We start from the raw sequence: 57,671 nt of genomic DNA on the forward strand, positions 1-57,671 counted from the left end.
TATTAATTAACTCATAAGATTCAATTCCATATAAAGTTGCGCCTAGAATTTCTTCAGTCTCAGGATCAACTAAAGCCTTAAACAAACCTCTACTATCTTTAGCAACTTTTGCTTTTGGAATGGCTGCAACTGGCAACTTAAATAATTTATATTCCTTATTTTGATTGTGTGCTTGCTTTTCATTTAAGCCAACTTGAGACAAAGCAGGTGAAATAAAGACACTATAAGGAACCACTTTACGATCACTGATCATCCGTGCACCTGTACCAAATAATTGATCTTTAATAATTCTAAAATCATCTAAAGAAATATATGTAAATTGAAGACCACCCTTAACATCTCCAATCGCCCATACTTTATCAACTGTTGTTCTTAAAAAATCATCTACTTTAACTGCACCGCGGTCTGTTATTTCAATTGAAGTATTTTCTAAACCAAGATTTTCAATATTCGGCTTTCTTCCCGTTGCAGCTAAGATCCGATTTGCGCTAATTTCTTTTTCTTGACCGTTTATTTGATAACGAACTTTTGCTTCATTTTCTTCATCAATAATTTCTTTGATATCAGCTCCAAGTTCAAAATGAACCCCTGCATCTTCTAAGTCCTTTTTGACTAATTGACTAATATCGGCCTCTTCTCTACTTAAAAATTCTCTGCTATGATCAAGCACTGTTACTTTACTGCCGTATTTTGCAAACATACTTGCAAATTCTAACCCAATATAACCAGCACCAATAATTGTTAGATTTTCTGGCATTTTCTTTTCATCCATTGCTTGCGTAGAATCAAGAATATACTTACTTTCTTTTAAACCTGGAATTGGTAACATTACCGGAACAGCTCCGGTATTAATAAAAATACGCTCTCCCTTAAACTGCTCCTTTTCACCATTAGTTAAAACTACTTCAATTTCATGATCCGCAATAAAGTGAGCTTCACCATCCAAAACTGTCACTGTCTTTTCATCTGCTAACATATGATAGTTTTTATTCCGCAATTGTGCAGTCATTTCATTTTTTCCACTCACTGCATCCACATATGAGACACCATTTGAAGCTTCAATAATTAATCTTTTTGACGGTAAGCAGGCGATATTAATACAAGTACCACCGTACATTTTATTAGATTTTTCAATTACTAATACTTCTTCACCTTTTTGAGCTAAAAACTTAGCTAAAGTTTTCCCACCTTTACCAAAACCAATGATAATATTTTTAATTGTTTTCATAATTTTATCCTCTTACTTTTTATAAGCTTACTTCTTTAACTATTATTTTAAACATATAATATAAAATTGCACTATTTTTGCTTATAATTTTTTGTGATTATCTAATATCAAAGAAAAAATAAAGAATCATAGTGGCAACACACAAATTTTTTAATTAGAATTTTCAAAATAAGTTATTGTGCTAAAATTAACTTGATTCGGTTATTATTTAATAAAAAAGGAGTAACTAGTTAATGCGAGTATTAGTTATTGGTGGGGCCGGTTATATCGGTTCTCACGCTGTTAGAAAATTAATTGAAGAAGGTAACGATGTCGTTGTCCTTGATTCTCTCTACACCGGCCACAGAAAGGCTATTGACAAGAAAGCCAAGTTTTACCAAGGCGATATTGAAGACACTAACTTAGTAAGCAAAATCTTACGTGATGAAAACATTGATGCTGTAATGCACTTTGCCGCTTACTCATTAGTTCCTGAATCAGTTAAGAAACCACTTAAGTACTACGACAATAACGTTTCAGGTATGATTTCTCTTCTGCAAGCAATGGATGACGCTAAAGTTAAATACCTAGTATTCTCATCTTCTGCTGCAACTTACGGTATTCCAAAGACTTTACCAATTACTGAAGATACACCGCTCGATCCAATCAACCCATATGGCGAAACCAAGATGATGATGGAAAAGATTATGCACTGGGCTGACAAAGCTGACGGCATTAAGTCAATCGCTCTTCGCTACTTTAATGTGGCTGGTGCTTCAAGCGACGGTTCAATTGGTGAAGACCATGGTCCTGAAACTCACTTAATTCCAAACATCTTAAAGAGTGCTATTTCTGGCGATGGCAACTTTACTATCTTTGGTGACGACTATGACACTAAAGACGGTACTAATGTCCGCGACTACGTTCAAGTTGAAGACTTAATTGACGCTCATATCTTGGCACTTAAGCACGTGATGGAAACTAACAAGTCTGACGTCTTCAACCTAGGTACTGCTCAAGGCTACTCAAACTTAGAAATCCTTGAAGCTGCTAAAAAAGTTACTGGCATTGACATTCCTTACACTATTGGACCAAGAAGAGGCGGAGATCCTGATTCTTTAGTTGCTGACTCAAGCAAGGCTCGTAAAGTCTTAGGCTGGAAGCCAAAACATGAAAATGTTGATGATGTAATTGCAACTGCTTGGAACTGGCACAAGAGCCATCCAAAGGGCTACGAAGATAAGTAAAGGTAATAAAAATAACCATTCAGTGATAGATTAACTGAATGGTTATTTTTTTATCTCAATTCATTAACGCACTTTCTCATTTCTTTAATATCCAAAATACTTCGTGCGAATTCTTTTCTTACTAATTCATCTGGTAAATACTCATCATATTTATCAAAAACAGGGACTTCTTTCGGATAAACTAATTCCAAGGGATCAAAATCTTTATTTGCTTCTTCTTTCAGAATTTCTAAAAATTCATCTTTACCTACATCCATCGCAAATTGCATAAAATATGGACGGCTAGAATTGAAGCCTCTTAAGCCAAGACGTTTAGCACATTTTATCTTGATTAGCCTTTCTAATGCTAAAAAAGCATAAGTACCAGTCCAAGGAAAAAGACACCACATTTTTCCACCAAGCTTAATTAAATTACTCTCCAGCATCCCTGAAATTTGTGCTGTATTCCGAACTTCTTTTAGACGCGCCACAGCTTGTTTCATTAAATATGGATATTGCGTTCTTTCACCTAAAATTTTCCTCATCCTTTGCAAAATTTTAGGTTGAATATCTCCTGCTACATCCCCAAAATAAGCTGGAATACGCCCTTTAACTGGATGACAATACACTTGATGTCGTTTTCGGTCTACATCCTCTACCACCCAGACCCGGCCAGCAATCGCAATCTTATCTCCAACTGGAGGTGGCTTAACAATTGTTCCCAATTCTTCAGAATCAGATTTAACAGAATATTCTTCATTTTCTTGAAAAACAGCATAAAACTTAAAATTGTTTATTACTCGTTCTCCAGCTAATCCAACAATCAAACCACCGTTTTCGGTTTGTTGAATATGATCTTCTTTAATCAAATAACGCAATAGAATTCGATAATCATTTTGACTAACGTTATGGAAATAATGCAGCGTCAATACACGAGATGCCAGTTCAGCAGGAGTCATTTCCCCGCTTGAAGCTAAGGTAGACATTGTTTGATGATACAACAAACTATAAGGTAATCTGTTTGGTTCTGGTGGCTCTACCCATTTTTCTTCTAAATATAGCTGAACTAAAGCAATTCCTTGGAGTAATGACCAAGGAATAATTTCTGGTAGCATCGCACGGGACTCAGGATGTGACTCCCGCATCACAAACCACATTTCTGCTGGATTTCCTCTGCGTCCAGTTCTACCCATCCTTTGTAAAAATCCAGAGACTGTAAAAGGAGCATCAATTTGAAAGGCACGCTCTAATTTTCCAATATCAATACCTAACTCAAGCGTTGCCGTCGCGCAAGTTGTCATTAATGAATCTTCATTTTTCATTTCAGCTTCTGCAGTTTGCCGATACGCAGCTGACAAATTACCATGATGGATTAAAAAACGATCTGGTTCATGATTTACTTCACAATATTGTCTTAAAACCTGACATACTGCCTCGCATTCTTCTCGACTATTAGTAAAAACCAAACATTTCTTTCCACGTGTATGTTCGAAAATATAAGCCATCGATGGATCAGCCATTTGAGGTGCCTGATCACTTTTCTCATCTAAAACTGGCTGAGCTGGATCAAAGTCATTACTATCAGCTTGTGGTCCATTATCATAAAAATGTTCCATCGATAATCGCCAAACTTGACCCCCACTTTCTGCGTTAGGAACCGTAGTTTTGCGTCTTGAACCTGCTCCTAAAAATCTAGCGGCAGATTTAGTATCACCGATCGTGGCTGAAAGTCCGACTCGCCGGGGATCAACACCAGCCATTTTCGATAATCTCTCAATCAAACAAAAAGTTTGTCCTCCTCGATCTGATCGTAAAAAAGAATGGAGCTCGTCAATTACCACATATCTTAAATCATGGAACAAATTAGGAATATCCATATGCTTATTAATCATCAACGATTCTAATGATTCTGGCGTAATTTGCAAAATTCCCGATGGATGCTTAAGCAATTTTCTTTTTTGTGTTTGAGCTACTTCACCATGCCAGCGCCAAACTGGAATATTAGCATCTTGGCAAAGATCCGTTAACCGTTCATATTGGTCATTAATTAGCGCCTTTAATGGTGAAATATATAGAACCCCAACTGAGTGAGCAGGATTTTCATATAGATCCGTCAAAATTGGAAAAAAAGCAGCTTCAGTCTTACCAGATGCTGTCGAAGCAGCTAATAAGACGTTGTCTTGACTATTAAAAATTGTTTCTGCTGCGCCAACTTGAATTGAACGTAAATTTTTCCAATTATGTTCATAAATATAGTCCTGAATAAAAGGAGCAAAACGTGTAAAAATATCCATTTTTCACTTAAATTCTAAACTCAGCAAAATTATCAGACTTTTCATCAGAAACAGCTTCTGACTCAGTATAAGAAAACTTATCAGAATTAAGTAGCTGCTCAATATTAGTCTTGGGATTTTGCCAAACAATATCTAATAATTCAATAAAATCACGAATAATCTCACGTGGCGTGATATTGGAAGAAGCACCCACGCGTGAATATTCAATTTTAATAAATTTTTCTAAGTCATCCTCTGTAATTGTTCTTTCATATCCATATAAATGAGCGTGCATGTCTGCCAATTTTTCAGCCAAAACTAACATTTCTTCAGGAGTAAGAGGATCAAGTTTGATAACAGGAGCATACATGTCCCTATTACCAGCTTCTGAAAATTGTCCGCTAGCAAGACGTGAACGTAAAGCCTCGTAAGAATATACGCCTCGTCTCTTATCTTCAACAGCTTGAGGCGTACCACACATAATAATTCCCAAATACTTTGATTTTCCTTGTAAAGCATCATTATACATTGTTAGTATCTTTTCATAATTGTACTGCCGGCTGATACTATTCGGAATTTTATAAATATTAACTAATTCATCAATCATGATCATTAAACCTGCATATCCAGCCTGTCTAAAGAATGAAGCAAATAGCTTAAGATACTCATACCAATCATCATCCGAGATTACAATATCTACTCCTAACTCCTTTTTAGCCTGAGTCTTATTTGCATATTCTCCCCTAAACCATTTAACAACTTTGGCTTTAGTTTCTTCATCATCATTAATATAGGCTTGATAATACATTTCGAGCAATTTAGCAAAATCAAAACCATGCACTAATTCAGAAAGATTAGAAATTACAGCATAGATCTTTTTATTAACTGCTTCTTCAAAAGCAGGATCATCCGTATTTAAGTTAGTCTCGGTGGCAACCTGCATTTGAATTGTATTAATCCAGCGATCAAGAATTAAAGTTAAGGCCCCACCTTCTGGTCTAGTCTTAGTAGAAAGATTTTGAATCAACTCACGATAAGTAGCTAATCCTTGTCCCTTTCCACCTTGCAGGCGTCTTTCAGGCGATAAATCTCCATCAACTACGACAAAATTCTTATCCATTACATAATTTCTAATTGTTTGAAGCAAAAAGCTTTTCCCAGACCCATATCGACCAACAATAAATCTAAAAGATGCACCACCATTTTCAATTAATTCTACATCGTGTAACAAGGCTTCAATCTCAGCTTTTCTTCCAACGGTAATATAGGGTAAGCCAATTCTTGGAACTACTCCTCCTTTTAGGGAATTTAATATAGTTTGAGCTATTCTCTTAGGTACTTTTCTTGTCTTATTAATAGCCATCTTTCTAATTTTTTCCTTTCAAAAACATGTCTTCTATATCTTCTTGATAGTCTTCAATTATTGTTGGTACATCATTGAGAAATTCGATTACATTATCGCCGATTTCATCAAAAAGCCTTTCATTTATATTGTCGACCACAACTGCTGTCATTAGATGCTTTCCTTTAAGATATTGATCTGGATTCTCGCCTTTTAAAAGCATCTTAATAGTATGCAATTCTGCTTGACTCAGACCATAATCTTCAAAATCCTCGTCTTTATCTTTTTCATTTATTTCTTCAAGTTGCCTTTTTTCTTCTTTTTCAGCTCGTAGTTCTTCTTCAGTTAATAAACTATCCCTCGTACCAGCGGCATCTTCTCTAATGGTAGACAAATGCGTTAAATTAATTTCAATCTTTGGTTGTTTTAATTTATATTCTTCAATTTTGTACTTTTTAATTCCATCTTTTATAGCCTGAAGATAATGCTTTTCAATTTTTCTAGGCTTTAAGCTTCGCCCTACATTAAAGTTCTTCCTAACTTCACGATCAACTTCATGCAATAAATTTCCAATGATACTTTTTTGACCAGCTAGTCCCCAATAAGATTCACAATACCACGAATCTTTTTCTTTATCATAAAAATACTTTCTAAGTTGATCAATTTCAAAATTAACTGTTTTAGGCATCAGTTTATGATTGAACACTGCAGCGGAAAATAACTGAACCGTCATTTGATTTTTATAAGTAATATAATTGGTCAAAAAATCAAAACCATCTTGGCGTAAATCTAATATTTGCTGCCAAACTAAAACTAATAAATGTTCAAATTTTTCTGGATTCTTTTTATACAAAGGACAATTTTCAATTTTATAATTAGATAAATTTATTAAGCTTTCTGCAACTTCATGCTCAGAAAATTGTTTTGGGTACAACAAATGCTCATATTTTTTATCCTTTTCTTGTTCTTTCTGAAAAAATTCATCTCTTTTTTCACTAATATTATAAAAAATAATATAGTCACGAATCCATCTATCAAGATATGCTGCCATTTCTGGGGAAAAGCTTTGAGCATAATTTTTATCAAAATCTATTAACTTATCTAACCCTTCTTGAGGATTCTCTACGCCTATTCCATTTAATAACTCATATAAATAAATATAAGCATATGAATTCGATACCTTTTCATAAATACTATTCCTAATCTTGGCACGCCAAGTAAAATAAGTCCTTGCTTGTCCAACCGTTAAGTCATGATAAGCCGGATAATAACGCAAAAATGACTGCCTTTTTTGATAATTGTCTTCATAAGTAGCCATTAATTTGCCTTGTAAATAAAAATTTTGTTCTCTGCGAACTGAACCTGCCAAATCATAACGATATGCCTTAATCATTTTCTGAATTTGCTCAGGAACAGATTCCGTATTTTCAAAATTTAATTCTATTTTTTCTTTGGTAGAATTATTTTGTTTAGAATTATTAGTTTTTTCCCAACTATCAAAGTTTATTTTTTGTTCGTGATAAACATTTTGCTGATTCAATTTATCCGTACTCGCATCAGGTATATAAATTAATTTTTCAGGATTAGGAGCCTTATTTGACATGAGCACTACTTTAAAGGCATATTCTAAAGCTTGTTTTATTTTTTGCTCGCTTAAAAGCAAACTAACTTCTACCCATTTATTATCCTTTATCAAAGAAGCAGCTGAGAACCCAGGTAAATCTTTAATAGTCGTTGCAAAATTGCCACAATTAATATTTAATTTTTTATTTTTAGGATCTAAATCTAAAAGAGCAAACCAATTTTTAGTAATCGGTGAACTAAAAGCAACTAAATTAGAATTATCATTAAGCTCACTGACACTATTCTTTCCAAAGTGTCTAATAGCATAGCTCAAGAGTTCATCAATATTCATGGCTTCAGCTCCTTTCGAACGTATATTCTACTATATTTTACTTGGTTGATCCATAAACTTGCAGTAAAAAAGGCACCGAAATTATTCAATTTCAGTGCCTTGAAAATGATTATTTTACTTGATTAATGACATTAATTGCATTCAGGCTACGTGGATAGCCAATAAATGGGACATTAGCTAAAACTATTTTGGTTAAAAATTGTTGATCATTTCCTAATCCCACATTCGCCTTAGCATGAGCTAATAATTGTGGTTCACAACCGCCTTGGGCAGCTAAGTAACAAAATGTAATCATTTCGCGCTCTTTGTCACTAAGACCTTTTCTCGTATAATAATCACCAAAACAATTATCCACCAACCATTTATTAATAGTCCCTTTTTTAGCAAAATCCTTCATTTGAGGACCAAACAATCTCATTTGAGTTTTCTCGCCTTTTTCAAGTCTGTTTTCCATAGTTGTTGTAGCTTGTTTTGGCAAAGGTAACTTTTCTCCACGATCAAGTAAAATAGTATTAGTTACTTTAAAAAATGGCATTACGCGTCCTAATCCTAAATAATCAACTGCTTGATAAACAATTTCTTTTACTTCAACTGGACTTACACCATTATCTAAAGCTACAGGTAACATCAAGCGATATTCTTCTAAGCCCTGCATCCCTAATAAATAAGCTAAATTAGAAATTAATTTTGTCTTATTTGGTAAATCTACATCATCTTGAACTTCTTCGAAAGTAAAATGACTAATTCGCTCCCATGCTTCTGGATCATTTTCTTTTAAAACTTTTTCATGAATATTTTTTACATCTTCTCTAAACATTAGTTCACGCCTCTTTCTTATGTTTTATATTATAAAGAGAGCCAGATGGATTGAAAATTACTTTCTTTCTATGTAGAAATATGCCATCAAAGTATAGAATAAATTAATTACGTCTGTATTTATGTTGATATTAGTTATTTTAAACCTATACGTTTATTTTATAAAATAACATATTATTTTTGAAGTAATGACAGTTAGCTTTTATATTAAAGATGATTAAGTTAACAAATTGATTTGAGGGGGTATATGTAATGACTGATTATGCAAAAAGAGAACTTAAAAGCATTAGACAGAATTGCTAAGAAAATTTCAGATGCAGAAAGTCATTTAACAAAGATTGAAGATAGTATTGATGATAAGAAACATCGCACCGCTCAACACGAAACAATTAAAGATATTAAATCAATTCTTAAGCACGCAAGAAAAGTCGATAAAGACGAAGATAAGATCGAACAATTCAAAGGCGAAGGTCCTAAAGATTCAACAGAAAATCACTACGTCTACGAACAAGAAGAAGAACCTGTTATCAACGACTTAAAGAAAGATTTTAATGAATTAAATAATAAGCTTTCTAAATTAAACGACTTTAACGGCGGAGATATTGATGCTTTTAGAACTGAACACCACTATCTTGAAAAAAGCTGGAAAATTGAACTGATTAATTTATAAAAGGTAATCTAGTAATTAATTTACATACACATCAAAAAAGGAGAAGCAAAATTGCTTCTCCTTTTTATATGCGAATTCATATTGATATTTAAATGAGATATTGGAATAGAGATAAACTAGGCTTCAATACCCTTTCCCTTATAAGTTTCTTTCATTAAGTCTTTAATTTCACTAATTAATAAAGCGGAAGGATTAGTTACGACATTTTGATCTCCATAAGCTTCAACAGCCATAGCGTCAACTTTGTTATTGAAATCAGCCTCATCAACTCCGTTAGCCTTAAGACTAAGTTTCATTCCTACACCGTGCCCTAATTCAACAACTTTCTTAATTAAAGCATCCACTAATTCTTGATCCGTATTACCTTTTAAGCCTAAGCTACGAGCAATTGCAGCATAATCCTTATCAGCTCTGAAAGTTGAATAGTGAGGACGCATAGCAAGTTTTCTTGGTTTCTTAGAATTAAATCTAATTACATATGGCATAGCAATTGCATCACTCAAGCCACTTGGAATACCAAATTCAGATGATTCAGTATGAGCAATTGCATGTCCTACTCCTAAGAAAGCATTAGCATATGCCATTCCAGCTAGAGTAGCCGCATTATGCATTCTACTTCTTGCATTTTGATCGCCGTTATATGATTTTTCTAAGTTTTCAAAAATCAACTTAATAGCTTCCATTGACCAGCCACGAGTAAAATCGGTAGCCATTGTAGAAACGTAACTTTCTACTGCGTGAGCTAATGCTTCAAAGCCAGAACGTGCAATCAATTCTTTAGGCATTGTTTCTACAAATTGATCATCAACAATGGCAACATCAGGATTTAAAGAATAATCACAAAGAGTATGTTTAATGCCAGTTACAGTATCTTTAATGATGGAAAATGGTGATACTTCTGAGCCAGTGCCTGAAGTTGTTGGGATACATACTAATTGAATGGCGTTATATTTTGGAAACCTTACCGTTCTTTTTCTAATGTCTAAAAACTTTGAATAGGCATCTTCAAAACTCATATCTGGATTTTCATAGAATAAACGCATTGCTTTAGCAGCATCCATTACAGAACCACCACCAACAGCAATAACTACATCTGGTTTAAAGATATTCATTCTGTGAACACCATCAGCAATTATAGTGGTATCTGGATCTTTAGTTACTGCTTGAAAGACTTCATAGCTCTTCTTTCCACGACGTTGACTAATGATATCAGTAATTTCATTAATGTACTTACTTGCTACGCCTTCATCAGTCACAATGAAAAATCTTTCAACATCTGGCATATGTTTTAAGTAATTTGCAGCATTATGTTCAAAATACGTCTTCTTTGGTACTTTAATCCACTGCATATTATCGCGACGCTTTGCAACCGTCTTAATATTAAGCAAGTCTCTAGCACCAATATTATGTGAGAAAGTATTTGCTCCGTATGAACCAGTTCCCAAAGTAAGAGAAGGAAGCATATTGTTGTATAAATCACCAACCCCACCAACTGAAGCAGGAGAGTTTACTAAGATACGACATGCATCCATTTTCATTGAAAAGTCATCAATAACCTTTTCATCTTGTGAGTGAACGCCAGCAGTATGTCCACGCCCACCATAGTTTAGAAGATCAGTACAAATCTTATAGGCATCTTCATGATCTTTAGCCTTGTACATAGTAAATACTGGAGAAAGTTTTTCAGCAGATAAAGGATACTTTTTACCTACACCCTTATATTCAGCAATGATTACTTTGGTATCTTCTGGAACATCTACGCCACATAACTTAGCAATTTGATAAGCTGAACGTCCTGCAACTGGACCAGCAACTGTTCCTCTTCTAGGATCGATAAACTTTTCTTCAAATTTTTTAATTTCATCTGGTTTCAAGAAATAGCAGTTCCAAGACCTAAATTCATCTTTTACTTTGTTGTAAATTTCTTCATCAACTACTACAGAGTTTTCAGATGAACAAATCATTCCATTATCAAAAGTCTTAGACAAGACAATGTCATAAACAGATTCTGGAATATTAGCAGTCTTTTCAATATAAGATGGACCATTACCAGGACCAACACCAATAGCGGGCTTACCAGATGAATAAGCTGCCTTAACCATTCCGGGACCACCAGTAGCCAAGATAGTTTGAACATTTGGATGATTCATTAAAGCACTAGTGGCTTCAAGACTTGGATATTCAATCCATTGAATGGCGTCTTTAGGTGCACCCGCCTTAATTGCAGCCTCACGAATAATTTCACCAGTTTTTACACAACTCTTCTGTGCTTGTGGGTGGAAGCCAAAAATAATAGCATTTCTAGTCTTCAAAGCAAGCATTGCCTTAAAAATTACAGTTGAAGTTGGGTTAGTAACTGGAGTTACTCCAGCAATTACACCCTTAGGTTCAGCAATTTTGACTAATTGCTTTTCCTTATCTTCTTCAATAACACCTACAGTTTTCTCGTGGCGAAGACTGTTCCAAATATTTTCACTAGCGAACATGTTCTTGATCGTTTTGTCTTCTACTACACCACGACCAGTTTCCTCAACTGCCATTTTTGCAAGAAGGTAACTATTTTGCTCTCCAGCACTTGCAATAGCCTCACATATTTTGTCAACTTGTTCTTGATCGAAATCGGCCATCTCATCTAAAGCAACGTGAGCTTTTTCAACATAACCATCAATCATTTTATTTACATCAATTGTTTCTTCTTCTTTTGTAGCCTTTTTATCTTGCACCATCTAAATTGGGCCTCCTACTCGGAAATCTAGGCATATTTTCATGAACAATGACAGTATAGCGCCTATCTTAGACATTTGTAAATGACTTTGTGCACTCTTTTACAAATTCACAATATGATAAAAAGTAAGAAATAGCTGTTTTAAGTAATGATATCGTTTACATTTTTGATAATATTGAAAAATATTTCACAATATAACTTTGATTTACAATCTTATAAAAAATATTAAAACCTATACGTTTTAACTATTGTCATAGATTTTTATGTTAAAATTTTAATAAACTATGAAAGGAGTTTTACATCTTAATGTCAAAAAACAACTCAGAAACATCTGAGATTAAAACTATGAAGCGTAGTTTAACAAATACCCATATCCAACTAATTGCATTAGGGGGAACAATTGGAACTGGGCTTTTTCTAGGAGTCGGAAACAGTATTGAACTAGCCGGGCCAGCAGTAATTTTTATTTATTGCCTAGTTGGTTTCTTCCTTTTTCTTTTAATGAGAGCACTAGGAGAATTGATACTTTCTGATATTAAGAAAAATACCTATATCGATTTTATTACAGAATACCTAGGAAAAAGTATTGGTACAACAACTGGATATTTATATTGGTTTAGTTGGCTGACGTTAGCTATGGCAGAAATTACCGCTTTAGGTATTTACTTTCAATATTGGTGGCCAAATTTGCAAAGCTGGATTCCAGGATTGATTACTTTATTGTTTTTACTATCTATTAACCTAATTTCAGCTCGAGTATTCGGTAACTTAGAATTTAGCTTTGCAATTATTAAAATCGTAACAATTATTGCGTTTGTTATTCTAATTTTTTATTTATTAATCACAAACTCTGCAACAAAATACGGACACGTAAGCTGGCAGAATATGGTTATTGATGGCGGAATTTTCGCTAAAGGTCCCAAAGGTTTTTTATTAGGTTTCCAAATGGTTATCTTCAGTTTTATCGGAGTTGAGTTAATTGGATTAACAGCTGCAGAAGCCAAAGAGCCTAAAAAAACAATTACTCGAGCAGTTGATCAATTACCAATTAGAATCATTTTATTCTACGTCTTAGCAATTTTAAGTATCTTATTAGCTATCCCTTGGGATAAGGTGTCCACGTCTAGTTCACCTTTTGTTCAAGCATTAGGTGCTACTGGTATCAAAAATGCTGGCTCAATAATTAACTTTGTTGTAATAAGTGCAGCTATTTCATCAACCAATAGTTTTATCTATAGTGCAGGGCGGTTATTATTTTCAATAAATTACAAGGGTAAAACTAAATTAAGTAAGCATTTAGGAAAACTAGATCGGCGACAATTACCTAAAAATGCATTAATATTTTCAACAATTTTAATCGCTTTAGCACCACTTTTGAATTTCTTTTTAAAAGATGCCTTTACTTTCATTTCTGCTACAGCGACCAGCATGTTTTTAGTAATTTGGTCAATCATGATCATTACCCATATGACTTATCGAAAGAAGACACCAGAAAATGAATTACCAACATTCAAAATGCCCTTATATCCTCTATCTGATGTGGCAGTATTAACTTTCTTTCTTGCTATGATTATCATTCTTTTAATTTTTCCAAATTATCGTATTCCAATGATTAGTGCAGGCATAATTTTCGCAGTACTTGTATGTATAACTCACTTTATACAGAAAAAAATGAATTAATTCTTTAGGCTCTATAATAAATCCTGTTGATGGATATCTATGATATTCTATCGACAGGATTTTTTATTGCATAAAGAAAGAGGCCATAAGCCTCATTGCATTAAATCTTCTGATTCCACTCTAAAGAATAAAGGTGATTGCTTATGTCCTCTAACAATGATTGTATTAAATTTCATCTCAATATTGAAGACCCTAATATTGTTTTTTCTGATTATTTTAAAAAATATATTAACGGCAAATATCATAGCGTTTATCAAGCCGAGCTTATTCAGCCTTCTTGTCCTTTTTGCCATTCAACTAATCTTAAACATAATGGACACTATACTTCTAACGTGCGCTTTATTACTGCTGATGCTAGCCATCCAGCTATTATCAGACTTAATAAACAGCGTGTTTTATGCAATGACTGCCCTAAAAGATCTATGGCTCAGTCTAGCCTTGTTAATAAATATTGCCACATTTCTAACGCTTCTAAACGTAAGGTCTTAGCTGCTCTTACAGAAAATCGCTCTATGACTAGTATTGCTCGAGAACATAACTTATCAGTTAATACGGTTCAAAGAGTCTTGGAATCTTGTTCTTCTAAGTTCTACGATCATTTTGAACGTCTTCCTGAACACTTAGCTTTTGATGAATTTAAAGGCGTTGGCAAGAAACTTTACTTTATTTGCTTAGATGGTGATTCTCACCAAGTAGTCCAAATTCTTAGAACGCGTTTTAAGCCTGAAATCTTGCGTTACTTCTACAAATTTACTCCTAAAGCTCAGGCTATGGTTAAGACAGTAACCATGGATCTCAACTGCTATTATCCAATCGTGGCTAGAGAGCTATTTCCCAATGCCCAGATTGTCATTGATCGTTTCCACATGGTTCAGATGCTCACCAGATCTTTTAACAGCTTGCGTGTTCAGACTATGAAACAATTTAAGAAACAAAGCCGTGAATACAATCTCTTAAAATCTACCTGGAAGCTCTATCTCATGAAATATGACAAGCTCAATAAAAAGACGCCTTACTATGACTGGCATTTTAAAGACTATTTGACTCAAGAGCATGTTGTTTTAGACGGCTTGGACTGCAGTAAAGAGCTTGAAAACACATATTGGGTTATGCAAGCCTTTATGGCTGCTATTCAAAACAAAGATGAAAAAAGATTATTCACTTACTTCATTCAAAACAAGCTATCGGGAAACAAATGCATCAGACATTATTAACTTTTAAACATAATTATACTGGTGTACTAAATGGCATCTCTTCCAGCTATTCTAATGGCTGTCTTGAAGGTGTCAATCGTAAGATTAAGCAAATTGAACGTACTGTATATAGCTATAGCAGTTTTAGCCATCTATTAATCAGAATCAGACTAGAAGAAAATATCATAAAAGAAAAGGAATCAAACAACTATTCTTTAGTTGCTTAATTCCTTAATCTAATAAAAAATTGGCCATCAACAAGATTTGCAAAACAGCCATTCTTTACAGTCTCTAGTTAACTCTAGAGACTGTTTTATATACTAATTAAACCTAAGCAAACAAAAAAGGAGAATGAAGTTATTTCTCCATTCTCCCTCTTTTATTTCTTCATTTACTTACTCCGGCTGTCAGACTCGAACTGACGACAACCTGATTAACAGTCAGGTGCTCTACCAACTGAGCTAAGCCGGAATATTAAAAAAGAGCACGGCGACTGCCTACCCTCGCAGGCAGTTTCCCACCAACTACTCTCGGCGTTAAGAAGCTTAACTTCTGTGTTCGGCATGGGAACAGGTGTATCCTTCTTGCCATCGCCACCGTACTCTTTCTGAGCTTTTACACTCAAAACTGAATATAATCTTCCGCTCTAAACCTTTGAGCTTTGGTCAAGTGCTCGACTGATTAGTACTAGTCCGCTCCACATATCGCTATGCTTCCACTCCTAGCCTATCTACCTCATCGTCTTTAAGGTGTCTTACTGCTTGCGCATCGGAAATCTCATCTTGAGGGGGGCTTCGCACTTAGATGCTTTCAGCGCTTATCCCTTCCATACATAGCTACCCAGCGATGCCTTTGGCAAGACAACTGGTACACCAGCGGTATGTCCATCCCGGTCCTCTCGTACTAAGGACAGCTCCTCTCAAATTTCCTACGCCCACGACGGATAGGGACCGAACTGTCTCACGACGTTCTGAACCCAGCTCGCGTGCCGCTTTAATGGGCGAACAGCCCAACCCTTGGGACCGACTTCAGCCCCAGGATGCGACGAGCCGACATCGAGGTGCCAAACCTCCCCGTCGATGTGAACTCTTGGGGGAGATAAGCCTGTTATCCCCAGGGTAGCTTTTATCCGTTGAGTGATGGCCTTTCCATGCAGTACCACCAGATCACTAAGCCCGACTTTCGTCCCTGCTCGAGGTGTACCTCTCGCAGTCAAGCTCCCTTATACCTTTACACTCTGCGAATGATTTCCAACCATTCTGAGGGAACCTTTGGGCGCCTCCGTTACATTTTAGGAGGCGACCGCCCCAGTCAAACTGCCCACCTGACACTGTCCTCCAGAACGCTCAGCTCTGCGAGTTAGAGGATCCATCAAACAAGGGTAGTATCCCAACATTGCCTCCAGTAAGACTAGCGTCCTACTTTCTCTGGCTCCTACCTATCCTGTACATGTTTAACAAATACTCAATATCAAGCTACAGTAAAGCTCCATGGGGTCTTTCCGTCCTGTCGCGGGTAACCCGCATCTTCACGGGTATTATAATTTCACCGAGTCTCTCGTTGAGACAGTGCCCAAATCATTACACCTTTCGTGCAGGTCGGAACTTACCCGACAAGGAATTTCGCTACCTTAGGACCGTTATAGTTACGGCCGCCGTTTACTGGGGCTTCAATTCAAACCTTCGCTTGCGCTAAGCTCTCCTCTTAACCTTCCAGCACCGGGCAGGTGTCAGCACCTATACGTCATCTTACGATTTTGCAGATACCTGTGTTTTTGATAAACAGTTGTTTGGGCCTATTCACTGCGGCTGATCTTTTACCATCAGCACCCCTTCTCCCGAAGTTACGGGGTCATTTTGCCGAGTTCCTTAACGAGAGTTCTCTCGCTCACCTGAGTGTTCTCCACTCGACTACCTGTGTCGGTTTGCGGTACGGGTAAAATTGCTCTGGCTAGAAGCTTTTCTTGGCAGTGTGACATCATGACCTTCGCTACTTTGATTTCACTCCGCGTCACAGCTTGAAATCTAAACATAAGCATTTGACTCATCTTTTTTCTTACTGCTTGCACATGTTTTTCCAGCTACATGCGTCATTAGCCTCCTGCGTCCCTCCTTTGCTCTTATCGAACAATTTCAGTACAGGAATCTCTACCTGTTGTCCATCGGCTACGCCTCTCGGCCTTACCTTAGGTCCCGACTTACCCTGGGCGGACGAGCCTGCCCCAGGAAACCTTAGTCTTTCGGCGGATAGGATTCTCACCTATCTTTCGCTACTCATACCGGCATTCTCACTTCTAAGCGCTCCATTAGTCCTCTCGATCTAACTTCGCCGCTCTTAGAACGCTCTCCTACCACGCATATCCTTTGATATGCATCCACAGTTTCGGTACTATGCTTAGCCCCGGTACATTTTCGGCGCAGCGTCACTCGACTAGTGAGCTATTACGCACTCTTTAAATGGTGGCTGCTTCTAAGCCAACATCCTAGTTGTCTACGCAACTCCACATCCTTTTCCACTTAGCATAGATTTGGGGACCTTAACTGGTGATCTGGGCTGTTTCCCTTTCGACTACGGATCTTATCACTCGCAGTCTGACTCCCGTGCATTGATATCTGGCATTCGGAGTTTATCTGGATTCAGTAACCCCTGACGGGCCCCTAGTCCAAACAGCGCTCTACCTCCATTATCATTCACACGAGGCTAGCCCTAAAGCTATTTCGGAGAGAACCAGCTATCTCCAAGTTCGTTTGGAATTTCACCGCTACCCACAACTCATCCCCGCGATTTTTAACTCACGTGGGTTCGGTCCTCCAGCGTGTTTTACCACGCCTTCAACCTGGTCATGGGTAGGTCACTTGGTTTCGGGTCTACGTCATGATACTCTCTCGCCCTCTTCAGACTCGCTTTCGCTCCGGCTCCGTCTTTTCTGACTTAACCTTGCACCATAACGTAACTCGCCGGTTCATTCTACAAAAGGCACGCCATTACACTTTAATGTGCTTTGACTACTTGTAGGCACACGGTTTCAGGTTCTCTTTCACTCCCCTTCCGGGGTTCTTTTCACCTTTCCCTCACGGTACTGGTTCACTATCGGTCACTAGTTAGTATTTAGCCTTGCGAGATGGTCCTCGCGGTTTCAATCGGGATTCCTCGTGTCCCGACCTACTCAGGATCCTGCTAAGTCTCTCTGCAATTTCGCTTACGGGGCTCTCACCCTCTCTGGCTTATCTTTCCAGATAATTCTGCTATCGCTTCAAGTACTTTATTGCAGTCCTACTACCCCAACTGGCAAGCCAGCTGGTTTGGGCTCTTTCCTGTTCGCTCGCCGCTACTTGGGAAATCGATTTTTCTTTCTCTTCCTGCAGCTACTTAGATGTTTCAGTTCACTGCGTCTTCCTTCAACAGCCTTAACAGCTCTTGATAATACCTCGCGGTATTGGGTTCCCCCCATTCGGATATCTCCGGATCATCGCTTACTTACTGCTCCCCGAAGCCTTTCGTGGTTCGTCACGTCCTTCATCGGCTTCTAGTGCCTAGGCATTCACCATGCGCCCTTTTCTACTTGACCTATTTCAAGTTGAGTTTCTCTCTCTTCTCGGTCGCTCTTCAATCTGTTTTTTTCGATTGTCTCGGTTTTTTGCTTTAGATTATATTCAGTTTTCAATGTACTAACCCTTGAGACACAAGGTCTCAATGGAGGCTAACGGGATCGAACCGATGACCTCCTGCGTGCAAAGCAGGCGCTCTCCCATCTGAGCTAAGCCCCCATCATTGCCTTTTATCAAAGCTTTCACTTTGAATGGGCCTAAATGGACTTGAACCATCGACCTCACGCTTATCAGGCGTGCGCTCTAACCAGCTGAGCTATAGGCCCGATTGTGCTTGGCTTGTTATTCAAGTTGTTTGAGGTAATACCCTCAAAACTAAACAAAGTTTCTCAGTGTGCTTCCGCTTGGCTTTCTCGATGACTTCTCTTTAGTGCTCTCGCACTCTCCATCATCTTTCGCCTTCCTTAGAAAGGAGGTGATCCAGCCGCAGGTTCTCCTACGGCTACCTTGTTACGACTTCACCCTAATCATCTGTCCTACCTTAGACGGCTGACTATAAAGGTTATCCCACCGGCTTTGGGTGTTACAGACTCTCATGGTGTGACGGGCGGTGTGTACAAGGCCCGGGAACGTATTCACCGCGGCGTGCTGATCCGCGATTACTAGCGATTCCAGCTTCGTGTAGGCGAGTTGCAGCCTACAGTCCGAACTGAGAACGGCTTTCAGAGATCCGCTTGCCTTCGCAGGTTCGCTTCTCGTTGTACCGTCCATTGTAGCACGTGTGTAGCCCAGGTCATAAGGGGCATGATGACTTGACGTCATCCCCACCTTCCTCCGGTTTGTCACCGGCAGTCTCATTAGAGTGCCCAACTTAATGATGGCAACTAATGACAAGGGTTGCGCTCGTTGCGGGACTTAACCCAACATCTCACGACACGAGCTGACGACAGCCATGCACCACCTGTCTCAGCGTCCCCGAAGGGAACTCCTAATCTCTTAGGTTTGCACTGGATGTCAAGACCTGGTAAGGTTCTTCGCGTTGCTTCGAATTAAACCACATGCTCCACCGCTTGTGCGGGCCCCCGTCAATTCCTTTGAGTTTCAACCTTTGCGGTCGTACTCCCCAGGCGGAGTGCTTAATGCGTTAGCTGCAGCACTGAGAGGCGGAAACCTCCCAACACTTAGCACTCATCGTTTACGGCATGGACTACCAGGGTATCTAATCCTGTTCGCTACCCATGCTTTCGAGCCTCAGCGTCAGTTGCAGACCAGAGAGCCGCCTTCGCCACTGGTGTTCTTCCATATATCTACGCATTCCACCGCTACACATGGAGTTCCACTCTCCTCTTCTGCACTCAAGTTCAACAGTTTCTGATGCAATTCTCCGGTTGAGCCGAAGGCTTTCACATCAGACTTATTGAACCGCCTGCACTCGCTTTACGCCCAATAAATCCGGACAACGCTTGCCACCTACGTATTACCGCGGCTGCTGGCACGTAGTTAGCCGTGACTTTCTAAGTAATTACCGTCAAATAAAGGCCAGTTACTACCTCTATCTTTCTTCACTACCAACAGAGCTTTACGAGCCGAAACCCTTCTTCACTCACGCGGCGTTGCTCCATCAGACTTGCGTCCATTGTGGAAGATTCCCTACTGCTGCCTCCCGTAGGAGTTTGGGCCGTGTCTCAGTCCCAATGTGGCCGATCAGTCTCTCAACTCGGCTATGCATCATTGCCTTGGTAAGCCGTTACCTTACCAACTAGCTAATGCACCGCAGGTCCATCCAAGAGTGATAGCAGAACCATCTTTTAAACTCTAGACATGCGTCTAGTGTTGTTATCCGGTATTAGCATCTGTTTCCAGGTGTTATCCCAGTCTCTTGGGCAGGTTACCCACGTGTTACTCACCCGTCCGCCGCTCGCTTGTATCTAGTTTCATTTGGTGCAAGCACCAAATTCATCTAGGCAAGCTCGCTCGACTTGCATGTATTAGGCACGCCGCCAGCGTTCGTCCTGAGCCAGGATCAAACTCTCATTTTCCTTCTTGAAAATGAGCTTTTTATCGTTTAGCTCTAAAACTTTCTTTGAGTTATCTCAAATTTATTGCTTGCGAATTGACTTCGCTTTTGTTTGGGATTTTTATATCCCGCACACTTTCAGCGAAACTTTGTTCAGTTTTCAAGGTACTACCGTTGCCGTGTGACAACTTTTTATTATATCATGCCTCTTGAGTTTTGACAAGCTTTTTTCTCTTTCTCATCTCTCTCAAATGACAGCTTTATAATATTATCATCTTTCTGCTCTCTTGACAAGCTTCTCGCTTTGCCTCCTGGCTCTGCTTCTTGCTTGCCTCAAACAGCATGTATTACTTTACAGACTTTTCTCCTTTTCGTCAATATAGTTTTTAACAAAAAGATATATTCCGAATATTAACTATTAATAGATTTCAATTGTCTGATTTTCGTCTTTTATTTTTCCAACTTAAAAGCAATCTTTATTTTAAAAATTCGGATATACAAAAAGCTGTGTTAAGCATATTTACTTAACACAGTTTTTCTTCCTATTTTTTCAATTCTGGAGCATCCGTCTTAAAGTCACTTTGTGTGGACTTCTTACCATTTTGATACCATACGCTGTTTTTACTCTTCTTTTCCGCCTTTTTCAGTCTCTTCAAAGAGTCTGTCTTTTTATAAGAATAATTCTTTCTCTTTACATATTTAAATCCATTCGGCTTATAGAAACGAAGCAAATTACCGGTAATTACTCGATCAGACAGCGATAGCTCGGTGTTACCGTATTAGAAATTGAAGCTAATTGTGCTTTTACCTTCTTACTTGGATGAGTTACACGCTTACCCGATTTAGTATAATAATAACTTCCTTCCACCTTACTATATTTTGGCGTAATAAAGTCACCATTTCTTTGAGCAACAATTTGTGGAGCATTTTTTGCTAAAAGACTATGTCCAAATTGAATCATATTCTGATCATTGATACCCAACAAGTTAAATAAAGTTGGTCTAACATCAATCTCTCCGCCATATGTATGATTAATGCCACCCTTAAGTCCTGGCATATGGAACATCAAAGGCACACGCTGAAATGTAAGTTATCAAAATTATTAAAGCTATCTTTGTTCAGCAATTGTGCTGAAGCCTTATGGTGATTTCCTGAAATTCCATAATGATCACCATACAGCATGATCAGAGTATTCTTCTCCAATCCTGACTTTTTAAGATAACTCATAAGCTCTCCAATAGCTTCATCAAGATAGTGGGCCGTTTGTACATACCCATCTACTGTTTTATCACCAGTATCTGTTTTATCAATTGACTGATTTTTCTTATCTAAATCATACGGATAGTGATTGGTTACAGTAATCATCTTCAAATAAAATGGTTGCGGTAAATGTTCTATGTACTTAATAGATTGATCAAAAAAGAGCTTATCTTTAATTCCATACCCTAAATAATACCCCTTCTTATTTTGATAATAAGATAAAGGCATAAAGTAATCATACCCAAAGGATTTATAAGCATTATCACGATTCCAGAATGATCCTGCACCACCGTGCATAACCGCACTCGTATAACCAGCTTGTTGCCCTAAGATAGCTGGAGCACTTTCAAAAGTATTGGACGTTCCATAACTTGACATTGCTGAACCTGATTGTAAGCCAAAAATAGAATTTTCTAGCATCATTTCAGCATCTGATGTTTTTCCTTGACCTACTTGATTAAAGAAATTATCGAAGCTAATTGTATCATTTGCATGATATAGCTTATTTAAGTTAGGAGTAACTTCTTTTCCGTGCCACTTATAATCAATTAAAAACTGCTGGAAACTTTCTAAATGAATAACCAACACATTTTTATTTTTAGCTACACCATAATATTCAGGATTCGGAGCAATATAGTTCTTCTTAATATAAGATTGAACAGTTTTTAAGTCACTATGATTTGCTTTTGCCATAATCGCATTACTTTGAGCTGTTTTTACACCATCATAAAACAGCAAAAGAATTTAAACCTAGATATTTGACAATATAATTATTATCAAAGGTCCTTGTGAGCAAACCAGGTCTGTCTTTTTGCGCCATAGTTAGATTTGTTCCAATCAATACTACAGCTAACCCTTCAATTAGAAGAGATATCTTTAGCTTTAAACGACGAACATCAATTTTAAAAACTTTAAAAGCTATTAATAAAACAATAATAACTACATCCAAAAATACTAAAAAATCAGTACCTTTAGTAATTCCAGCAATACTCTTTCCCAAATTATCTGACGTAGATCCTGAAGTTTTAATAATGGATGTAGATAAGAAATCAGAAAATTCTCGATAATACAAAATATTCGAAAATAGCCACAAAGACAATAGGAAATCAATTATGACCATAATCCAATATGACTTTCTACCTTAAAAAATAATCCGATTCCAATTAATAGCATGGCTGTTGGTAGTGGATTAATCAATAGCAAAAACTTCTGCATTGGGCCCACTACTCCTAGATTAAACTTAGTTATATAAGTTAAATATGTTTTAACCCAGAAAAATACAACAACTACAGTAAAAAAGCCTAATTTAGTTTTAGTTAGCCAATTATATGATGCTTTTAGGCGTCCCATTTAAGTCCTCCTCAACTTTGTTCTTTCATGATATTACTACTAAAAAATAGTTTTGATAAATTAAAATAGTAAATTTAAGGAATTTTAATGACTTCTTATTTTCTTCGGCTTAAACAACCAACCAAATATTCCTAGAATCATTCCAAAAAAGTAAGTGGTAAAGCGCCACAAAAACATCCCTAAGGTTAATAATATATTTGAATGAATAAAGGTAGTAAATAAAGTCTGAAAGCTAAATTCAGCTCCACCTGACGCACCTGGAATTGGAACAATTGCCATAAACATAATAATCATGATATTCATCTGTGTCACTTCTAACCAAGAAGGCGTTAAATTTAAAGCTAACAGAATTAAATATGGAATTGAATAAAAGCACAGCAATTGTCCAATAGTCAAAATACTTGCACCAAGTAATTTTTTCTTTTCGCGTTTTAAATTTTGACCTTCTGCATAAAAGTTTCAATTTTTTCCATAGTATTTTTACGCCATTTTTCAACAGTATTTTTGTTCATGAATCTTTCTAATAGATTCATCAGCCAATTAGCCGCGCTTTTTGTCCAGCGGTAAGCAAACATAATAGCTAATAAAAATATTATTGAACTAACATGAAGAATAAAACCAATTAAGATAAACAATGCTAATCCTGAAAACTTGGTTATCACCATATGGAAACCAAAAATAATTGTTGAAACATAAGCAAACAAAACACAAATCTGATAAATAATAAATTTCATCAATAAAATTGAAGTAGCACGGCCACCTTCTATTCCCATTTGAATCATTGCTACTAATTGTGAAGGCTGACCCCCAGTAGATAAAGGTGTTATGGCATTAAAAAGTGCTTGAATAATTGGAATTCTGAAAAAAGACCATGCGGAGCGATGAGGCTCTCCTTTTTTATGTTCTAAAATCCAAATAATTGCAGCTTCACAGGCATAAGATAAAACCATTACCAAAAGAACTAGTAATAAAAAGTTTATATTTAATTTCTTGCTAGCTCCCCATAATGCTTTAACTGGCGTTTTTCTTAGTTCTTGCCAAATAACGAAACCACTAATTAGAAGAACAATTAGCATTCCAATAAAATGTTTTTTGTTCATTACTTAATTTGCCCTAACTTTCTACCAATTTCATACTGCTCCATATAAAAGTCATACCAGATTTTAGCGAGATGGTCTTCTGAATACTCTTGACTTGCTTCAGCAGACAATTTTGATATTTTTTCAATTTTTCGGGATTGGATACTACAGATTTAATTTGAGAATTTAACTCTTCAAAATTTCTACCTTTCATATAATATCCATTAATAATAGCTTGATATAAGTCCAAGTCACGCAATAATACAGGAGTATTACATGAAAATGCCTCTAAAACAGACATTGGAAACAGTTCATCAAAAGATGGCAATAAGAATAAGTCAGCAATATTTAAATAACTGACTAATTCTTCTCGTGGCACAATTCCTGTAAATTTTAAATTCTTAGGTGGATTATCAATTAATTTCTTAAAGTGTGCATATCCATCCGTCATTTTTCCAAATGAAAAGCCACCAGCCCAAATAAATTGAATACTTGGATTTGCTTCGGCTAATTTAACGAAATCATCTACGCCTTTTCTTTCTTGAACTTGTCCATCTCCGACAATTACAAACTTATCCAAAGGAATATTCAATTTATTTCTAAATGCATTTTTTTGAACTTGACTTTGCTCATAAAATTCACTTTTAGCTACAAAATTAGGTATATATTTTACCTTTTTTTCATTAATACCGTATTTTACTAGTTTATCAATAAAAATCGGATTAACTACTACTATTTGATCCATCCTTTTATAAAAATCGATTACATATTTATAAAAAATACTTTTTACAGGCTCGGGTAATTTAACTGAACCTTCTAAGGTTTCCGGTAAAAAATGTACATATCCAATTTTCCTACCTCGACTAGGCAAAAAACTGTTAGCAAAATATGTAGGATTAATTGTATGATAATGTGTTAAATCACTTGTTCCATATTTATTGATAGTTACATAAAATTCATCTACTAATCTTGTTCTAAGTAAACGAATTAGCTCTTTATACGCTGATCCCACGCCTTGACCTTGAACAGAGTCAGCTTGAGAAAACATATTAATTCTAATCATAATTTACCTCAGTCTTTTGTTTATTTTGAATTGCTTCTTGATAAAAATCTTCTATTTTATGTGCAAACGTATCTGCTGACACGTCTATTAACTTTTTCTCTTTTAGATTTTTAGGAATAGTGAATTGATTTGCTTTTAAATAATCAATAATTTCATTCGTCATTTCATTTTTTGTTGTGAATGTACTCCCAAGCTCCTTATTATCAAAAACATGCTCAGTATAATCAGTACTATAGACAACGCATTTAGTACCAGCAGCTAGAGCCTCAATATATGTCAAGCCCTGCGTTTCAGTATCGCTAGCTGATACAAATAAATCTGCCATTCTATAATAATTTCCTACGTCACTGTGCTCAACACTACCAGCGAAAATAACATAGTCCTCTAACGAAAGTCTAGCGACTTGATCTTTTAAAGGCTGCACATCTGGGCCATCCCCAGCAATTACAAATTTTACATTTGGTTCAATTTCTAAAACTGTGGGCAAAACATCCAGAATTTGATCTATTTTCTTTTCCGCAGCTACACGACTCAGAGTAAGAATAACTTTCTCATTCGAATCTATTCCTAATTCTTTCCTTACATCTCGTCGTGGATTTTCATTAATAGCAGTCAAATCTACCCCCGTCGGAATTATTCGCATAGGTATGGTAACTCCATATCGTGTTAAAGTTTCTTTAACGCGTTCACTGGGAGCAACTACTCCATCCATATTATGCAAATAAGCTTTGGTAAATTGTTTTACATGATATGGCTTCAGTAAATGTCCATTTAAAACGTAGTGCAAATAATCTTCGTACATAGTATGGTACGTATGAATAGCGGGAATACCTAAAGAATGTGCAACATATTTTCCAATCATCCCCATTGAAAATTCTGTTTGTGTATGAACAATATCAAGCTTTACTTCCTTAGCGATTTTGGTAGCTTGAAAAAGTCCTCGAAACGCTATTCTCCTATCAGTAAAAGAAACAAAAGGAACACTACTAACTCTAAAAACATTAGGTTCAATAGTTCCTTTACCCAAATGAGGATCTGTTGTAGTAAAAATAAAGACAGAGTGTCCATTTTTTTCAAGAGCATTCTTCAATGTTTGGATTGAAGTTGCTACCCCAGAAAGCTGAGGAAAATAAGTATCGGTAAATAGCCCAATATTCATGTAAAATACCTCCATTAAAGACCATTATAAAGTTAGTAGAAAGGAGTTGCAATTTTGGATAAAAAAAAGACGCGAGAACTAACTCACGTCTTTTTGCCAGAATGTCTGAATAAATAGCGGTGATCGGGGTCGAACCGATACGTCCCAGGGGACACCAGATTTTGAGTCTGACGCGTCTGCCAATTCCGCCACACCGCCATAAATAAAATTAATCAGGAAATTCAGGCGAAGGCGGTGATCGGATTTGAACCGATGATTAGGGTTTTGCAGACCCGTGCCTTACCACTTGGCTACACCGCCAACCTCTGATCATTAACAAATTGGGATAGTTGGATTCGAACCAACGCATGATGAAGTCAAAGTCCATTGCCTTACCACTTGGCTATATCCCAATGTTAGGGCGGAATGTGGGGATCGAACCCACGCATGCCGGATCCACAAACCGGTGTGTTAACCACTTCACCAATTCCGCCATAATATTAAAAACAGGGATAGTAGGAATTGAACCCACACTAGCGGTTTTGGAGACCGATGTACTACCTTTATACGATATCCCTATTTAAATGGAGGCCAGTGGATTCGAACCACCGAACTCAGAGAGAGCGGTTTTACAGACCGCCGCGTTTAGCCACTTCGCTAGGCCTCCAGAATGGCGCGAGACGGAATCGAACCGCCGACACAAGGAGCTTCAATCCTTTGCTCTACCAACTGAGCTATCGAGCCATTACGGTCCCTACCGGATTCGGACCGGTGATCTCCTCCGTGACAGGGAGGCGTGATAACCACTACACTAAGGGACCATATTGCGGGAATAGGATTTGAACCTATGACCTTCGGGTTATGAGCCCGACGAGCTACCAGACTGCTCCATCCCGCGATGATTAAGGAGGATGTGGGATTCGGACCCACGCGCGGGCAGAACCCGCCTGACGGTTTTCAAGACCGTTCCCTTCAGCCGGACTTGGGTAATCCTCCATTTATACCATCTTTAATATGGTAATGACCCGTACGAGATTTGAACTCATGTTACCGCCGTGAAAGGGCGGTGTCTTAACCACTTGACCAACGGGTCGTTTTTTAACGTACTTATTAATCATACTCTATTTATAAAGCAATGTCAACAAGTTTTTATTTTTTGATGCGTTGCTTTGTATTACCTTCCGCATCAGCAATAACTATATTACTAAAAACACCCAGTTGATGCAACCCCTAATTTGAACTTTTTTTCTTTTATTGCATTTTTACTCTCTATCGCTTAATAAAGGTGCTACACTTAGCGTATATGGAGGTACGTTATGTCTAGTAACAAATGTATTATTGACAATAAAAACAGCAAAAAACTATTAAAACTCGCTGACGGAAACTTAATTTGCGAAGATCACGCGAAATTAACACCCTGGCAAAAAGAAGAATTAATTGAAAAAGACGCTAATCAAGTTAATGAGTATATAGATAATTTGACCAATAAATATTTGGCCGAACACGAAATTAAACATGTCGAACCGTCCTATATATCTCTTCTCCATAAAACTGCTCAAAGTGATTTAATGGACGGAGTTTCACCTGAAGAGACTTTAAAGCTACAAAACTGGATCTTAATTAAGCAAAATAATGAAATTATTCGATTACTTAAAGATTTAAAAACCAAAAATAAATAAATTGAAAAATCTTACTAAATCTTGAGACTGATAATAGCCTTGATTTAGTAAGATTTTTCTTTTGAGCAAAAATCTAAGATTAGTTAAAAATCACATTTTTCCTGCGAAACCCTTAATAAGATCTAAACTACTTATTAATATACTCTTAAATAGACATATATAACTAATTTAGAGTTGTTTTTTAGCTTTTAAGATAAATGTGCTCAAAATTTGTAAAATCTCTTTGATAAGCGAATTTTTTCTTATTATAAAAACGCTACTATCATACTGAATAACTACTTTTTCTTAGCACATAAAAAAGCACATTGGAATATTCCAATGTGCTTAATTCAAAGCGGAGATTGAGAGATTCGAACCCTCGCGCCGGTATAAACCGACCTACACCCTTAGCAGGGGCGCCTCTTCAGCCACTTGAGTAAATCTCCAATGGGCCTAAATGGACTTGAACCATCGACCTCACGCTTATCAGGCGTGCGCTCTAACCAGCTGAGCTATAGGCCCCTTTTCCTTTGAAGCGGGTAACGAGAATCGGACTCGCGACTAAAGCTTGGAAGGCTTTCGTTTTACCACTAAACTATACCCGCAACTTCTTGCTTCCTAATGGCGCGAGACGGAATCGAACCGCCGACACAAGGAGCTTCAATCCTTTGCTCTACCAACTGAGCTATCGAGCCATTACGGTCCCTACCGGATTCGGACCGGTGATCTCCTCCGTGACAGGGAGGCGTGATAACCCCTACACCAAGGGACCATATTGCGGGAACAGGATTTGAACCTATGACCTTCGGGTTATGAGCCCGACGAGCTACCAGACTGCTCCATCCCGCGATGTTTTTATATAAAAAAAGCCAAGATCCTATGGACCTTGTAGGACTCGAACCTACGACCCGACGGTTATGAGCCGTCTGCTCTAACCAACTGAGCTAAAGGTCCAAGCTTACCTCTATAGCGGCGGGGGGGATCGAACCCTCGACCTCCCGGGTATGAACCGGACGCTCTAGCCAGCTGAGCTACACCGCCATCCTGTAACTTCCTGTTTAAGCTACAATCGGGAAGACAGGATTCGAACCTGCGACCCCCTGGTCCCAAACCAGGTGCTCTACCAAACTGAGCCACTTCCCGAAGTGTGCACCCTGAAGGATTTGAACCTTCAACCTTCTGATTCGTAGTCAGACACTCTATCCAGTTGCGCTAAGGGTGCATCATTATATGCCGAGGACCGGAATCGAACCGGTACGGTTGTCACCAACCGCGGGATTTTAAGTCCCGTGCGTCTGCCAGTTCCGCCACCCCGGCATGATAATGATAAGCGGAAGACGGGATTCGAACCCGCGACCCCCACCATGGCAAGGTGATGTTCTACCACTGAACTACTTCCGCATTTTTTTATTCAATTTTTATGCCGATTAAAGGACTCGAACCTTCGACCCCCTGTTTACAAGACAGATGCTCTACCAACTGAGCTAAATCGGCATGGTACGGGTGGTGGGACTTGAACCCACACGTCCGAAAACACTAGAACCTAAATCTAGCGCGTCTGCCAATTCCGCCACACCCGCTTGAGTTTTTCTGGGCCAATGAGTCGTGGCAGGCTCGAACTGCCGATCCTCTGATTAAAAGTCAGATGCTCTACCAACTGAGCTAACGACTCAATGGAGGATACAGGGCTCGAACCTGTGACCTCCTGCTTGTAAGGCAGATGCTCTCCCAGCTGAGCTAATCCTCCATTTAGCACGGCGACTGCCTACCCTCGCAGGCAGTTTCCCACCAACTACTCTCGGCGTTAAGAAGCTTAACTTCTGTGTTCGGCATGGGAACAGGTGTATTCTTCTTGCCATCGCCACCGTACTCTTTCTGAGCTTTTACACTCAAAACTGAATATAATCTTCCGCTCTAAACCTTTGAGCTTTGGTCAAGTGCTCGACTGATTAGTACTAGTCCGCTCCACATATCGCTATGCTTCCACTCCTAGCCTATCTACCTCATCGTCTTTAAGGTGTCTTACTGCTTGCGCATCGGAAATCTCATCTTGAGGGGGGCTTCGCACTTAGATGCTTTCAGCGCTTATCCCTTCCATACATAGCTACCCAGCGATGCCTTTGGCAAGACAACTGGTACACCAGCGGTATGTCCATCCCGGTCCTCTCGTACTAAGGACAGCTCCTCTCAAATTTCCTACGCCCACGACGGATAGGGACCGAACTGTCTCACGACGTTCTGAACCCAGCTCGCGTGCCGCTTTAATGGGCGAACAGCCCAACCCTTGGGACCGACTTCAGCCCCAGGATGCGACGAGCCGACATCGAGGTGCCAAACCTCCCCGTCGATGTGAACTCTTGGGGGAGATAAGCCTGTTATCCCCAGGGTAGCTTTTATCCGTTGAGTGATGGCCTTTCCATGCAGTACCACCAGATCACTAAGCCCGACTTTCGTCCCTGCTCGAGGTGTACCTCTCGCAGTCAAGCTCCCTTATACCTTTACACTCTGCGAATGATTTCCAACCATTCTGAGGGAACCTTTGGGCGCCTCCGTTACATTTTAGGAGGCGACCGCCCCAGTCAAACTGCCCACCTGACACTGTCCTCCAGAACGCTCAGCTCTGCGAGTTAGAGGATCCATCAAACAAGGGTAGTATCCCAACATTGCCTCCAGTAAGACTAGCGTCCTACTTTCTCTGGCTCCTACCTATCCTGTACATGTTTAACAAATACTCAATATCAAGCTACAGTAAAGCTCCATGGGGTCTTTCCGTCCTGTCGCGGGTAACCCGCATCTTCACGGGTATTATAATTTCACCGAGTCTCTCGTTGAGACAGTGCCCAAATCATTACACCTTTCGTGCAGGTCGGAACTTACCCGACAAGGAATTTCGCTACCTTAGGACCGTTATAGTTACGGCCGCCGTTTACTGGGGCTTCAATTCAAACCTTCGCTTGCGCTAAGCTCTCCTCTTAACCTTCCAGCACCGGGCAGGTGTCAGCACCTATACGTCATCTTACGATTTTGCAGATACCTGTGTTTTTGATAAACAGTTGTTTGGGCCTATTCACTGCGGCTGATCTTTTACCATCAGCACCCCTTCTCCCGAAGTTACGGGGTCATTTTGCCGAGTTCCTTAACGAGAGTTCTCTCGCTCACCTGAGTGTTCTCCACTCGACTACCTGTGTCGGTTTGCGGTACGGGTAAAATTGCTCTGGCTAGAAGCTTTTCTTGGCAGTGTGACATCATGACCTTCGCTACTTTGATTTCACTCCGCGTCACAGCTTGAAATCTAAACATAAGCATTTGACTCATCTTTTTTCTTACTGCTTGCACATGTTTTTCCAGCTACATGCGTCATTAGCCTCCTGCGTCCCTCCTTTGCTCTTATCGAACAATTTCAGTACAGGAATCTCTACCTGTTGTCCATCGGCTACGCCTCTCGGCCTTACCTTAGGTCCCGACTTACCCTGGGCGGACGAGCCTGCCCCAGGAAACCTTAGTCTTTCGGCGGATAGGATTCTCACCTATCTTTCGCTACTCATACCGGCATTCTCACTTCTAAGCGCTCCATTAGTCCTCTCGATCTAACTTCGCCGCTCTTAGAACGCTCTCCTACCACGCATATCCTTTGATATGCATCCACAGTTTCGGTACTATGCTTAGCCCCGGTACATTTTCGGCGCAGCGTCACTCGACTAGTGAGCTATTACGCACTCTTTAAATGGTGGCTGCTTCTAAGCCAACATCCTAGTTGTCTACGCAACTCCACATCCTTTTCCACTTAGCATAGATTTGGGGACCTTAACTGGTGATCTGGGCTGTTTCCCTTTCGACTACGGATCTTATCACTCGCAGTCTGACTCCCGTGCATTGATATCTGGCATTCGGAGTTTATCTGGATTCAGTAACCCCTGACGGGCCCCTAGTCCAAACAGCGCTCTACCTCCATTATCATTCACACGAGGCTAGCCCTAAAGCTATTTCGGAGAGAACCAGCTATCTCCAAGTTCGTTTGGAATTTCACCGCTACCCACAACTCATCCCCGCGATTTTTAACTCACGTGGGTTCGGTCCTCCAGCGTGTTTTACCACGCCTTCAACCTGGTCATGGGTAGGTCACTTGGTTTCGGGTCTACGTCATGATACTCTCTCGCCCTCTTCAGACTCGCTTTCGCTCCGGCTCCGTCTTTTCTGACTTAACCTTGCACCATAACGTAACTCGCCGGTTCATTCTACAAAAGGCACGCCATTACACTTTAATGTGCTTTGACTACTTGTAGGCACACGGTTTCAGGTTCTCTTTCACTCCCCTTCCGGGGTTCTTTTCACCTTTCCCTCACGGTACTGGTTCACTATCGGTCACTAGTTAGTATTTAGCCTTGCGAGATGGTCCTCGCGGTTTCAATCGGGATTCCTCGTGTCCCGACCTACTCAGGATCCTGCTAAGTCTCTCTGCAATTTCGCTTACGGGGCTCTCACCCTCTCTGGCTTATCTTTCCAGATAATTCTGCTATCGCTTCAAGTACTTTATTGCAGTCCTACTACCCCAACTGGCAAGCCAGCTGGTTTGGGCTCTTTCCTGTTCGCTCGCCGCTACTTGGGAAATCGATTTTTCTTTCTCTTCCTGCAGCTACTTAGATGTTTCAGTTCACTGCGTCTTCCTTCAACAGCCTTAACAGCTCTTGATAATACCTCGCGGTATTGGGTTCCCCCATTCGGATATCTCCGGATCATCGCTTACTTACTGCTCCCCGAAGCCTTTCGTGGTTCGTCACGTCCTTCATCGGCTTCTAGTGCCTAGGCATTCACCATGCGCCCTTTTCTACTTGACCTATTTCAAGTTGAGTTTCTCTCTCTTCTCGGTCGCTCTTCAATCTGTTTTTTCGATTGTCTCGGTTTTTTGCTTTAGATTATATTCAGTTTTCAATGTACTAGCTCTCTGAGGTATTACCCTCAAAACTAAACAAAGTTTCTCAGTGTGCTTCCGCTTGGCTTTCTCGATGACTTCTCTTTAGTGCTCTCGCACTCTCCATCATCTTTCGCCTTCCTTAGAAAGGAGGTGATCCAGCCGCAGGTTCTCCTACGGCTACCTTGTTACGACTTCACCCTAATCATCTGTCCTACCTTAGACGGCTGACTCCTATAAAGGTTATCCCACCGGCTTTGGGTGTTACAGACTCTCATGGTGTGACGGGCGGTGTGTACAAGGCCCGGGAACGTATTCACCGCGGCGTGCTGATCCGCGATTACTAGCGATTCCAGCTTCGTGTAGGCGAGTTGCAGCCTACAGTCCGAACTGAGAACGGCTTTCAGAGATCCGCTTGCCTTCGCAGGTTCGCTTCTCGTTGTACCGTCCATTGTAGCACGTGTGTAGCCCAGGTCATAAGGGGCATGATGACTTGACGTCATCCCCACCTTCCTCCGGTTTGTCACCGGCAGTCTCATTAGAGTGCCCAACTTAATGATGGCAACTAATGACAAGGGTTGCGCTCGTTGCGGGACTTAACCCAACATCTCACGACACGAGCTGACGACAGCCATGCACCACCTGTCTCAGCGTCCCCGAAGGGAACTCCTAATCTCTTAGGTTTGCACTGGATGTCAAGACCTGGTAAGGTTCTTCGCGTTGCTTCGAATTAAACCACATGCTCCACCGCTTGTGCGGGCCCCCGTCAATTCCTTTGAGTTTCAACCTTGCGGTCGTACTCCCCAGGCGGAGTGCTTAATGCGTTAGCTGCAGCACTGAGAGGCGGAAACCTCCCAACACTTAGCACTCATCGTTTACGGCATGGACTACCAGGGTATCTAATCCTGTTCGCTACCCATGCTTTCGAGCCTCAGCGTCAGTTGCAGACCAGAGAGCCGCCTTCGCCACTGGTGTTCTTCCATATATCTACGCATTCCACCGCTACACATGGAGTTCCACTCTCCTCTTCTGCACTCAAGTTCAACAGTTTCTGATGCAATTCTCCGGTTGAGCCGAAGGCTTTCACATCAGACTTATTGAACCGCCTGCACTCGCTTTACGCCCAATAAATCCGGACAACGCTTGCCACCTACGTATTACCGCGGCTGCTGGCACGTAGTTAGCCGTGACTTTCTAAGTAATTACCGTCAAATAAAGGCCAGTTACTACCTCTATCTTTCTTCACTACCAACAGAGCTTTACGAGCCGAAACCCTTCTTCACTCACGCGGCGTTGCTCCATCAGACTTGCGTCCATTGTGGAAGATTCCCTACTGCTGCCTCCCGTAGGAGTTTGGGCCGTGTCTCAGTCCCAATGTGGCCGATCAGTCTCTCAACTCGGCTATGCATCATTGCCTTGGTAAGCCGTTACCTTACCAACTAGCTAATGCACCGCAGGTCCATCCAAGAGTGATAGCAGAACCATCTTTTAAACTCTAGACATGCGTCTAGTGTTGTTATCCGGTATTAGCATCTGTTTCCAGGTGTTATCCCAGTCTCTTGGGCAGGTTACCCACGTGTTACTCACCCGTCCGCCGCTCGCTTGTATCTAGTTTCATTTGGTGCAAGCACCAAATTCATCTAGGCAAGCTCGCTCGACTTGCATGTATTAGGCACGCCGCCAGCGTTCGTCCTGAGCCAGGATCAAACTCTCATTTTCCTTCTTGAAAATGAGCTTTTTATCGTTTAGCTCTAAAACTTTCTTTGAGTTATCTCAAATTTATTGCTTGCGAATTGACTTCGCTTTTGTTTGGGATTTTTATATCCCGCACACTTTCAGCGAAACTTTGTTCAGTTTTCAAGGTACTACCGTTGCCGTGTGACAACTTTTATATTATATCATGCCTCTTGAGTTTTGACAAGCTTTTTTCTCTTTCTCATCTCTCTCAAATGACAGCTTTATAATATTATCATCTTTCTGCTCTCTTGACAAGCTTCTCGCTTTGCCTCAAACAGCATGTATTACTTTACAGACTTTAAATCAAAGGAAAATAAAATGCTCCATTAAAAAATGAAGCACATCTGCAAAGCGGAGATTGAGAGATTCGAACCCTCGCGCCGGTATAAACCGACCTACACCCTTAGCAGGGGCGCCTCTTCAGCCACTTGAGTAAATCTCCAATGGGCCTAAATGGACTTGAACCATCGACCTCACGCTTATCAGGCGTGCGCTCTAACCAGCTGAGCTATAGGCCCCTTTTCCTTTGAAGCGGGTAACGAGAATCGGACTCGCGACTAAAGCTTGGAAGGCTTTCGTTTTACCACTAAACTATACCCGCAACTTCTTGCTTCCTAATGGCGCGAGACGGAATCGAACCGCCGACACAAGGAGCTTCAATCCTTTGCTCTACCAACTGAGCTATCGAGCCATTACGGTCCCTACCGGATTCGGACCGGTGATCTCCTCCGTGACAGGGAGGCGTGATAACCCCTACACCAAGGGACCATATTGCGGGAACAGGATTTGAACCTATGACCTTCGGGTTATGAGCCCGACGAGCTACCAGACTGCTCCATCCCGCGATGTTTTTATATAAAAAAAGCCAAGATCCTATGGACCTTGTAGGACTCGAACCTACGACCCGACGGTTATGAGCCGTCTGCTCTAACCAACTGAGCTAAAGGTCCAAGCTTACCTCTATAGCGGCGGGGGGGATCGAACCCTCGACCTCCCGGGTATGAACCGGACGCTCTAGCCAGCTGAGCTACACCGCCATCCTGTAACTTCCTGTTTAAGCTACAATCGGGAAGACAGGATTCGAACCTGCGACCCCCTGGTCCCAAACCAGGTGCTCTACCAAACTGAGCCACTTCCCGAAGTGTGCACCCTGAAGGATTTGAACCTTCAACCTTCTGATTCGTAGTCAGACACTCTATCCAGTTGCGCTAAGGGTGCATCATTATATGCCGAGGACCGGAATCGAACCGGTACGGTTGTCACCAACCGCGGGATTTTAAGTCCCGTGCGTCTGCCAGTTCCGCCACCCCGGCATGATAATGATAAGCGGAAGACGGGATTCGAACCCGCGACCCCCACCATGGCAAGGTGATGTTCTACCACTGAACTACTTCCGCATTTTTTTATTCAATTTTTATGCCGATTAAAGGACTCGAACCTTCGACCCCCTGTTTACAAGACAGATGCTCTACCAACTGAGCTAAATCGGCATGGTACGGGTGGTGGGACTTGAACCCACACGTCCGAAAACACTAGAACCTAAATCTAGCGCGTCTGCCAATTCCGCCACACCCGCTTGAGTTTTTCTGGGCCAATGAGTCGTGGCAGGCTCGAACTGCCGATCCTCTGATTAAAAGTCAGATGCTCTACCAACTGAGCTAACGACTCAATGGAGGATACAGGGCTCGAACCTGTGACCTCCTGCTTGTAAGGCAGATGCTCTCCCAGCTGAGCTAATCCTCCATTTAGCACGGCGACTGCCTACCCTCGCAGGCAGTTTCCCACCAACTACTCTCGGCGTTAAGAAGCTTAACTTCTGTGTTCGGCATGGGAACAGGTGTATTCTTCTTGCCATCGCCACCGTACTCTTTCTGAGCTTTTACACTCAAAACTGAATATAATCTTCCGCTCTAAACCTTTGAGCTTTGGTCAAGTGCTCGACTGATTAGTACTAGTCCGCTCCACATATCGCTATGCTTCCACTCCTAGCCTATCTACCTCATCGTCTTTAAGGTGTCTTACTGCTTGCGCATCGGAAATCTCATCTTGAGGGGGGCTTCGCACTTAGATGCTTTCAGCGCTTATCCCTTCCATACATAGCTACCCAGCGATGCCTTTGGCAAGACAACTGGTACACCAGCGGTATGTCCATCCCGGTCCTCTCGTACTAAGGACAGCTCCTCTCAAATTTCCTACGCCCACGACGGATAGGGACCGAACTGTCTCACGACGTTCTGAACCCAGCTCGCGTGCCGCTTTAATGGGCGAACAGCCCAACCCTTGGGACCGACTTCAGCCCCAGGATGCGACGAGCCGACATCGAGGTGCCAAACCTCCCCGTCGATGTGAACTCTTGGGGGAGATAAGCCTGTTATCCCCAGGGTAGCTTTTATCCGTTGAGTGATGGCCTTTCCATGCAGTACCACCAGATCACTAAGCCCGACTTTCGTCCCTGCTCGAGGTGTACCTCTCGCAGTCAAGCTCCCTTATACCTTTACACTCTGCGAATGATTTCCAACCATTCTGAGGGAACCTTTGGGCGCCTCCGTTACATTTTAGGAGGCGACCGCCCCAGTCAAACTGCCCACCTGACACTGTCCTCCAGAACGCTCAGCTCTGCGAGTTAGAGGATCCATCAAACAAGGGTAGTATCCCAACATTGCCTCCAGTAAGACTAGCGTCCTACTTTCTCTGGCTCCTACCTATCCTGTACATGTTTAACAAATACTCAATATCAAGCTACAGTAAAGCTCCATGGGGTCTTTCCGTCCTGTCGCGGGTAACCCGCATCTTCACGGGTATTATAATTTCACCGAGTCTCTCGTTGAGACAGTGCCCAAATCATTACACCTTTCGTGCAGGTCGGAACTTACCCGACAAGGAATTTCGCTACCTTAGGACCGTTATAGTTACGGCCGCCGTTTACTGGGGCTTCAATTCAAACCTTCGCTTGCGCTAAGCTCTCCTCTTAACCTTCCAGCACCGGGCAGGTGTCAGCACCTATACGTCATCTTACGATTTTGCAGATACCTGTGTTTTTGATAAACAGTTGTTTGGGCCTATTCACTGCGGCTGATCTTTTACCATCAGCACCCCTTCTCCCGAAGTTACGGGGTCATTTTGCCGAGTTCCTTAACGAGAGTTCTCTCGCTCACCTGAGTGTTCTCCACTCGACTACCTGTGTCGGTTTGCGGTACGGGTAAAATTGCTCTGGCTAGAAGCTTTTCTTGGCAGTGTGACATCATGACCTTCGCTACTTTGATTTCACTCCGCGTCACAGCTTGAAATCTAAACATAAGCATTTGACTCATCTTTTTTCTTACTGCTTGCACATGTTTTTCCAGCTACATGCGTCATTAGCCTCCTGCGTCCCTCCTTTGCTCTTATCGAACAATTTCAGTACAGGAATCTCTACCTGTTGTCCATCGGCTACGCCTCTCGGCCTTACCTTAGGTCCCGACTTACCCTGGGCGGACGAGCCTGCCCCAGGAAACCTTAGTCTTTCGGCGGATAGGATTCTCACCTATCTTTCGCTACTCATACCGGCATTCTCACTTCTAAGCGCTCCATTAGTCCTCTCGATCTAACTTCGCCGCTCTTAGAACGCTCTCCTACCACGCATATCCTTTGATATGCATCCACAGTTTCGGTACTATGCTTAGCCCCGGTACATTTTCGGCGCAGCGTCACTCGACTAGTGAGCTATTACGCACTCTTTAAATGGTGGCTGCTTCTAAGCCAACATCCTAGTTGTCTACGCAACTCCACATCCTTTTCCACTTAGCATAGATTTGGGGACCTTAACTGGTGATCTGGGCTGTTTCCCTTTCGACTACGGATCTTATCACTCGCAGTCTGACTCCCGTGCATTGATATCTGGCATTCGGAGTTTATCTGGATTCAGTAACCCCTGACGGGCCCCTAGTCCAAACAGCGCTCTACCTCCATTATCATTCACACGAGGCTAGCCCTAAAGCTATTTCGGAGAGAACCAGCTATCTCCAAGTTCGTTTGGAATTTCACCGCTACCCACAACTCATCCCCGCGATTTTTAACTCACGTGGGTTCGGTCCTCCAGCGTGTTTTACCACGCCTTCAACCTGGTCATGGGTAGGTCACTTGGTTTCGGGTCTACGTCATGATACTCTCTCGCCCTCTTCAGACTCGCTTTCGCTCCGGCTCCGTCTTTTCTGACTTAACCTTGCACCATAACGTAACTCGCCGGTTCATTCTACAAAAGGCACGCCATTACACTTTAATGTGCTTTGACTACTTGTAGGCACACGGTTTCAGGTTCTCTTTCACTCCCCTTCCGGGGTTCTTTTCACCTTTCCCTCACGGTACTGGTTCACTATCGGTCACTAGTTAGTATTTAGCCTTGCGAGATGGTCCTCGCGGTTTCAATCGGGATTCCTCGTGTCCCGACCTACTCAGGATCCTGCTAAGTCTCTCTGCAATTTCGCTTACGGGGCTCTCACCCTCTCTGGCTTATCTTTCCAGATAATTCTGCTATCGCTTCAAGTACTTTATTGCAGTCCTACTACCCCAACTGGCAAGCCAGCTGGTTTGGGCTCTTTCCTGTTCGCTCGCCGCTACTTGGGAAATCGATTTTTCTTTCTCTTCCTGCAGCTACTTAGATGTTTCAGTTCACTGCGTCTTCCTTCAACAGCCTTAACAGCTCTTGATAATACCTCGCGGTATTGGGTTCCCCCATTCGGATATCTCCGGATCATCGCTTACTTACTGCTCCCCGAAGCCTTTCGTGGTTCGTCACGTCCTTCATCGGCTTCTAGTGCCTAGGCATTCACCATGCGCCCTTTTCTACTTGACCTATTTCAAGTTGAGTTTCTCTCTCTTCTCGGTCGCTCTTCAATCTGTTTTTTCGATTGTCTCGGTTTTTTGCTTTAGATTATATTCAGTTTTCAATGTACTAGCTCTCTGAGGTATTACCCTCAAAACTAAACAAAGTTTCTCAGTGTGCTTCCGCTTGGCTTTCTCGATGACTTCTCTTTAGTGCTCTCGCACTCTCCATCATCTTTCGCCTTCCTTAGAAAGGAGGTGATCCAGCCGCAGGTTCTCCTACGGCTACCTTGTTACGACTTCACCCTAATCATCTGTCCTACCTTAGACGGCTGACTCCTATAAAGGTTATCCCACCGGCTTTGGGTGTTACAGACTCTCATGGTGTGACGGGCGGTGTGTACAAGGCCCGGGAACGTATTCACCGCGGCGTGCTGATCCGCGATTACTAGCGATTCCAGCTTCGTGTAGGCGAGTTGCAGCCTACAGTCCGAACTGAGAACGGCTTTCAGAGATCCGCTTGCCTTCGCAGGTTCGCTTCTCGTTGTACCGTCCATTGTAGCACGTGTGTAGCCCAGGTCATAAGGGGCATGATGACTTGACGTCATCCCCACCTTCCTCCGGTTTGTCACCGGCAGTCTCATTAGAGTGCCCAACTTAATGATGGCAACTAATGACAAGGGTTGCGCTCGTTGCGGGACTTAACCCAACATCTCACGACACGAGCTGACGACAGCCATGCACCACCTGTCTCAGCGTCCCCGAAGGGAACTCCTAATCTCTTAGGTTTGCACTGGATGTCAAGACCTGGTAAGGTTCTTCGCGTTGCTTCGAATTAAACCACATGCTCCACCGCTTGTGCGGGCCCCCGTCAATTCCTTTGAGTTTCAACCTTGCGGTCGTACTCCCCAGGCGGAGTGCTTAATGCGTTAGCTGCAGCACTGAGAGGCGGAAACCTCCCAACACTTAGCACTCATCGTTTACGGCATGGACTACCAGGGTATCTAATCCTGTTCGCTACCCATGCTTTCGAGCCTCAGCGTCAGTTGCAGACCAGAGAGCCGCCTTCGCCACTGGTGTTCTTCCATATATCTACGCATTCCACCGCTACACATGGAGTTCCACTCTCCTCTTCTGCACTCAAGTTCAACAGTTTCTGATGCAATTCTCCGGTTGAGCCGAAGGCTTTCACATCAGACTTATTGAACCGCCTGCACTCGCTTTACGCCCAATAAATCCGGACAACGCTTGCCACCTACGTATTACCGCGGCTGCTGGCACGTAGTTAGCCGTGACTTTCTAAGTAATTACCGTCAAATAAAGGCCAGTTACTACCTCTATCTTTCTTCACTACCAACAGAGCTTTACGAGCCGAAACCCTTCTTCACTCACGCGGCGTTGCTCCATCAGACTTGCGTCCATTGTGGAAGATTCCCTACTGCTGCCTCCCGTAGGAGTTTGGGCCGTGTCTCAGTCCCAATGTGGCCGATCAGTCTCTCAACTCGGCTATGCATCATTGCCTTGGTAAGCCGTTACCTTACCAACTAGCTAATGCACCGCAGGTCCATCCAAGAGTGATAGCAGAACCATCTTTTAAACTCTAGACATGCGTCTAGTGTTGTTATCCGGTATTAGCATCTGTTTCCAGGTGTTATCCCAGTCTCTTGGGCAGGTTACCCACGTGTTACTCACCCGTCCGCCGCTCGCTTGTATCTAGTTTCATTTGGTGCAAGCACCAAATTCATCTAGGCAAGCTCGCTCGACTTGCATGTATTAGGCACGCCGCCAGCGTTCGTCCTGAGCCAGGATCAAACTCTCATTTTCCTTCTTGAAAATGAGCTTTTTATCGTTTAGCTCTAAAACTTTCTTTGAGTTATCTCAAATTTATTGCTTGCGAATTGACTTCGCTTTTGTTTGGGATTTTTATATCCCGCACACTTTCAGCGAAACTTTGTTCAGTTTTCAAGGTACTACCGTTGCCGTGTGACAACTTTTATATTATATCATGCCTCTTGAGTTTTGACAAGCTTTTTTCTCTTTCTCATCTCTCTCAAATGACAGCTTTATAATATTATCATCTTTCTGCTCTCTTGACAAGCTTCTCGCTTTGCCTCAAACAGCATGTATTACTTTACAGACTTTTCTCCTTTTCGTCAACCCCTTTTTTCTAAAAATTAGCAATATTTTTTTAGAGTGCTAATCTAGTGCTATCTTACTCTATATTAAATAAAAAATGGTATTCCCACATCTTTTGATGTTTGAATACCATTTTCTTTTATATTTAACTTTTATTCACCAAATTTTGGCTCTTTAGTAATTACTTTCATACCATGCATGTATGGTTGTAATGCTTCAGGTACATCTACAGTTCCATCTTCATTTTGATAATTTTCTAAAATAGCTGCTACAGTTCTACCTACAGCTAAACCTGATCCATTCAAAGTATGAGCAAGATGAAGCTTTCCATTTTCATCACGATAACGAATTAAGCTACGACGAGCTTGGAAATCCGTACAGTTTGAACAGCTTGAAATTTCACGATATTTATCTTGAGCTGGCATCCATACTTCAAGGTCATAAGTTTTAGCACTAGTAAAACTTGCATCCCCAGTTGAAAGAGCAACAACATGATATGGTAAGCCGAGCTTTTGAAGTAAATGTTCAGCGTTATGCGTTAATTTTTCCAATTCATCCCACGAACTGTCCTCATCAACAATTTTTACCATTTCAACTTTTCTAAATTCGTGCATTCTAATTAATCCACGCGTATCACGTCCCGCAGATCCTGCTTCGCTTCTAAACGCAGGAGAGAATGCAGTAACATTAATTGGTAATTGCTTTGCATCTAAAATCTTACCGCGGAAGTAGTTAACTAATGGAACCTCTGCAGTTGGAATCAAAGTTAGATCACGTGGCTTGTCAGGATCATCATTATCAACAATGGTATAAACATCCTCGGTAAATTTAGGAAATTGACCAGTTCCTTGCATAGAAGCATCATTTACTAAATATGGTGGAATCACTTCAGTATAACCATCTTTAGTATTTTCATCTAAGAAGAAATTTGAAACTGCGCGTTCAAGTAATGCACCTGCACCTTTATAGTAAACAAAACGAGCACCTGAAACTTTAGCAGCAGTATCCCAGTCTAAGATATTTAATTCAGTACCAATTTCCCAGTGAGGTTTTGGTTCAAAATCAAACTTAGTTGGTTCATTCCATTTACGAACTTCTTCGTTATAGCTTTCATCTGGTCCAATAGGATCTGAATCTGCTGGGAAGTTAGGTAAACGAAGTAAAATATACTTTTGTTTTTGGGTAAGGTCTTCTACTTCTTTATCTAAATCCTTAATTTCTTTTCCAACTTCACGCATTGCCTTAATAGCATCACTTGCGTCTTCTTTATTACGCTTAGCTTGCGCAATTTGATCGGATACTTCATTACGCTTTTGCTTTAATTGCTCACTTTTAGTTAAAGCTTCACGTCTTTCTTTATCAATAGCCACTAATTTATCTAGTTCTTCTGGCTTTATTCCACGTGTAGCTAATTTCTTCTTTGACCAGTCTAAATTCTCTCGAATTACCTTTATGTCTAACATATTTCCTCCTTAAAATAAAAAAAGCCAATTCATCCCTCTCACTGGGACGAATCGACTTACACGGTTCGCGGTACCACCCAAATTTGGTTAAAAATACCACACTCAAAAAGCGATAACGGTGCTAACCGTGTAGAATTACCTACCCAATAATCGAAATCTGGAAACGACTTTCTACTCATTTACACCAACCATGAGCTCTCTGAAATTAGTCTTAGGATTTCATGTTTATCTGCATTATATCATGCCAATCCTGTGGTGTTAACAAATAATATTTTTCTTGATAATTAAAAAGCGAAGAAACCATTGAATAATCAGTTGTATAAACATATCTAAAACCTAATTTTTTTAGTAATCTTTGTGAGTTTTCATTAGAAACAAAAGTCCCGGCCCAAATTTGATTTTGGTGCAATTTTTCAAAAGCAAAATTGATTATTAGCTGCAAAGCCTCTGTCATTAATCCTCGATGCCAATAATTTTTATCTAATAAAAAACCTAAGTCTTTTGTCATCAATAAGCCATTATATTCATCTAATCCACGTTCATATAATTCAACTAATCCTATTAAGCGGCCACTTTCTTTCAATACTATTCCGTAACTATAGGGCCTTGCCCTATATTGACCAATGCTTTTTTGAGCAGCACTTAAATCTTCCAGATATTGATAACCAGCGCTTTTATGATACACACTATCTTGACCCCACTTGAGTAAGGTGGGCGCATCATTTGTCTCAATTTTTCTTAAAATAATTCGTTTACTTTCAAGCATTACTTGCCTACTAACTTTAATAACCATTTGGCACCATAAACCAATCCCAAACTATAAGCTGCAATTGTCCAAGGCTTTCCTAATAAAATTATCCATAAGTATGTTGAAAATTTCATTTCAGTTAACCCAGCAATCATACAAAGAATATCATCTGGCGCCATTGGCGCAATAATACACAAAGCAAAGAACCAATTGAATTTCTTCTGATTTGCTGTCCACTTCATGTATTTTTCATATGTTTTTTCAGAAACCAAATGCAAAATAAATGGGCGTCCATAATGTCTAGCCAAAAAGAATAAAATGATCGAACCTAGACAAATTCCTACATAGTTATAAATAAATCCCCAGATTGGTCCAAAAAATATCACTCCACCCAGTAATGAAACTCCACCTGGAATAATAGGAATAACAACTTGAATTATTTGAATTAAAGTAAAAATCAAGGGACCAATGATCTGCTTATTTGCCAAATAAGCCTTCATTTTTTCCTGGCTTGTAAAAATGCCTAGCCTATACCAATAAATACTTAGTAAAACTAGGATAATTGTAGTAACAATCGTCAAAATATTGATTAATTTACGACTCGTTTTAGTAGACATTTTTCTGCCCTCCTTGGTATGTTAAATTAATGATAACAAAAACAAAACAAAATAGGCGCCTTAACCGATGAAATAAACTTATATATAGGATGAATAAGATATGACTTATCGTTGACATTTATTCTATAATATTAGTGTGTTAAAAAATAACTAAGAGGCTTAATTATGGTTGTTATAAAAAAAGACATAATTTACGACGAAAACAACAATTTGAAGACAGACATTTATTTTCCTAACAATACTAATTCACAAACTAAAATTCTAATCTTTTGGCATGGCGGAGGATGGTTTGCTGGCTCAAAAAATGATGTTAAGAATCTTGGGATAAGATTAGCAAATGCAGGCTTTATGACTCTTATCCCTGACTATCGCTTAGCTCCTGCCTCTACTTTTCCGGCTGCTCATCAAGACAGTAAAAAATTTGTGGAGTGGTTACTAGAGTCAAAATATACCGATGAAGATGATCAACAAAATATCGTACAAATTGGTGCCAGTGTTGGTGGTACTTTGGCTATCTACCTTGCCGGAATATATGGTTTTCCTACTGTAACTTGGTCAGCATCTGTAGACTTCTCTAATTGGATGAAAACTCATCCAAACGTTATACCTTCAAGATATGGAGCGAACGAATTAAAGCTCACTAATTTACACGATATTTTTGAATCATTTTATAAGTTCTTTGTATTGAAATACGCGGGTAAAGATGATCAAGTTATTTACAAACAAATGGATGCAGAAAATTATGATCTTAACAATTTAGGACGCTTAAAAATGATCAATTCTGCTCATGAACTTGTTCCATTAGATGGAATCTTAAAATTTGTCGACTTTTTAGCTAATCATGATCACGAAATTGAATTATTGATCATCAAAGGTCATCGTCATGCAATGGACTATGCCAAGGACTACTTGGATGAATCTTTAGATTTTCTTTTTCAGACAATCAAGGAGTAAAAGAATGATTAATATTAACAAATTTATTTCCATTCGCAAAAAATTAGGTTTATCGCAGACTGAATTATGCAATGGTATTTGTACTCAATCTACATTAAGTAAATTTGAAAATAATGGTCGTATTCCGTCTTTAAAAATTTTAAATAGTCTTTGCGACCGTTAGAATATTAACGTAGCAGATATTATGGATGTAGATTCTAATAAAAAAACATCTCATAAACTATTTGAAGCCGATTTTGCTGTCATTCAGCTTGATTTTCCAAAAGTAGCTCAACTTTTAGCTAGCATTAATAAAGATGGATTAACACGGCAAGAAGATATCCTTCATTATTACTATTTACGTGGGCTTCTTGCCTTAAATCTTGATCATGCTGAGACTGATGCTTTGTATTACTTCAATACAATTCTTGATGCACACTTGTCAAAACAGAATAAGATTTACCATCTTCTTGCACTTAAAGGTTGTAGTCAAGTTTATGATTTACAAAATGATGTTGAAAAAGCTCGCCATTACTATGACATCATTCTCTCTTCAATATCCAATGTTCAGCTTGAAGATGAAGATTCGCTACTACAATTTCTTTCTATTTTGTGTAACGGCGGGGAATTTTATGGTCGAAACCAGGATTATGAACAATCTAATAAACTATTAGAGATGGGATATGACTTATGCAAAAAACGGCATGTAATTTATTTTACTGCTCGCATACTTTTTCAATTAGCTCAAAATAATATTGCAGAAAAAGGCCCACAACAAAGGACTACTCAATATTTAAACGATTCAGCCGCTTTTGCCCGTCTCAACAATAATCATGTATTATTAGAAAAAATTAGTAAACTAGCTTAAACTAAATCACTTCTTTTATATCTTACTAAAAAGAAGTGATTTTTATATACATCCGTAAGAAAGCGCTTTATAATGAAATATATTGAAAAGAGGAAATTTTATGTCTAAATATGAATCTATTAATCCGTATACTAATCAGCTGATTAAGAGTTACCCCGACGCTACTCAAGAAGAAATTGAACAAGCACTTGCTGCTGGGGAAAAATTATACTTGACTTGGCGTAGTCAGCTTCCTGCTACTAGAAGTCAATTACTTCATCAAATAGCCAATACTTTCAAAAAGCATCGTGAAGAGATGGCTAAAACTATGACTTTAGAAATGGGAAAGCTATATCATGAATCACTTGAAGAAGTAGACTTATGTATCAGCATTTGTAATTACTATGCTGAAAAAGCTCCTAAAATGTTAGAGCCTACTCCATTAGAAACAAACTTAGGGACGGCTTATTACCTAAAACAATCAACAGGTATTATCATGGCTTGCGAGCCTTGGAACTTCCCACTCTATCAGGTAATTAGAGTATTTGCTCCTAACTTCATGGTTGGAAATCCAATTATCTTAAAACATGCACACAATGTCCCAGCTTCAGCTCAATTAACAGAAAAAATTATTCAAGAAGCGGGCGCTCCAAAAGCAAGTTTGCAAAACTTATTTTTATCTTATGCCCAAATTGGTGATGTAATTGCTGACAAGCGCGTTCAAGGAGTTGCTGTTACAGGTTCAGAACGTGGCGGAAGCAGCGTTGCCGAAGCAGCTGGTAAAAATATTAAAAAATCGACAATGGAATTAGGTGGAAATGACCCATTTATAGTTTTAGCTGATGCCGATTCTACGATATTAAAAAATGTATTAAGTGACGCTAGAACTTATAACTGTGGTCAAGTCTGCACTTCTTCTAAACGAATCATCGTTGTCGAATCACGCTACGATGAAGTGATGAATATTTTGCAGCACACTTTCGCTAGTCTTAAACCCGGTAATCCTTTAGATAAAGAAACTAGTCTCGCACCAATGAATTCTCAAAAAGCTGCTGATAAGTTAGCAGCGCAAATCAAAAAAGGAATTGAACATGGAGCAGAAGTTGCCTATCAATATCCCGAAATTGAAAGTTCTGGTGCTTTCTTCCGTCCGATGATTTTAACTAATATTGATCAAAACAATCCATTATTCGATGAAGAATTATTTGGACCAGTTGCCGAAGTATTTAAGGTTAAAGATGAAGAAGAAGCAATTGCACTAGCTAATAATTCGAGCTTTGGTCTAGGTTCAAGCGTTATTTCTCAAAATAAAGCTCATGCGCAAGAAGTAGCCAGTGAAATTGATACTGGAATGACAGTTATTAATGGACGCTGGATCACGGCTCCAGAATTACCATTTGGCGGTGTTAAAAAGTCTGGTTATGGCCGTGAATTAAGCGAACTAGGTTTAATGTCATTTGTAAATGAGCATTTAGTGATTGACGTTTCAAAATAATTTTTTTAAACATGCAAAAAAAGAATTGGATCAGATAATGACCCAATTCTTTTTAATTTTGTCTCATACTGCGAAACGCAACAACCGTTAAAAGAATACTTGATACAAATAATAAGTATGTAGAAACCCCAAATGAGATTGCATTTGCTACAATCCTCTGAATTTCAACACTATTTGCTGCTGCATTATTAGTAATTCCCAAGGAGGAACCAGCATTCATAAAAATTAATTCAACAGCACAAATTACTAAGACAATCGACTCGATTAAAGAAAGTAAGAAAACAATTCTTTTATTATTCTTACCATTCCTAATTGTCAAAATAATAATTGCGATTGGAACTCCAACTAGAAGAAGCCACATTCCATAACCAATCAGAAGATACTTGCCATTAAATCTACCAATTGAAAGTAAGGCTTTTGAAATAGATAAAGTCTGATATCCTTGCATCATTCCTGATGAAAATGGGCCACTAAATACAAGAAGCAAGTTTAAAACTGCAATTAAGACTACTCCCAATTGAGTAGCTGTTCTCTTTTGCTTAACAACTTTTTTTATTGCTTCTGGATCGCGCCCTAACTTATTATCAATCTTTTGTCGATGAGCTTTTACTCGATTCTCCCCTTCTTCAAAAGAATTAACCACATCAGAGCCAACCTTATTAACATGCTCAGTTAATCGCTGATCAACAGTGTACTGTTCTGTTACTTTGCCTTTATTTTTATCACAAACTATAAACAACCATATTAACAATGCAAAGAAGCAAGACCAGCCTAATGATGGTGAAAAACTAGTCAAAATCAACAAAATTATCCCAACAACAAAAACAATCATTGAATTTACTTGAATCCAATTAATCATGCTAGCAATGGTAGAATTTTGCTTTTTCGGTGCAATCTTTTTAACAGAACGTGTTTCTTGCTTTTGACGATTGTCAGAGCTTTCATTACGAGTTTGATTTTGCCCAGTAAAAAATTCATTTCTAAATTTTTCTAAATCAAAATGACAGTTAGGACATTGTTTATCAGTCGACTTTACATCTTCACCACAATTTGGACATTTCATTTTTAATTCCCTCATAAACTTTTTTAGCTTATTATAGCATTTCAAGCAATTAAACTAAAAAGCAGAGAATGCTTATGCCGTTCTCTGCTTTTTTCTAGATGCCATTCTTACTAATAACCAAGCAATAATGAATAGAATTGCAATACCAATTAAAGATCCAATTAACTTTTTAGCATCCCCATTAAAGATTGCATCTCCACCAAAGGCATAGATAAAAGACGTAGGAAACATCCCCACGATTACCATCAACAAAAATTTATTTGCTGGCACTTTTAATCTAGCTGCTGTGTAATCAATTAACACACTTGGTATTACTGGCACCATAAACCCTAATGTCATTCCTAAACTTGGATGTTTTTGCGCCATTAGCCAATTTAAAAACTTATTTTTTTTAAACCGATGGGAAAAATCAACCCTTTTGATTAAACTCTCTACAATACAATTTCCTAAAATATTGCCGGCCCAGTTAATTGCTAGTCCAATCCAAGGCCCATAGCAAAGTCCTGCTAAAATGCAAAAAACAGAGTTTGACATACCAGGAATAGCATTCAGAACTGTTATTAGACCCAATAAAAACAGGCTATCACGTACTTCATGCTGGCGAATTAAATAGAGTAACTTTGTTTTAGTATGGCTATCAGGATGCATTAAAACATCAATTTCAGGACGATAGTCGCGGTAGAGTAAGTAAAGTAAAATGATTGCGGACAGGATTCCACAGATGATAAAGATTACTTTTCTCAATTTTTTTGTCATAATTTCACTCATCTATTTCAATTATACGTAGTTATTAATTATAATTTTTACTATTTAAAATAATAAGCAAAAGCAATTTCGTGCTCATTAGTTCTTATCTTTATCGTATTATAATAAGATAGATAAAGCCATCAAAGGAGAAAATTTTTATGACAGCAAAACTAATTTTTAGTGATATTGACGGCACCCTGATTACATCTGGTGGTGATGTATCGCCTGATACAATCGATGCCATTCGTAAACAAATTATCGCTGGTAACTTATTTATTCCTGTTTCTGCACGCATGCCCAAAGGAATTATGAACGTAGTAGATAAAATTACTAATTTCTGTCCTATTATTGCCTATAATGGTGCGTTAGTCTTAGACGAAATGGGAAGACCGCTTAATTCACAATTTTTTGATGCTGCAGAAGCAGTCCAACTAATTACCAAAATAGATGCTCTTAAAACTCAAGATCTTGCTTGGAATGTCTACAGTGGCTACAATTGGTTTTCTTCACTTAATAAAAATCCATTAGTTAAAAAGGAAGAAGAAATAGTTGGAGTTAAATCACTTCCTGTTTCTCTAGAACGAATAAAAGATTTAAAAGGTATCCACAAGGTGCTAGTCATTGGCAAGCCTGACACACTTGATAAAATTATCCCTACACTCCAATCTGATTTTCCTAAACTAGCTTTTGTTAAATCCGCGCCCCATCTTTTAGAAATTATGCTTAAAGGTGTTAATAAAGGAAAAGCAGTTAAAATTGTTCTTGATAGCTTTGCAATAGATAAGACGAACGCTTGGGCTTTCGGGGATAATTATAACGATGAACCGATGCTTAAAGCTGTTGGGCATCCAATTTTAATGGGTAATGCACCAGAAGAGCTAAAGAATAAGTTGAATATTCCAGTAACCTTAGATAATAATCACAACGGTATTGCAGCTGCCTTAAATAAAATATCTAATTAATTTTATAAAGAAAAAAGATTGAAGTTTTATCCTGATCAAAAATAGGATAAACTTCAATCTTTTATTTTTTAGAATATTAAATACTATTCAGCATCTTTTTTATTCTTTTTTCTGCCTAAGCCTTCATATGTAATCTTCATTGCAGCGGACATGTTAATTGGAAGTAAGAATACTAATAGTAATAACCCAATATCCACACATAATGCAACTTCAATTAAAGTTGGGACACCTGATGGAATTAAGGCTGCAAATGTACCACCAAGGATGATAGCAGCAGAAATTACTACAGTTCCAATAATGTCACAAGCTTGAAGCATCTTCTCACTTGTAGTCCAGCCTGGGTTTACTTCTCCTAATTCACGATAACGCATCATTAAGAAGATCGAGTAGTCAACACCTAAGGCAACGATCATGATAAAGCTAAAGAATGGAGTATTCCAAGCTAATAATGATCTACCTAATAAGGCGTGAACTAACCATTGGTTAATAGATAGAGAAGTTAAGTAAGCAATTACTAAAGTACCTAGAATAAATAATGGTTGCAATACTGATCTAGTAACAAAGATCAAAGCAATTCCGATACCTACCAACATAATAATTGCAGTTCTTAAGAAGTCGCTACTTGCAGTTTCTTGAGTATCATAAATCTTTTCGGATTGTCCACCCATAGCAATAGTTGAGCTTTGAAGGCTGGTACCCTTCACTGACTTCTTAACCATGTTGCTGAGTTCGTGAGCTTTCTTTGCCCCTTCAGTTGAAGCTGGGTCTAATTTCAAGATAATGATAATCTTAGTAGATTTCAAATCAGAACTCATGTAGTTATCAAGAGCTGGTTTGAAAGTTGATGAATGAATCATCTTAGCTGGGATGTAGAAAGTCTTACCAGCAGCTGAATCTGCTAAGCCAGTTAAGTATTCTTGGCCTTCACCTAAACCGTTATTAACTTTATCAATTCCAGCGGTAATCTTAGGATTATTTGATGCAATTTGACCAGCACCATTTGCTAATTGACTTGCACCACCATTAAGTTGACCAATACCACTTGCTAATTGGCCTGCGCCACCATTAAGTTGGCCAATACCATTGGCTAATTGATTAGTTCCGCTTAGTCCGGCTTGTAAGCCTGTGTTCAATTGACTGGCACCGTTTGCTAATTGTCCAGCACCATTTGCAAGTTGACTAGAACCTGACACACCAGCTTGTAAGCCTGTTGCAAGTTGACCTGCACCGTTGTTTAAGCGAGATGCGCCTGAATTAAGTTTATTAGCCCCAGCTACTCCTTGAGCCATAGCGCCTTGAACTTGTGTTAAGCCAGAGCTCAATTCACTTAAAGCTGTGCTTGCCCCTGGTAATGCTTGGTTTGAAGCATCTGCTAATTTATTTACATTTTGCTTCAATGTTTGTAATTCCTTAAGTGAACCAAGCGAATTACCAACTTTAACTGCAGAATCACCTAATTTTTTATCAGCATCTGCCGCTGCTTTTAAGTTTCCTGCCACCTTTGTTAAACTAGATAAACCAGAATTTAACGCTTGAGACTTTTGTTCAGCTGCAGAATTTACCTTACCTAAAATGCTATCAAAGGCTCCACTCATTATTTGTTTTTGTTGGTCATTCAACTTAGCACTATTCATTGCTTGAGCATAAGCTTGAGTAAGTTGGGCTTTTTCACTATCACTCATAGTAGCTGATGATCCTTGAACATTATTTAAGCTATTTAAAGTAGCCCCAGCTTCTTTTAATTGTGTAGCGATAATTCCCGCCTGTGTACCTACATTAGTTAATTCCTTCTTTATTTCATCAGAATCGATTGAATTAGAACCAGAATTTAGCTTTTGATTTAATAATTGAATATTCGCATTTAATTCTGGTAATCCGTGTTCTAATTTTTGAATATTTGCCTTATCTTTGGCACTCAATTTTCCTGATAACTGAGTACTCATAGAATTTAATTGGTTAACAAAGTTTTGTGTACCCTGACTCAATTCTCGTGTACCGTTTTGCAAGTTAACAGCACCATTCACTAACTTAATCGTACCGTTCTCAAGTTGTACAGCACCTTGTTGCAAGTTCAAAGTACCACTCTCTAAACGACCAGCACCAGTAGCCAATTGCATCGTACCCACTCTAAGTGTATTAGCACCATTTTGTAGACGTGTAGTACCACTTAACAATTGATTTGCACCACTTTGAAGACGACCAGTACCATTAGAAAGTTGATTTGCACCGTTCTGCAATTGAACAGCACCATTGGTAATTTGCTTGCTACCGTTACTTAAAGTGCCCAAACCATTTCTGGCTGTATTTACACCTGAGTTAACAGTTCCTAATTGATTATCAACGTAAAGACGTTTAATAGACTTACCATTTGGTTCAGTTACTGATGAAGCAAATTTCACGTCTGGATCAGCTTGAATTTTCTTAACAATCTGATCAATTTCTTTTAAGCTCTTCTCATTGTCGAGTTTATGACCACTTTGAATATATAAGGTTGAGTATTCTGGTGTACCTTCAGAGAAGTGAACTTGCAGTAATAATAGCCCGGCCTTTGAAGGGGTAGAGTCAGAAATTTCATCTGCATCGTTATAGTTCAAATTATTTGAATAGAACAAGCAGAATGGTAAAACTACAACAGCCATCACAACTAAATAAATAATTGGATGAGCTAAGCTTCCCTTAGAAAGAGCGTGCCATAATTTAGAATTACTTTCGCCTTCAAAATTCTTAACTGGCCAGAATAATTTCTTACCTAAAACAGCCATAAAGAATGGATTTAAGGTCAAAAGTACAACTAGTAAAACAGCAACACCAACAGCAACACCAACAGCTGATTGGTAAATTGAGAATTTAGCTAGTCCTAAAGCACTAAATCCAATTAAAATTGAGGATCCAGAATAAAGGATGGTCTTACCAGCTTTACGCAAAGCATCGTTTGTCGCATCGTGGTTCGACATCCCCTTACTCAAGTTCTCTTTAAACTTGTCATACAGCAGGATATTGTAGTCGGTCCCAATACCAAACAGAACAATAACCATGAAAACTTGAGTAAAGTTTGAAAATGGAAAGTTAAACTTCTCTACTAAATTAGTAACAATTGAAAATGAAGTAATAAAGGAAACTCCAACTGTCAATAATGAAATTATTGGTACAATTGGTGACTTAAATACAATTACTAAAACAATAAAAATAAAGAAGATAGTAATTAATTCAGTCTTTTTAATACCTTCCTGAACTGAAGCCGAGAAGTCATCTTCAAGGATTCTTACCCCAGTTACATATGTTCTAATTCCAGATGTTTTAACTGCTTTAGTTAAAGACTTATTAACATTAGACACAGTCGAATGATCATTTGCAATATTCAATTGCACAATTTCAGTCGTTTTATCTTTTGAAATTAATTGTGCTTTTGTAGCGTAATTATCATTCGGGGTCATCATTGACTTAATACCCAGCTTTTTCTTGTTGTCTTTCAAAAAGCGAATAGTATTGTCAATTTTCTCCTTATCACTTGAGGTTAATTTTCCATGCTTTTTATTAAAAACAACCCCTACAACATAAGTATTATCTTGCCCGTGTCCCCACTTACTTTCGATGTTTGTCGCAATCGAGCTTTGAACATCTTCAGGAAGTGAAATTTCCGAATGCTGACGCGTTAAAGCATCTACATCTGGCAATGAAAAGATCGCAATCAGTAGAATCGCAATCCACGCTACCAAAGCACCAAGATGGTTTTTCAGTAATTTCATGTATACTTTCCTTTCCTCTATTTTGTACCCTCAACTTGAAGTTTTGGCGCTACAAGTCGCAAAAGCATCTCATGGTAATTATCATCAGCTTCTTTTTCTGTTTCATCGATCACATAACGATCTAAGAAAACGTATCCCAAGACTGCTCCCAGCAAACTGTGCAGGGAGACGATATTTTTATTATCTACATCCAGCTTTTCTCCTAGTTCTACTATTTTCATAACTTCTTCGTGAATTTGTTCATTTTGAACATATTCATTTAATCCATAGTAAATTCCAGAAATTGCTTTATCATGTAGCAAAAAATCTCGTATCTCATCTGCGAATCTAAACAAGGCGTCTAAGCCCGAATGACCTATTATCTTTTTCGTTAAATGTTGCCGCAAAACTTGTAGTCTATTCACGCAAACTAGAACTAACAGATCATTACGATTAGCAACATAATGATATAAAGACTGAGATCTAATCCCTAATGCCTTTGCCAAGGCTGGCATGGTTAGCTCACTTAGTCCCTTATCACTAATAATTGCTATTGCTTGATCAATTACTTTTGAGCGGTCTAAAGCTCTTTTTTTAGCCAAGATAATCACCTTCTTTTTGTGTACTCATATACTTTAACACGACAACCTGTAGAAAACAATCTACAATGTGTAGAAATTTATCTACTTTTTGAGCAAAAAGAAAAAGGAGTCACGAAACTCCTTTAATATAGTTATCTTTGTTTAATCATCCAATTATTAATTGCATCTCCAACTTTAGCTAGATCTGCATCTTCCTCACTAACCATTGCCATTGCATATGTTTTTCCGTTTTCTTGAATTAAGGCTGCGCCTTGTTTTTTATCAGCTATTCTATAAACTACGCCATTAATATTTTTAGCTAATCCTTTTTCGGGGAAATTAGCTAATTGACCTAAAATCTGATTATCAATATCATTGCCTAACACTTTCCCCTGATATAGTTTCTGCATAGTCGTAACTAAATCATTGCTACTGGTTTTCCCGGCAAAATCCTTACCAAAATTTTCTGTAATTTCAGTCTTGCTTGCGCCAAATGTTTTTGCAGTTTTATTTACTTTATCTTTTCCAATTTTATTTAAGATGATATTAGCCGCATTATTATTTTGCTGCCGTATCATTAAATCGAGCAAGTAAGTATAAGAATAGGCCATATCAGCCTTCAATACTTTATCTCCACCGTTTAAATCACTTGCTTTAACTTTATATGGAGTAGCAGAATTTAAGCTTTTATCTTGAACTGCCTTGTAATAAGCAAGTAGGACGTATAATTTCAAGACGTTTCCTGCATTTAAAGTGTCTTGACTAGTATTAGTTAAATCGGTAAAAACTTTAGTACTATTCAAGTCTTTTACGCTTATTTGATAATTGCCTTGAACATTTGAGCTTGCCTTAACAATAGCCTTAGCTAAGCTTTTATTACTATTTTTTGAAATAGCAGCTTCGCCAATCTCGCTTTCTCCATTAGTTAAACGAGTCTGCTTACTGCCCTCTTTCATTTTGCTTTTTTGAGCTACTTTCGCGGTTGAATTTCCATATATCTCCAAAGTTTGTGTCTTCATATGATTTATGCTTGTCATATAAAAAGCTAAAGCACAAAAGGATGACAAAATTGCTCCTAAAAAGATTTTATTTTTCATTAAAATTCTCCTTAATTACATATTTTTATTTTATCATGCAATTTAATAAAAATGCTTTAAAGATAAGGATTATTATATTTCTTACTTATCTTTTTATTTAGATAGGATCAGTTGAATGCGTTCACAAATTGATTTTTTTTTAGTACAATAATTCCAGTATTAATATTTACAGTGAGGGATAATTAATTATGTTGAAATATATGATTGGTATTGACGCAGGTGGTACACACTCTACGGCAATTGCTTATGATGAAAATGGTAAAGAATTAGGTCGTGCAGAATCTGGCCCAGGTCAAATCAACAACGACTACGAACTTGGTATTAAAAACATTGCTCAAGCAGTTAACGAATTGCGCGATAAGATTGACGGTGACTGTATCAAGGTCTTAGCCGGAATTGCTGGTTTATCAGTTGTTGGTAATGCTCCAGAAGTTGCGGCAACTATTTCTTCAATGGTTGGTAACATTCCAACCCGTGCCATTACTGACTCACTTCTTGCCCTTTACAATGGTCTTGAAGGAGCAGATGGTGCTCTAGTTATTGCTGGTACTGGATCTGTTGTTAATGGTCGTCAAAATGGCTCATTAATTGCTGTTGGTGGTTACGGTTCTTTACTTGGAGACGAAGGTAGTGGCTATGCTATTACCAAGGCTGCTCTTCAATCTGCACTTCTTAGCTGGGACAAACGCGAGAAGAATTCCTTAATTGACTTATTTGTAAAAGAATTTAATGTTGACAACATGGGTGAAGTTCCGGCTAAGTTTTACAGCTTAACTAGTCCAGAAGTTGCTTCAAAAGCTGTCAAAGTTGCTAAACTGGCAGATAGCGGCGATGAAGATGCTCGTAAGATCATCGCCGATCAAGCTCATCTTTTAGCACGCGATATTATTATGTGTTTAGATCGTTACGAAGATCCTAAGCCAATGCGCATTGCTTTAACTGGTTCAGTTCTTTCAAACAATGCTATGATGCGTTCCTACATGGAAGCTGAAGTTAAAGAAAAATACCCAGATGCAGTATTCAGCGTTTCAAACGGTGAAAACGCACGTGGTGTAATTTTTGATAAGAGTAAAGACTACCGTTACTTCACTAACCATAACGATGATGAATAATTAAAAGTTAAAAAGGCCTCGGAATTCTATTTTCCGAGGTCTTTTTCTGTCTATAAATCTTTATACATTAAGATGTGATCAATGCCAGCTTCATTAAATATATTGCCCTTCACTTGATAGTCAAGATAATCGTAAAATGGCTTAGCTGTCATCTGTGCATGGCAATATAATCTATCAACTCCATTTTCTTTTAAATAATAGTGAACTTCTTCCAGCATCTTGCTTCCTAGATGCATCCCCCGTGCTTTCTTTGAAACTACGACGCGTCCTAAATACCAAGCTCCATTTTTATCTTTAAAAATTCGGCAAGTAGCTAATGCATTATCGTTACTTTTATTTAAAGTAAAAACATGAATAGCATAGAAATCCTCATCATCTATTTCAGGCACTGTGATTTTTTGCTCGCTAACAAAAACTTCATTTCTTAATCTTTCAACACAAAAAGCCTCTCGTCCCGTCATTTCATCAATTGCTTTAAAATAAAACCTCATTACTTTAACTCCTTAACTAAAATAAAGTCTGTTTGAGGATCATCTCCA

General features: G+C 39.3%; 24 protein-coding genes, 46 tRNA genes, 9 rRNA genes and 6 pseudogenes (2 of these 85 only partly in view). 10 read left to right on the forward strand and 75 right to left on the reverse strand.

Annotation, left to right across the window (positions count from 1 at the left end; all coding sequences use genetic code 11):
* Positions 1 to 1,228: the 5' portion of an FAD-containing oxidoreductase gene (locus F3I00_RS08270; RefSeq protein ID WP_020807437.1), read on the reverse strand. It extends 104 nt beyond the left edge of the window; 1,228 of the gene's 1,332 nt are visible here — the first part of the coding sequence; its start codon is at positions 1,226 to 1,228; its stop codon lies off the left edge, out of view.
* 233 nt (positions 1,229 to 1,461) lie between these two features.
* Here F3I00_RS08270 and galE point away from each other — a divergent pair, with 233 nt between their 5' ends.
* On the forward strand, positions 1,462 to 2,454 hold the full coding sequence (gene galE, locus F3I00_RS08275) for a UDP-glucose 4-epimerase GalE (protein WP_020807438.1): 993 nt from the start codon (positions 1,462 to 1,464) through the stop codon (positions 2,452 to 2,454).
* Positions 2,455 to 2,504: 50 nt separating this feature from the next.
* Here galE and F3I00_RS08280 read toward each other — a convergent pair whose 3' ends face one another.
* The 4 genes from F3I00_RS08280 to F3I00_RS08295 all read right to left on the reverse strand — a co-directional run bounded on the left by F3I00_RS08280 (position 2,505) and on the right by F3I00_RS08295 (position 8,780).
* Positions 2,505 to 4,727 (reverse strand): DEAD/DEAH box helicase, encoded by a 2,223-nt coding sequence (locus F3I00_RS08280; protein ID WP_065169683.1) that lies wholly within the window; start codon positions 4,725 to 4,727, stop codon positions 2,505 to 2,507.
* A gap of 7 nt (positions 4,728 to 4,734) precedes the next feature.
* The gene (locus F3I00_RS08285) at positions 4,735 to 6,069 is read right to left on the reverse strand and encodes an ATP-binding protein (protein WP_020807440.1); all 1,335 of its coding nucleotides are present in this window, start codon (positions 6,067 to 6,069) and stop codon (positions 4,735 to 4,737) included.
* Between the two features lie 4 nt (positions 6,070 to 6,073).
* Entirely contained in the window at positions 6,074 to 7,963 is a 1,890-nt protein-coding gene (locus F3I00_RS08290; protein ID WP_065169684.1) for a TerB N-terminal domain-containing protein, read from the reverse strand.
* A 109-nt stretch (positions 7,964 to 8,072) separates the two neighbouring features.
* Complete coding sequence (locus F3I00_RS08295) at positions 8,073 to 8,780, reverse strand: carboxymuconolactone decarboxylase family protein (protein WP_020807442.1); 708 nt, start codon at positions 8,778 to 8,780, stop codon at positions 8,073 to 8,075.
* Between the two features lie 251 nt (positions 8,781 to 9,031).
* On the opposite strand from F3I00_RS08295, the pseudogene F3I00_RS08300 reads away from it, so the two are divergent.
* Positions 9,032 to 9,449, forward strand: a pseudogene (locus tag F3I00_RS08300) (hypothetical protein).
* 116 nt (positions 9,450 to 9,565) lie between these two features.
* Here F3I00_RS08300 and adhE read toward each other — a convergent pair.
* Positions 9,566 to 12,175 (reverse strand): bifunctional acetaldehyde-CoA/alcohol dehydrogenase, encoded by a 2,610-nt coding sequence (gene adhE, locus F3I00_RS08305; protein ID WP_020807444.1) that lies wholly within the window; start codon positions 12,173 to 12,175, stop codon positions 9,566 to 9,568.
* A gap of 305 nt (positions 12,176 to 12,480) precedes the next feature.
* On the opposite strand from adhE, the gene F3I00_RS08310 reads away from it, so the two are divergent.
* On the forward strand, positions 12,481 to 13,854 hold the full coding sequence (locus tag F3I00_RS08310; RefSeq protein ID WP_020807445.1) for an amino acid permease: 1,374 nt from the start codon (positions 12,481 to 12,483) through the stop codon (positions 13,852 to 13,854).
* Between the two features lie 143 nt (positions 13,855 to 13,997).
* Positions 13,998 to 15,274 (forward strand): annotated as a pseudogene (locus F3I00_RS08315) (ISL3 family transposase).
* Positions 15,275 to 15,445: 171 nt separating this feature from the next.
* On the opposite strand, the gene F3I00_RS08320 reads toward F3I00_RS08315, so the two are convergent.
* The 21 genes and pseudogenes from F3I00_RS08320 to F3I00_RS08420 all read right to left on the reverse strand — a co-directional run bounded on the left by F3I00_RS08320 (position 15,446) and on the right by F3I00_RS08420 (position 27,595).
* Positions 15,446 to 15,518 (reverse strand) — tRNA-Asn (locus F3I00_RS08320).
* Positions 15,519 to 15,531: 13 nt separating this feature from the next.
* Positions 15,532 to 15,648, reverse strand: a 5S ribosomal RNA gene (gene rrf / locus F3I00_RS08325).
* 60 nt (positions 15,649 to 15,708) lie between these two features.
* Positions 15,709 to 18,615 (reverse strand): 23S ribosomal RNA (locus tag F3I00_RS08330).
* Positions 18,616 to 18,741: 126 nt separating this feature from the next.
* Positions 18,742 to 18,814 (reverse strand) — tRNA-Ala (locus F3I00_RS08335).
* Between the two features lie 33 nt (positions 18,815 to 18,847).
* Positions 18,848 to 18,921, reverse strand: a tRNA-Ile gene (locus F3I00_RS08340).
* A 142-nt stretch (positions 18,922 to 19,063) separates the two neighbouring features.
* Positions 19,064 to 20,634, reverse strand: a 16S ribosomal RNA gene (locus tag F3I00_RS08345).
* Together the 16S, 23S and 5S rRNA genes with 3 tRNA genes alongside form the textbook arrangement of a ribosomal RNA operon.
* Before the next feature lie 520 nt (positions 20,635 to 21,154).
* A pseudogene (locus F3I00_RS08350) lies at positions 21,155 to 23,222 on the reverse strand (LTA synthase family protein).
* 84 nt (positions 23,223 to 23,306) lie between these two features.
* Positions 23,307 to 24,322: pseudogene (locus tag F3I00_RS08355) on the reverse strand (YbhN family protein).
* Positions 24,322 to 25,364 (reverse strand): annotated as a pseudogene (locus tag F3I00_RS08360) (glycosyltransferase family 4 protein). The pseudogenes F3I00_RS08355 and F3I00_RS08360 overlap by 1 nt, the downstream one beginning before the upstream one ends.
* The gene (locus F3I00_RS08365) at positions 25,357 to 26,523 is read right to left on the reverse strand and encodes a glycosyltransferase family 4 protein (RefSeq protein WP_020807943.1); all 1,167 of its coding nucleotides are present in this window, start codon (positions 26,521 to 26,523) and stop codon (positions 25,357 to 25,359) included. The pseudogene F3I00_RS08360 and the gene F3I00_RS08365 overlap by 8 nt, the downstream one beginning before the upstream one ends.
* Positions 26,524 to 26,637: 114 nt before the next feature.
* Positions 26,638 to 26,721 (reverse strand) — tRNA-Leu (locus tag F3I00_RS08370).
* Positions 26,722 to 26,752: 31 nt separating this feature from the next.
* Positions 26,753 to 26,823, reverse strand: a tRNA-Cys gene (locus F3I00_RS08375).
* Positions 26,824 to 26,843: 20 nt separating this feature from the next.
* A tRNA-Gln gene (locus F3I00_RS08380) sits at positions 26,844 to 26,915 on the reverse strand.
* Positions 26,916 to 26,922: 7 nt separating this feature from the next.
* Positions 26,923 to 26,995: transfer RNA gene (locus tag F3I00_RS08385), tRNA-His, on the reverse strand.
* A 14-nt stretch (positions 26,996 to 27,009) separates the two neighbouring features.
* Positions 27,010 to 27,080 (reverse strand) — tRNA-Trp (locus F3I00_RS08390).
* Between the two features lie 7 nt (positions 27,081 to 27,087).
* Positions 27,088 to 27,169 (reverse strand) — tRNA-Tyr (locus tag F3I00_RS08395).
* A gap of 4 nt (positions 27,170 to 27,173) precedes the next feature.
* A tRNA-Phe gene (locus F3I00_RS08400) sits at positions 27,174 to 27,246 on the reverse strand.
* Between the two features lie 4 nt (positions 27,247 to 27,250).
* Positions 27,251 to 27,323 (reverse strand) — tRNA-Asp (locus F3I00_RS08405).
* A 3-nt stretch (positions 27,324 to 27,326) separates the two neighbouring features.
* Positions 27,327 to 27,400 (reverse strand) — tRNA-Met (locus F3I00_RS08410).
* 7 nt (positions 27,401 to 27,407) lie between these two features.
* Positions 27,408 to 27,498: transfer RNA gene (locus F3I00_RS08415), tRNA-Ser, on the reverse strand.
* 25 nt (positions 27,499 to 27,523) lie between these two features.
* A tRNA-Glu gene (locus F3I00_RS08420) sits at positions 27,524 to 27,595 on the reverse strand.
* 223 nt (positions 27,596 to 27,818) lie between these two features.
* Here F3I00_RS08420 and F3I00_RS08425 point away from each other — a divergent pair.
* Positions 27,819 to 28,181, forward strand: coding sequence for a hypothetical protein (locus tag F3I00_RS08425; RefSeq protein WP_003650072.1), 363 nt, complete (start codon positions 27,819 to 27,821; stop codon positions 28,179 to 28,181).
* Between the two features lie 335 nt (positions 28,182 to 28,516).
* Here the strand turns inward: F3I00_RS08425 and F3I00_RS08430 are convergent.
* The 41 genes from F3I00_RS08430 to F3I00_RS08630 form a co-directional block, all read right to left on the reverse strand.
* A tRNA-Ser gene (locus tag F3I00_RS08430) sits at positions 28,517 to 28,606 on the reverse strand.
* 2 nt (positions 28,607 to 28,608) lie between these two features.
* A tRNA-Ile gene (locus F3I00_RS08435) sits at positions 28,609 to 28,682 on the reverse strand.
* 12 nt (positions 28,683 to 28,694) lie between these two features.
* Positions 28,695 to 28,765, reverse strand: a tRNA-Gly gene (locus F3I00_RS08440).
* A 17-nt stretch (positions 28,766 to 28,782) separates the two neighbouring features.
* Positions 28,783 to 28,855, reverse strand: a tRNA-Phe gene (locus F3I00_RS08445).
* A gap of 4 nt (positions 28,856 to 28,859) precedes the next feature.
* Positions 28,860 to 28,932 (reverse strand) — tRNA-Asp (locus F3I00_RS08450).
* Between the two features lie 3 nt (positions 28,933 to 28,935).
* Positions 28,936 to 29,009, reverse strand: a tRNA-Met gene (locus tag F3I00_RS08455).
* A 31-nt stretch (positions 29,010 to 29,040) separates the two neighbouring features.
* A tRNA-Ile gene (locus tag F3I00_RS08460) sits at positions 29,041 to 29,114 on the reverse strand.
* A 13-nt stretch (positions 29,115 to 29,127) separates the two neighbouring features.
* Positions 29,128 to 29,201: transfer RNA gene (locus tag F3I00_RS08465), tRNA-Met, on the reverse strand.
* Between the two features lie 28 nt (positions 29,202 to 29,229).
* A tRNA-Pro gene (locus F3I00_RS08470) sits at positions 29,230 to 29,303 on the reverse strand.
* A 5-nt stretch (positions 29,304 to 29,308) separates the two neighbouring features.
* Positions 29,309 to 29,382 (reverse strand) — tRNA-Arg (locus tag F3I00_RS08475).
* Between the two features lie 9 nt (positions 29,383 to 29,391).
* Positions 29,392 to 29,477, reverse strand: a tRNA-Leu gene (locus F3I00_RS08480).
* A 12-nt stretch (positions 29,478 to 29,489) separates the two neighbouring features.
* Positions 29,490 to 29,561, reverse strand: a tRNA-Gly gene (locus F3I00_RS08485).
* A 20-nt stretch (positions 29,562 to 29,581) separates the two neighbouring features.
* Positions 29,582 to 29,654 (reverse strand) — tRNA-Thr (locus tag F3I00_RS08490).
* A 1-nt stretch (position 29,655) separates the two neighbouring features.
* A tRNA-Leu gene (locus tag F3I00_RS08495) sits at positions 29,656 to 29,740 on the reverse strand.
* A 19-nt stretch (positions 29,741 to 29,759) separates the two neighbouring features.
* Positions 29,760 to 29,832, reverse strand: a tRNA-Lys gene (locus F3I00_RS08500).
* Positions 29,833 to 29,834: 2 nt separating this feature from the next.
* A tRNA-Val gene (locus F3I00_RS08505) sits at positions 29,835 to 29,907 on the reverse strand.
* 5 nt (positions 29,908 to 29,912) lie between these two features.
* Positions 29,913 to 30,029 (reverse strand): 5S ribosomal RNA (gene rrf, locus F3I00_RS08510).
* 60 nt (positions 30,030 to 30,089) lie between these two features.
* A 23S ribosomal RNA gene (locus F3I00_RS08515) occupies positions 30,090 to 32,995 on the reverse strand.
* A 220-nt stretch (positions 32,996 to 33,215) separates the two neighbouring features.
* Positions 33,216 to 34,788, reverse strand: a 16S ribosomal RNA gene (locus F3I00_RS08520).
* 370 nt (positions 34,789 to 35,158) lie between these two features.
* A tRNA-Ser gene (locus F3I00_RS08525) sits at positions 35,159 to 35,248 on the reverse strand.
* Positions 35,249 to 35,250: 2 nt separating this feature from the next.
* Positions 35,251 to 35,324 (reverse strand) — tRNA-Ile (locus F3I00_RS08530).
* A gap of 12 nt (positions 35,325 to 35,336) precedes the next feature.
* Positions 35,337 to 35,407, reverse strand: a tRNA-Gly gene (locus F3I00_RS08535).
* Positions 35,408 to 35,424: 17 nt separating this feature from the next.
* Positions 35,425 to 35,497, reverse strand: a tRNA-Phe gene (locus F3I00_RS08540).
* Positions 35,498 to 35,501: 4 nt separating this feature from the next.
* Positions 35,502 to 35,574, reverse strand: a tRNA-Asp gene (locus tag F3I00_RS08545).
* A 3-nt stretch (positions 35,575 to 35,577) separates the two neighbouring features.
* A tRNA-Met gene (locus tag F3I00_RS08550) sits at positions 35,578 to 35,651 on the reverse strand.
* 31 nt (positions 35,652 to 35,682) lie between these two features.
* Positions 35,683 to 35,756, reverse strand: a tRNA-Ile gene (locus tag F3I00_RS08555).
* A 13-nt stretch (positions 35,757 to 35,769) separates the two neighbouring features.
* Positions 35,770 to 35,843: transfer RNA gene (locus tag F3I00_RS08560), tRNA-Met, on the reverse strand.
* 28 nt (positions 35,844 to 35,871) lie between these two features.
* Positions 35,872 to 35,945: transfer RNA gene (locus F3I00_RS08565), tRNA-Pro, on the reverse strand.
* A gap of 5 nt (positions 35,946 to 35,950) precedes the next feature.
* Positions 35,951 to 36,024, reverse strand: a tRNA-Arg gene (locus tag F3I00_RS08570).
* A 9-nt stretch (positions 36,025 to 36,033) separates the two neighbouring features.
* Positions 36,034 to 36,119 (reverse strand) — tRNA-Leu (locus F3I00_RS08575).
* 12 nt (positions 36,120 to 36,131) lie between these two features.
* Positions 36,132 to 36,203, reverse strand: a tRNA-Gly gene (locus tag F3I00_RS08580).
* 20 nt (positions 36,204 to 36,223) lie between these two features.
* Positions 36,224 to 36,296 (reverse strand) — tRNA-Thr (locus tag F3I00_RS08585).
* A gap of 1 nt (position 36,297) precedes the next feature.
* A tRNA-Leu gene (locus F3I00_RS08590) sits at positions 36,298 to 36,382 on the reverse strand.
* 19 nt (positions 36,383 to 36,401) lie between these two features.
* Positions 36,402 to 36,474, reverse strand: a tRNA-Lys gene (locus F3I00_RS08595).
* Positions 36,475 to 36,476: 2 nt separating this feature from the next.
* Positions 36,477 to 36,549 (reverse strand) — tRNA-Val (locus tag F3I00_RS08600).
* Between the two features lie 5 nt (positions 36,550 to 36,554).
* Positions 36,555 to 36,671, reverse strand: a 5S ribosomal RNA gene (rrf, locus tag F3I00_RS08605).
* Positions 36,672 to 36,731: 60 nt separating this feature from the next.
* Positions 36,732 to 39,637 (reverse strand): 23S ribosomal RNA (locus tag F3I00_RS08610).
* A 220-nt stretch (positions 39,638 to 39,857) separates the two neighbouring features.
* A 16S ribosomal RNA gene (locus F3I00_RS08615) occupies positions 39,858 to 41,430 on the reverse strand.
* 464 nt (positions 41,431 to 41,894) lie between these two features.
* Complete coding sequence (gene serS / locus F3I00_RS08620) at positions 41,895 to 43,205, reverse strand: serine--tRNA ligase (protein ID WP_020807618.1); 1,311 nt, start codon at positions 43,203 to 43,205, stop codon at positions 41,895 to 41,897.
* A gap of 211 nt (positions 43,206 to 43,416) precedes the next feature.
* Positions 43,417 to 43,971, reverse strand: coding sequence for a GNAT family N-acetyltransferase (locus tag F3I00_RS08625; RefSeq protein ID WP_020807617.1), 555 nt, complete (start codon positions 43,969 to 43,971; stop codon positions 43,417 to 43,419).
* Positions 43,971 to 44,570, reverse strand: coding sequence for a TVP38/TMEM64 family protein (locus tag F3I00_RS08630; RefSeq protein ID WP_003650055.1), 600 nt, complete (start codon positions 44,568 to 44,570; stop codon positions 43,971 to 43,973). The genes F3I00_RS08625 and F3I00_RS08630 overlap by 1 nt, the downstream gene beginning before the upstream one ends.
* A 165-nt stretch (positions 44,571 to 44,735) precedes the next feature.
* Here F3I00_RS08630 and F3I00_RS08635 point away from each other — a divergent pair, with 165 nt between their 5' ends.
* The 3 genes and pseudogenes from F3I00_RS08635 (at position 44,736) to F3I00_RS08645 (ending at position 47,845) form a co-directional block, all read left to right on the forward strand.
* The gene (locus tag F3I00_RS08635; RefSeq protein WP_020807615.1) at positions 44,736 to 45,524 is read left to right on the forward strand and encodes an alpha/beta hydrolase fold domain-containing protein; all 789 of its coding nucleotides are present in this window, start codon (positions 44,736 to 44,738) and stop codon (positions 45,522 to 45,524) included.
* A 4-nt stretch (positions 45,525 to 45,528) separates the two neighbouring features.
* Positions 45,529 to 46,371, forward strand: a pseudogene (locus F3I00_RS08640) (helix-turn-helix domain-containing protein).
* Between the two features lie 100 nt (positions 46,372 to 46,471).
* The gene (locus F3I00_RS08645) at positions 46,472 to 47,845 is read left to right on the forward strand and encodes an NAD-dependent succinate-semialdehyde dehydrogenase (RefSeq protein ID WP_003650052.1); all 1,374 of its coding nucleotides are present in this window, start codon (positions 46,472 to 46,474) and stop codon (positions 47,843 to 47,845) included.
* A gap of 52 nt (positions 47,846 to 47,897) precedes the next feature.
* On the opposite strand, the gene F3I00_RS08650 is transcribed toward F3I00_RS08645, so the two are convergent.
* Together F3I00_RS08650 and F3I00_RS08655 are read right to left on the reverse strand one after the other, a co-directional pair.
* Positions 47,898 to 48,908, reverse strand: coding sequence for a zinc-ribbon domain-containing protein (locus F3I00_RS08650; protein ID WP_020807614.1), 1,011 nt, complete (start codon positions 48,906 to 48,908; stop codon positions 47,898 to 47,900).
* A gap of 72 nt (positions 48,909 to 48,980) precedes the next feature.
* A complete protein-coding gene (locus F3I00_RS08655) occupies positions 48,981 to 49,664 on the reverse strand; it encodes a TVP38/TMEM64 family protein (RefSeq protein ID WP_020807613.1) in 684 nt (227 codons plus the stop codon).
* 149 nt (positions 49,665 to 49,813) lie between these two features.
* Here F3I00_RS08655 and F3I00_RS08660 point away from each other — a divergent pair, with 149 nt between their 5' ends.
* Positions 49,814 to 50,617 carry a Cof-type HAD-IIB family hydrolase gene (locus tag F3I00_RS08660; RefSeq protein WP_020807612.1) on the forward strand — a complete coding sequence of 268 codons (804 nt, stop codon included), beginning with the start codon at positions 49,814 to 49,816 and terminating at the stop codon, positions 50,615 to 50,617.
* Between the two features lie 83 nt (positions 50,618 to 50,700).
* Here the strand turns inward: F3I00_RS08660 and F3I00_RS08665 are convergent, their stop codons facing one another.
* From F3I00_RS08665 to F3I00_RS08675, 3 genes are all read right to left on the reverse strand, one after another.
* Complete coding sequence (locus F3I00_RS08665; RefSeq protein WP_159311077.1) at positions 50,701 to 54,363, reverse strand: MMPL family transporter; 3,663 nt, start codon at positions 54,361 to 54,363, stop codon at positions 50,701 to 50,703.
* A gap of 17 nt (positions 54,364 to 54,380) precedes the next feature.
* Positions 54,381 to 54,944, reverse strand: a complete 564-nt coding sequence (locus tag F3I00_RS08670) for a TetR/AcrR family transcriptional regulator (protein ID WP_020807610.1) — start codon at positions 54,942 to 54,944, stop codon at positions 54,381 to 54,383.
* A gap of 131 nt (positions 54,945 to 55,075) precedes the next feature.
* Complete coding sequence (locus tag F3I00_RS08675) at positions 55,076 to 56,020, reverse strand: serine hydrolase (protein WP_020807609.1); 945 nt, start codon at positions 56,018 to 56,020, stop codon at positions 55,076 to 55,078.
* 188 nt (positions 56,021 to 56,208) lie between these two features.
* On the opposite strand from F3I00_RS08675, the gene F3I00_RS08680 reads away from it, so the two are divergent.
* A complete protein-coding gene (locus tag F3I00_RS08680) occupies positions 56,209 to 57,132 on the forward strand; it encodes a BadF/BadG/BcrA/BcrD ATPase family protein (protein ID WP_003646795.1) in 924 nt (307 codons plus the stop codon).
* A 50-nt stretch (positions 57,133 to 57,182) separates the two neighbouring features.
* Here F3I00_RS08680 and F3I00_RS08685 read toward each other — a convergent pair whose 3' ends face one another.
* Both F3I00_RS08685 and F3I00_RS08690 read right to left on the reverse strand, forming a co-directional pair.
* Positions 57,183 to 57,623, reverse strand: a complete 441-nt coding sequence (locus F3I00_RS08685) for a GNAT family N-acetyltransferase (protein WP_020807608.1) — start codon at positions 57,621 to 57,623, stop codon at positions 57,183 to 57,185.
* Positions 57,623 to 57,671 carry the 3' portion of a GNAT family N-acetyltransferase gene (locus F3I00_RS08690; RefSeq protein WP_024273087.1) on the reverse strand. 500 nt of this gene lie beyond the right edge of the window, so only the last 49 of its 549 coding nucleotides appear in the window; its start codon lies off the right edge, out of view; it ends in the stop codon at positions 57,623 to 57,625. Before F3I00_RS08690 ends, F3I00_RS08685 begins: the two co-directional genes overlap by 1 nt.

This window comes from Lactobacillus sp. JM1, from assembly GCF_009834385.1.
GTDB classification, from domain to species: domain Bacteria; phylum Bacillota; class Bacilli; order Lactobacillales; family Lactobacillaceae; genus Lactobacillus; species Lactobacillus paragasseri.

Excerpts from the sequence above, each read along its gene's own strand:
- galE (WP_020807438.1), top strand. The coding sequence starts at position 1,462 with ATGCGAGTATTAGTTATTGGTGGGGCCGGTTATATCGGTTCTCACGCT.
- F3I00_RS08280 (WP_065169683.1), bottom strand. The coding sequence starts at position 4,727 with ATGGATATTTTTACACGTTTTGCTCCTTTTATTCAGGACTATATTTAT.
- F3I00_RS08285 (WP_020807440.1), bottom strand. The coding sequence starts at position 6,069 with ATGGCTATTAATAAGACAAGAAAAGTACCTAAGAGAATAGCTCAAACT.
- F3I00_RS08290 (WP_065169684.1), bottom strand. The coding sequence starts at position 7,963 with ATGAATATTGATGAACTCTTGAGCTATGCTATTAGACACTTTGGAAAG.
- F3I00_RS08295 (WP_020807442.1), bottom strand. The coding sequence starts at position 8,780 with ATGTTTAGAGAAGATGTAAAAAATATTCATGAAAAAGTTTTAAAAGAA.
- adhE (WP_020807444.1), bottom strand. The coding sequence starts at position 12,175 with ATGGTGCAAGATAAAAAGGCTACAAAAGAAGAAGAAACAATTGATGTA.
- F3I00_RS08310 (WP_020807445.1), top strand. The coding sequence starts at position 12,481 with ATGTCAAAAAACAACTCAGAAACATCTGAGATTAAAACTATGAAGCGT.
- F3I00_RS08365 (WP_020807943.1), bottom strand. The coding sequence starts at position 26,523 with ATGAATATTGGGCTATTTACCGATACTTATTTTCCTCAGCTTTCTGGG.
- F3I00_RS08425 (WP_003650072.1), top strand. The coding sequence starts at position 27,819 with ATGTCTAGTAACAAATGTATTATTGACAATAAAAACAGCAAAAAACTA.
- serS (WP_020807618.1), bottom strand. The coding sequence starts at position 43,205 with ATGTTAGACATAAAGGTAATTCGAGAGAATTTAGACTGGTCAAAGAAG.
- F3I00_RS08625 (WP_020807617.1), bottom strand. The coding sequence starts at position 43,971 with ATGCTTGAAAGTAAACGAATTATTTTAAGAAAAATTGAGACAAATGAT.
- F3I00_RS08630 (WP_003650055.1), bottom strand. The coding sequence starts at position 44,570 with ATGTCTACTAAAACGAGTCGTAAATTAATCAATATTTTGACGATTGTT.
- F3I00_RS08635 (WP_020807615.1), top strand. The coding sequence starts at position 44,736 with ATGGTTGTTATAAAAAAAGACATAATTTACGACGAAAACAACAATTTG.
- F3I00_RS08645 (WP_003650052.1), top strand. The coding sequence starts at position 46,472 with ATGTCTAAATATGAATCTATTAATCCGTATACTAATCAGCTGATTAAG.
- F3I00_RS08650 (WP_020807614.1), bottom strand. The coding sequence starts at position 48,908 with ATGAAATGTCCAAATTGTGGTGAAGATGTAAAGTCGACTGATAAACAA.
- F3I00_RS08655 (WP_020807613.1), bottom strand. The coding sequence starts at position 49,664 with ATGACAAAAAAATTGAGAAAAGTAATCTTTATCATCTGTGGAATCCTG.
- F3I00_RS08660 (WP_020807612.1), top strand. The coding sequence starts at position 49,814 with ATGACAGCAAAACTAATTTTTAGTGATATTGACGGCACCCTGATTACA.
- F3I00_RS08665 (WP_159311077.1), bottom strand. The coding sequence starts at position 54,363 with ATGAAATTACTGAAAAACCATCTTGGTGCTTTGGTAGCGTGGATTGCG.
- F3I00_RS08675 (WP_020807609.1), bottom strand. The coding sequence starts at position 56,020 with ATGAAAAATAAAATCTTTTTAGGAGCAATTTTGTCATCCTTTTGTGCT.
- F3I00_RS08680 (WP_003646795.1), top strand. The coding sequence starts at position 56,209 with ATGTTGAAATATATGATTGGTATTGACGCAGGTGGTACACACTCTACG.
- F3I00_RS08685 (WP_020807608.1), bottom strand. The coding sequence starts at position 57,623 with ATGAGGTTTTATTTTAAAGCAATTGATGAAATGACGGGACGAGAGGCT.